The organism is Cupriavidus sp. GW822-FHT06G04 (genome assembly GCF_058799075.1).
Genome location: NZ_JBXALD010000006.1, coordinates 342,061 through 399,731 on the forward strand (window position 1 = coordinate 342,061; position 57,671 = coordinate 399,731).

Genomic DNA, 57,671 nt, shown 5'->3' on the forward strand with positions numbered 1-57,671 from the left:
GGCGCATCGCGTCCAGCACGGCTCGATTGGCACTCATGAACGCGCCCTCCTTTCCTTGTAAAGCTCGCGGAACGTGCGGCCGCTCGGCGCGGGCATGTCGCGGGTATCGGTCCAGCCCTTGCCTGCCATCGGCAGACTGGCGATAAGCCGGGCGCGCCCGCCCATGCGCGACAGAATGCGCGCGCCGATGCGCGTCATCAACGCATACAGTTCGGGCCGGCGCGCGACATAGCCCCAGACCTGCAGCGCGATGCGCTCCTGCCACGGGCGAAGATGCCGTTCCATCTGTTTTTCGCGCAGTTTGCGCAGCAGATCGGACAGCGGAATCGAAGCCGGACACACGCGGTTGCACTCGCCGCACAGCGTGGCAGCCTGCGGCAAATCCACCGCATTGGCCAGGCCCACATAGCTCGGTGTCAGCACGCTGCCCATCGGTCCTGGATAGACCCAGCCGTACGCGTGACCGCCGATCTTCTGGTAGACCGGGCAGTGGTTCATGCATGCTCCGCAGCGGATGCAGCGCAACATCTCCTGGAATTCGCCACCGATCAGGCCGCTACGGCCGCCATCGACCAGCACGAAGTACATGTGCTCGGGGCCGTCGCGTTCGCCTTCGGCACGCGGTCCGGTCAGCAGCGAGAAATAGTTCGAAATGGCCTGGCCGGTCGCGGAGCGCGGCAGCAGCCGCATGACCGTCGCCAGGTCCTCAAGCGTGGGCAGCACCTTTTCGATCCCGGTCACGGCCACGTGGACGCGCGGCATGATCGTGCACATGCCCTCGTTTCCTTCGTTGGTGACCACGGCCACCGAGCCCGTCTCGGCGATGATGAAGTTGCCGCCCGTCACACCCATGTCGGCGGACAGGAATTCCGGTCGCAGCACTTCGCGCGCTTCGCGCGTCATTTCGGGAATGTCGGTCAGGCGCGGCTTGTTGTGAACCTTGGCGAACAGGTCGGCAATCTCGTCCTTGTCCTTGTGGATCACCGGCGCGATGATGTGCGACGGCGGCTCGGCGTCGTTGATCTGCAGGATGTACTCGCCGAGATCGGTCTCGATGCTCTGCACGCCCATCTCGCCCAGCACCTGGTTCAGGCGCATCTCCTCGGTCACCATCGACTTGCTCTTGATGACCTTCTTCACCCCGTGCTTCTGCGCGATCTCCGCCACCAGACGCGCGGCATCGGCGGTGGTCTCGGCAAACAACACCGTAGCGCCGCGCTTCGTCGCGTTTTCTTCAAAGGTGGCCAGCCAGACGTCGAGATTTTCCAGTGCGCGATTGCGGCGCTCTTTCAAGGCTGCGCGCGTCGCGTCGAAATCGATATCGCGCATGGCATCGGCGCGCGCGGTCACGAATTTCGTCGATAGCTTCTTGAGGTTTTGCTGCAGACGCTGGTCGGCCAGTTTCTGTCCGGCGCGCGCCTTGAATTCCATGCTGTGCACTTGCATCGTGGGGCTCTCTCTATTGCTTGGCGGCTGCGCGTTTTGGCGTATCAGGCGTCGCCGGCCAGAACCTGCGCGATATGGAGCACACGCGTACCAGTATCGCCGGATCGGCGCAGGCGGCCTTCGATATTGAGGATGCAGCCCAGGTCGCCAAGCACCACGGCGTCGGCGCCGCTAGCCTTGATATTGGCGCACTTCTCGTCGACGATCGCCGTGGAGATGTCGCCGTACTTGACCGAAAACGTTCCGCCGAATCCGCAGCACGCCTCGCAGTCTTTCATCTCAGTCAACTGCACGCCGGGCAGCTTGCCAAGCAATTCGCGCGGTTGCTGCTTGACGCCGAGTTCGCGCAATCCCGAGCACGAATCGTGATAGGTGACATGGCCGGTAAAGCCGGAATCGAAACTGTCGATCCGGGCGACGTTGACCAGGAAATCGGTCAATTCATACACGCGTTCGCGCAATTTCTCATACCGGCCGTGCAGTTCCGGATCGTCGCGCAGCAGGTCCTGATAATGCTGGCGGATCATCCCGCCGCAGGAGCCCGACGGCACGACGACGTAGTCGAACATCTCGAACTCACGCAGGAATTTTTCGGCGAGATCGCGCGACACGGCACGCTCGCCAGAGTTGTACGCCGGCTGTCCGCAGCAGGTTTGGGCCTCGGGCACCATGACCTCATAGCCGGCGGATTCCAGCAATTTCAGCACCGAGAAGCCGATTTCCGGCCGCATGAGGTCCACCAGACAGGTGGCGAATAGTCCGATCCGCATTGCTTCCCTTTTCCAGACCCTGAAACGTCGCAATTATGCGCCCTCGGTCCGGGACTGCGCGCATTGCGCGCCGCAATCTTGTTCAGCGCCGCGCGAAATGCGCTTCATGCAGCATCCATGGCAACCGTCATGTCTCGAAGGAAATCTCGGAAATTACGTTTCATCAGTTGAAATTTTCACAATGCGAGATAGAATCAGGCAAACGCTTAATTTGCCGCACGGCAACATTTTTCACATGGCAGAAGCAGACAAGTCACCCGGCAAGACCTCGATCCAGGTGATCGAGCGCATGATGACGCTGCTGGACGCGCTCGCCCAGCACGCGGATCCCGTCAGCCTGAAGGAATTATCGCTGGCCACCGGCCTGCACCCGTCCACGGCGCACCGCATTCTGAACGATATGGTCGCGTGCCGTTTTGTCGACCGCTCCGATCCAGGTAGCTATCGCCTGGGGATGCGGCTGCTGGAGCTGGGCAATCTGGTGAAGGCGCGTCTGTCGGTGCGCGATGCGGCGCTGGCGCCGATGCGCGCGCTACATCGCGTCACCGGGCAGACCGTCAATTTGTCGGTGCGTCAGGGCGACGAAATCGTCTATATCGAGCGGGCCTACAGCGAGCGCTCGGGAATGCAGGTGGTGCGCGCGATTGGCGGCCGCGCGCCGTTGCACCTGACGTCGGTGGGCAAGCTGTTCCTCGCCGCCGACGAGGCCTCGCGCGTGCGCAACTACGCCACGCGCACGGGCCTGGCCGGACATACGCGCACATCGATCACCGACATCGCCAAACTCGAGCGCGAGCTCAGCTGGGTGCGCACGAACGGCTATGCGCGTGACAACGAGGAACTCGAACTCGGCGTGCGCTGCATCGCAGCGGGTATCTACGACGACTCGCGTCGGCTGGTTGCGGGACTCTCACTTTCGGCGCCCGCCGATCGCCTGCAGGACAGCTGGCTCCAGAACCTGAAGGACACGGCGCTGCAAATCTCGCGCGGTATGGGCTACGTACAGGAATCGGCCGCCTGATCGCGCCGCGGCCGGCGCAACCGTTGGCACCAAAAAAGAACGCGCCGGGGGCGAGAGCCCGACGGCGCGTTTTCCATGCGCAACGGCAAATGCTCAGGTGCCGCGCGACTGCTGCGATGCCAGGATCGCCGCAGGGGATTTAGGACCCTGCGTAAGATTGGGCGTCGACGGGAAAGGGCGCGGTTGGCCGCCCGCCGAAGGTGATTGATGCTCAAGCCAGCTACGCACGCGCGTGGCATCGGCAAAGCGCGACAGCTTGCCGACCGAATCCAGGAACACCATCACGACATTGCGATCGTTGACGCGCGTCTGCATGACCAGGCACTGGCCGGCTTCGGAAATATAGCCAGTCTTCTGCAGGCCGATCTCCCAGTTGCCGCCGCGCACCAGGCGGTTGGTGCTGACGTAATGCTGCGTGCGGCCCAGCACGTTCACCTCATGCTCGGTCTGGGTCGAGAACTCGCGGATGGTCGGATTGCGGTATGCCGCGTTGACGAGGCGAGCAAGATCCATCGCGCTCGACACATTGCTGCTCGACAGGCCGCTCGAATCGACGAAGTGGCTGTCGTTCATGCCCAGCTCGCGCGCCTTCTTGTTCATCGCGCTGACAAAAGCCGGCAGGCCGCCCGGATAGCTGCGGCCCAGTACCGAAGCTGCGCGATTTTCCGAAGACATCAGCGCAAGCAGAAGCATTTCGTGGCGCGTCAGCGTGGTGCCGAAACGCAGGCGCGAGCTGCTGTGCTTTTCCGTGTCGCGATCTTCTTCGGACACGGTCAGCATTTCATCCATCGGCAGATGCGAATCCATCACCACCAGCGCCGTCATCAGCTTTGTGATCGACGCAATCGGCAGCACGGCCGTCGGGTTTTTCTGAAACAGGACCTCGTTGGTGTTTTGGTCCATCACCAACGCGACCGATGACCGCAGCGACAACGCGTCATCGGTATCGCGCAATCCCATTGCCTCACCCAGCGAAGGCTTGGCCGGCACGAACGCCGCGCGCACCGGCGCAGCGCGGCTGGCCACCACTGTGCGCTTGCCGTTCTTGACGACGATCACCTTGCGAGGACTCGTCGTCACCGCCGACGAAGCGACGGTTTTCTTTGTTTTCGACGCTTTTTCGGTCTTTTTAGCCGACGATTTAGTTGCAGTGGATTTCGTCGCAGTCGACTTCGTCGCTGCGTACGCGACCGGCGTTGCCAACAGGGCAGCGCTTACCAGTGCCGACGTGGCAAGGGCGGTCAATTCGGGAAGGCCAAAGAGTCGGGACATAACGGAATCGGTCCGGAACATGATCTGTTCAGCGCGGGGTGCGGAATGGCGCTAGTTTAGGAAATTACGAAATTCTTAGCAAGATTAATGACTTACAGCAGCTCTTTAAAGTTTGAATCGCAAACATTTCCGCATCATGGAAAAAGAGAAGCAAAAGACATTTATCCGCCAGCTTAAAAACATTCGGGCAACCTGCAAATGGCCGACGCGCATCAAGCGCGAGTGAGCAATCGGTCACAGCAGTTGCGCTTACTTCATTCGTCTATACGTCGATAACGGTCGAACTGGTCGATTCCTGATAACAGTCAGGGCAAATCAGGAGAGAAAACGCGCGAACCCGCTTACCGGTTCACGTTCCGTCGTCAATTGATTTGCCGTGGCTTCCGGATCGGCGTAGCCAAGCGACATGCCACAGACGACCATTTCCTGCTCTGTCAACTTGAGGTGACTGCCAATAATCCTGTGAAATTGCGTGAAGGCCGCCTGCGGACACGTATCGAGGCCGCGCGCACGCGCCGCCACCATGATGCTTTGCAAAAACATGCCGTAGTCGAGCCAACTACCCTGCTCCATGATGCGGTCGATCGTGAAAATCAGCCCGACCGGCGCATCGAAAAATCGGAAATTGCGCGCGTGCTGCTCATGCATGCGCGCCTTGTCCTCGCGACGAATATCCAGCAGGCTGTACAAATCCCAACCGACCTTGCGGCGGCGCGCCAGATACGGATCGACCCATTCGCGCGGATAGTACGGATATTCCTCGCGATATTTGGAGTCGCGTTCCGGATCGTCATACGCCGCCAGCACATCGGCGCAGAACCGCGCCTTGGCATCGCCGGACAGCACATACACGTGCCACGGCTGCGTGTTGGTACCCGACGGCGCGCGGCTGGCCACGCCGAGAATCTCTTCGACGATCTCGCGCGATACCGGTGTATCGAGAAATGCGCGAATCGAACGACGTGTCGTGATGGCGCGATCAACAATCGCTGCGTCACCGGGATTCGACATGCTTTGCGGTCTCCTAGATATTCTTCATCGTTCCGGCCGGTCCACGACCAGCGCCTGCAAGGCCTGCCGCAATGCCGGCGGCAACGCCACGGGGCGGCGCGTCTGCCGATCCACGTACACGTGCACGAAGTGTCCCTGCGCTGCGGCCACGTCGTCGTCGTTGCGAAACAGGCCCACTTCATAGCGCACGCTGGAATTGCCGAGCTTTGCCACACGCAAACCGGCCACGACCGTGTCCGGAAAGCTCAGCGACGAGAAATAGTTGCACTGCGTCTCGATCACCAGCCCGATCGTCGTGCCCGTATCGATATCCAGCACGCCTTCGCGAATCAGGTACGTGTTAACCACCGTATCAAAATAACTGTAGTAGACAACGTTGTTCACGTGGCCATAGACATCGTTATCCATCCAACGCGTCGTGATGGGTTGGAAGTGCGCGTAAGCACCGCGGCGATCGGGTTCGGGCTTCATCGAGGGTGGATCGGTGGGACGTCAATGAACGACTGCGAAGGGAGCGGCGCTGCGTCAGCCACATGCGAGGTCGGTATGAGCGCACGAAACGCCGCAAGGTTCCAAATTTTTTGCGATGTCGGCAACAATTTCATGATCATGATGCCGACGCGTCTGCAACTGCGGAAATCTGCAACAGGCGATAGCGTTCGTGATAGCGCGCGGCCAGCATGACCGTCTGCGCATGCACCGCCACGGTGTTTTCGATCTCGTTGCCATATCCGCCGGCCATCGCCACGGCGATCGGAAGGCGGCGCGACAGCGCGAAATCAAACACCATGGTGTCGCGCTGCGCCAGGCCCGCCATGGTCAGACGCAGCCGACCAAGCCTGTCGCCTTCATGCGGATCGGCTCCCGCAAGGTAGATCAGCAGATCCGGCGCGAAGCGTGCGTCGAGCGTGTCAAGCGCCCGCGCGAGCGCATCGAGATAGGTTGCGTCGTCGCACCCGTCGGGCAGGCCGACGTCGAGGTCGCTGGCTTCCTTGCGGAACGGATAGTTTTTCTCGCCATGCAACGACAGCGTGAAGATCGTTTCGTCGCCCGCCAGGATCGACGCAGTGCCGTTGCCCTGATGCACATCGAGGTCGATGACCGCGACACGGCTCACGCGGCCGTCGCGCTGCAACACGCGGGCCGCCACGGCGGCGTCGTTGAATACGCAAAACCCGCCGCCCTTGTCGGCATAGGCGTGATGCGTTCCGCCGGCCAGATTGACGGCGATACCCTGCTCCAGCGCCGTGCGGCACGCGGCAATCGTCGCGCCGGCGGAACGGCGCGAGCGCTCCACCATTTCAGACGACCAGGGAAATCCGATCTCGCGCTGGCGCGCCGCATCGAGCTGCCCCGAGGAAACCTCGCGGATATAGGCCTCGGTGTGCGCGAGCCGCAGGGCGTCGTCATCGGCGCGCGGCGCTTCGTGCAAATGCAGCCCCGGCACGTCGCGCATCACCGCATCGCGCAGCATGCTGTACTTGCGCATGGGAAACCGATGGCCAGGTGGGAGCGGCAGGACGAAATGGTCGGCGTAGAAGGCAAACATGCGAAAAGCGTTGGGGTCGCGATTGCGGCCGGCGTGCGGCGTATGGCCTCGGCCAGCGCGTGATGCACGCGCATCATTGCCCGACCGGACAGTCAGCGATGGTAGCACCGCAGGCCGTGCGGTGCCGCAAAGCCCCGAAAATGCACACGTTTCTCGCATCGCACCACAGAATTTTCTAGGGAAAAACCCTTGCCCATGGCGACTTACGTGGATGGTGCTGCGCTTGTAGGCCGATATGTGGCGCTATTTTTTGTGCAATGCACAAAATACGCTTGACACGCTTCGCAGTTCTCTTAGAATTGGAATTGTTGCGGCGCACCAAAGGTTTGGACCTGACTCAGGGCCACCGGAAAACGCCGACAAACAAGACCTACGCTCGGGCTGGCCAGGACATTTGAAGTCATGGCTTTGACATCTGGGCGGCTTAATTTCACCTAGCTAGACCTTGAAGTTCACCACTGGAGACCAGCAATGATCCTGACCCCGGAACAAGTTGCAGCCGCGCAAAAAGCCAACCTCGAGACCCTGTTCGGTCTGACCTCGAAAGCCTTCGAAGGCGTCGAAAAGCTGGTTGAGCTGAACCTGCAAGTGGTCAAGGCTACGTTTGCCGAAAACGTCGACAACGCCAAGAAGGCGCTGTCCGCCAAGGATGCCCAGGAGCTGCTGGCCATCCAGGCATCCCTCGTTCAGCCTGTCGCCGAAAAGACGCTGGCCTACACGCGTCACCTGTATGAAATCGCTTCGGAAACCCAAAGCGAATTCACCAAGGTGGCCGAAGCCCAACTGGCCGAAGGCAGCAAGAACGTGCAAGCCCTGGTCGACAACTTCGCCAAGAATGCGCCGGCCGGTTCGGAATCGACCGTCGCCATCGTGAAGTCGGCGATCTCGGCAGCCAACAACGCCTACGAGTCGGTCCAGAAGGCCACCAAGCAAGCCGTGGAAATGGCCGAGACCAACTTCCAGGCCGCTGCCTCTGCCGCCAGCAAGGCTGCCCAGCAAGCCAGCGCCACGGCCCGCACCGCGGCCAAGAAGTCGGCCGCTGCCGCCTAAGCTTTAACGCCAGCATCCAACGCGCCGGCTCCGGCCGGCCCGTTGGCAAAGCGCCCTGCCCTGGACGTTTCGCCAACGGCGGCAATGATCACGTCTTCGCGCGATCGCCCTGTACCGATGTCTCCTCGGTACCGATTCCAAAAGGTATCGTTCAGGCCCGGCTCTGCTCAGCAGAGGCCGGGCGTTTTTTTGCCCGCGTTCTGTTGCGCCCCACCGCTTGGCGGTTAATTGAATAAATTGGGTAACAAAAACCCGCCGGGTGGCGGGTCTGCGTAGCGCGGAAGATCAGCGTTTGCGCGGTGGCGGCACGTCGGTGCAGACACCTTCGTAGATTTCTGCGGCCATGCCAATCGATTCGCCCAGCGTCGGATGCGGGTGAATCGTCTTGCCGATGTCCACCGCGTCGGCGCCCATCTCGATGGCCAGGCACACCTCGCTGATCAGGTCGCCCGCATGGGTGCCGACGATTCCGCCGCCGATGATCCGGTGCGTTTCCTCATCGAAGATCAGCTTGGTAAATCCTTCGTCACGGCCATTGGCAATCGCACGGCCCGACGCAGCCCACGGGAATACGCCCTTGCCGTACTTGATGCCCTGCGCCTTGCACTGTTCCTCGGTCAAGCCGGCCCATGCCACTTCCGGATCGGTATAGGCCACCGACGGAATCTGCTTTACGTCGAAGTACGCCTTCTCGCCATGCGCGGCCTCGGCGGCCACGTGCGCTTCGTGCACGGCCTTGTGGGCCAGCATCGGCTGTCCGACGATATCGCCGATCGCAAAAATGTGCGGCACATTGGTGCGCATTTGCTTGTCGACGTCGATAAAGCCGCGGTCGGTCACAGCCACGCCGGCCTTCTCGGCACCGATCTTCTTGCCGTTCGGCGAACGACCGACCGACACCAGCACCGCGTCGTAACGCACGGCCTCGGCCGGCGCGCCCTCGCCTTCGAACTTGACGTAGATGCCATCCGGTTTGGCTTCCACGCCAACCGTTTTGGTCTTCAGCATCACGTTATCGAAACGCTGCTTGTTCATCTTGTCCCAGACCTTGACGAGGTCGCGGTCGGCGCCCTGCATCAGGCCATCGAGCATTTCCACCACGTCGATGCGCGCGCCCAGCGTGCTGTACACGGTGGCCATTTCCAGGCCGATGATGCCGCCGCCGATCACCAGCATCTTGTTCGGGATGTCGCGCAGTTCCAGCGCGCCGGTCGAATCGAAAATGCGCGGATCTTCCGGGATGAACGGCAGCTTCACAGCCTGGCTGCCGGCCGCGATGATCGCCTTCTCGAAGCGAATCACGGTCTTCTTGCCATTGGTGGCTTTGCCGTCGCCTTCGGTTTCCTGCACTTCGAGGTGATTCGGATCCAGGAACGTGCCGATACCGCGCACCACCTGCACCTTGCGCGCCTTGGCCATGCCCGCCAGGCCGCCGGTCAGCTTGTTGACCACGCTTTCCTTGTAGTGGCGCAGGCCGTCCAGATCGATCTTGGCTTCGCCAAACAGGATGCCGTGCGCGGCCAGCGCCTTGGCCTCGTCGATCACGGCAGCGTTGTGCAGCAGCGCCTTCGACGGGATGCATCCCACGTTCAGGCAAACACCGCCGAGCGTGCCGTAGCGTTCCACCAACACGGTGTTCATGCCGAGGTCGGCGGCACGGAATGCGGCCGAATAACCGCCGGGGCCCGCGCCGAGCACGAGCATGTCGCACTGAATATCGGCGCTGCCGCTGTGCTTGGCAGCCGCCGGTGCTGCGGACGGTGCCGGGGCCGATGCGGACGGAGCCGGAGCCGGAGCCGCCGCGGGAGCAGGCGCCGGCGCTGCGGCCGCGCCGCCTTCGACGGTGCAGATCACGGTGCCCTTGGCCACCTTGTCGCCCACCTTGACCTTGACTTCCACGACCTTGCCCGCCGACGACGAGGGCACTTCCATGCTGGCCTTGTCACTTTCCAGCACGATCAGCGACTGCTCTTCCTCGACCGTGTCGCCAGCCTTGACCAGCACTTCGATCACTTCCACCGCGTCGAAATCGCCGATGTCCGGCACCTTGACTTCGATCACACTCATGCTTTTCCTCCTGGGATGCGCGCCCTGCCCGCCTCGGGGTCAGGCCGCGCCGTCGTTGTTGGTTGCCACGCCAGCGGGCGGCTGCGTCTGAATCGTCTCAAGCGCCATCGCATGCACGTCGATCGGCCCGGCCGAACTCTTGTCGAACTCGATGCCGGCATCGACGCCGATCCGCGCGATCGCGGCGGCATCGAGGTCCGGCCGGTCGTACACGGCATGCATGGCGCCCAGCGCGTAGTTGCGACCCGAGCCAATGCCCCAGAAGCGGTCGAACGAAAACACTTCGCGATAGGAATAGACGCCAAAAATGCCGCCAGGATTGGCGATCAGGCAAACGATCTGCGACGACTCGTACGGATCGTCCTCGTCTTCCTTCGTGTTGATGTAGTACTCGTTCTTGAGCTTCTCATGCACCTTGAGAAAGGTCCGGAACACGTCGTCGCGCGTATGCAGCCGGCATTCTTCACCCATGCCCGACAGCAGCGCGCGCATGACCGGAAAATGCGCGGTGGTGCCGGCCAGCGCGACGTAGCTGTCGCCGACCGGAAACACTTTCTGGTTGCGCTCGTAGGCACGCGACAGGCGCGTATCGCCGAACGTCACCAGCGCATCGGCCGCGATCGCCACCTCGTCACCCTTTCTGACGACAACGCAGGTAGTCATGGCTCGCCCCTTTTACTCGGCAGTTCGCACGCCGGCGTCGCCGACGTGCGTTGCGGTTGCTTGCAGATGAAGCCTGACGCCGGACTGGCACGCGGCCACCGGGCGATTCACGCATCGGCCGGAGCCGCGCTGCGGCGCCAGATTCATCTTCCGGCGACCGTTACAGCAGGATGCGGCGGAAATCTGCCAGCAACGCGGCAAAGTACGTATTGAAGCGCGCGGCTTCGGCGCCGTCGATCACGCGGTGATCCCACGACAGCGACAGCGGCAGCGTCAGGCGCGGCGCAAACTGCTTGCCGTCCCACACCGGCTTCATGTACGACTTGCACACGCCCATGATGGCTACTTCCGGCGCGTTGATGATCGGCGTGAAATACGTGCCGCCGATCCCGCCCAGCGACGAGATCGAGAAGCAGCCGCCCTGCATCTGGTCCGGCTTGAGCTTGCCGTCGCGCGCCAGCTTGGCCAGTTCACCCATTTCCTGGCTGATCTCGAGCACGCCCTTCTTGTCGGCGTCCTTGATCACCGGCACAACCAGACCGTTCGGCGTGTCGGCGGCGAAGCCGATGTTGAAGTACTTCTTCAGCACGAGGTTGTCACCGTCGAGCGATGCATTGAAGTTCGGGAACTTCTTCAGCGCCGCAACCGTGGCCTTGATCATGAACGCAAGCATCGTGACCTTGATGCCGGCCTTTTCGTTCTCCTTGTTCAGTTGAACGCGGAAGGCTTCCAGTTCGGTGATGTCCGCTTCGTCGCAGTTCGTGACGTGCGGGATCATGACCCAGTTGCGATGCAGGTTCGCGCCGGAAATCTTCTTGATACGCGACAGCGGCTTCGATTCCACTTCGCCAAAGCGCGTGAAATCCACCTTCGGCCACGGCAGCAGATCGAGGCCGACGCCCGAGCCGCCAGCAGCAGCGGCAGCAGGCGCAGCGCTCTGGCCGCTCATCACACCCTTGACGAAGTTCTGGACGTCTTCCTGCGTGATGCGGCCCTTCGGACCGGTGCCCGGCACGCGCGAAACATCGACGCCCAGCTCGCGCGCGAACTTGCGCACCGACGGGCTGGCGTGCGCGGCCTTGCCGGTCGCGCCCTGCACCGGTGCGGCAGCGGGGGCGGATGCGGGAGCAGGTGCCGGGGCAGCAGCAGGTGCCGGCGCAGCAGCGGGTGCGGCGGCCGCGGGTGCCGGGGCCGGAGCCGATGCGGCGGGCGCAGCGGCAGCCGCGGCGCCCGCGGCTTCCAGCACCAGGATCAGCGTGCCTTGCGACACGTTGTCGCCAACCTTGACCTTCACTTCCTTGACCGTGCCAGCCTGTGGCGACGGCACGTCCATGGTGGCCTTGTCCGATTCCAGCGTCACCAGCGCGTCTTCCGCGTTGATCTGGTCGCCCGGCTTCACATGCACCTCGATGACGGGAACGGCGTCGTAGTCGCCGATATCGGGCACCTTTACCTCGACGGTGCCGCCACCGCCGGCCGGTGCGGCGACAGGCGCAGGCGCAGGCGCGGCGGCTGGCGCGGGAGCAGGCGCTGCCGACGGCGCGGGGGACGGCGCCGCGGCGGGTGCCGGTGCGGGAGCAGGCGCGGCGGCGCCGGCGGGTTCCAGCATCACCAGCACCGAGCCTTCCTTGACGTTGTCGCCCACCTTGATGCGGACTTCCTTGACCGTGCCGGCCTGCGGCGACGGCACGTCCATGGTGGCCTTGTCCGATTCCAGCGTCACCAGCGCGTCTTCCGCGTTGATCTGGTCGCCCGGGCTTCACATGCACCTCGATGACGGGAACGGCGTCGTAGTCGCCGATATCCGGCACCTTGATTTCAATCGCTTGACTCATTCAGTGTCTCTCCTGGGCAGCCGGCACTTTGGGTCAGTTACGACAAATGCACTGGGCGAGGTTACTCTCGCCTCCTGCGTCTGTCACGCTGCCGCGCACCACCGTGGCCGCGGCCCGCCCGCCGGCCAGCCGGGGGCAAGCCGCGGCGCGGCGGGGTGCCGCGCTGCGGGGGTTCAGTCGTGCAAGTCCGGGAATCAGACCGACATCGGGTTCGGCTTGTTCGGATCGAGGTTGTACTTCTTGATAGCCTCGGCCACCTTCTCGCGACCGATCGCGCCTTCGTCGGCCAGCGCCTTCAGTGCGGCGACGGTGACCCAGTTGCGGTCCACTTCGAAGAAGTGGCGCAGCTTCTCGCGGGTGTCCGAGCGGCCGAAGCCGTCGGTGCCCAGCACCACGTAGCGGCGCGGCACGAACGGACGAATCTGTTCGGCGAAGGCGCGCACGTAATCGGTCGAGGCGATCACCGGACCGCGCACGCCCTTGAGCTTCTGGGCCACAAACGATTCACGCGGCGTTTCGGTCGGATGCAGCAGGTTGTAGCGCTCGGTGTCGTGGCCTTCGCGCGCCAGCTCGGTAAAGCTCGGGCAGCCCCAGATGTCCGATTCCACGCCCCAGTCCTTCTTCAGCATGTCTGCCGCGGCGATGACTTCACGGAAGATCGTGCCCGAACCCAGCAGTTGCACGCGCGGCGCATTGCTGTTTTCCACGCCCTTGCGGAACTGGTACATGCCCTTGACGATGTCCTTTTCCACGCCAGCCGGCATTTCCGGATGCTCGTAGTTTTCGTTCATCACCGTCAGGTAGTAGTACACGTCCTCCTGTTCGGCATACATGCGGCGCAGACCATCCTGCATGATCACGGCCAGTTCGTACTGGAACGTCGGATCGTACGAGATGCAATTCGGGATCGCGGCGTGGAACACGTGCGAATGACCGTCTTCGTGCTGCAGGCCTTCGCCATTGAGCGTGGTGCGGCCCGAGGTGCCGCCCAGCAGGAAGCCGCGCGAGCGCATGTCGGCAGCGGCCCAGCAAAGGTCGCCGATACGCTGGATGCCGAACATCGAGTAGTAGATGTAGAACGGGATCATCTGCACGCCGTGCGTCGAATACGACGTGGCCGCGGCGATCCAGTCGCACATGGCGCCGGCTTCGTTGATGCCTTCCTGCAAAACCTGACCAGTCTGCGATTCCTTGTAGAACATCAGCTGATCATGGTCTTCCGGCACGTACTTCTGGCCTTCCTGGTTCCAGATGCCTACCTGGCGGAACAAGCCTTCCATGCCGAACGTGCGCGACTCGTCCGGCACGATGGGCACTACGTGCTTGCCGATCTGCTTGTCCTTGAGCAGCGTGTTCAGGATCCGCACGAAGGCCATCGTGGTGGACACTTCGCGGCCTTCGCCGGTGGCCTTGAGCAGCGCCTCGAACGCCGACAGCTCGGGCACCTTCAGCGCCTCGGCCTTCTGGCGGCGGGCCGGCAGGTAGCCGCCCAGGTTCATGCGCGCCTGGCGCATGTATTCCAGTTCCTTCGAACCTTCCTCGAACGTCAGGTACGGGACTTCTTCCAGCTTGTCATCCGGCACCGGGATGTTGAACTGGTCGCGGAATGCGCGGATGGCGTCCACCGGCATCTTCTTCTGCTGGTGGGCCACGTTCATGGCCTGGCCGGCATCGCCCATGCCATAGCCCTTGATGGTCTTGGCCAGGATCAGCGTGGGCTGGCCCTTGTGCTCGCTGGCCGCCTTGTAGGCCGCGTAGACCTTGTGCGGATCATGGCCGCCGCGGTTCAGGCGCCAGATGTCGTCGTCGGACCAGTCGGCCACCATGGCCTTGAGCTCCGGCGTATTGAAGAAGTGCTCGCGCACGTAGGCGCCGTCCTTGGCCTTGAAGGTCTGGTACTCGCCGTCCACGCATTCCATCATGCGCTTCATCAGCAGGCCCTTGGTGTCGCGCGCCAGCAGTTGGTCCCAGCGGCTGCCCCACACCACCTTGATCACGTTCCAGCCCGAACCACGGAATTCCGATTCCAGCTCCTGGATGATCTTGCCGTTGCCGCGCACCGGACCGTCCAGGCGCTGCAGGTTGCAGTTGATCACGAAGACCAGGTTGTCCAGCTTCTCGCGGCCGGCCATGCCGATCGCGCCCAGCGATTCCGGCTCGTCGGTCTCGCCATCGCCCAGGAAGGCCCACACCTTGCGGTCGCCGGCGTTGACCAGGCCGCGGCTGCTCAGGTACTTCATGAAGCGCGCCTGGTAGATCGCCATGATCGGACCCAGGCCCATCGACACGGTCGGGAACTGCCAGAAATCGGGCATCAGCCACGGGTGCGGATACGACGAGATACCCTTGCCGTCGACTTCCTGACGGAAGTTGTCGAGTTGCTCTGTCGTCAGGCGACCCAGCAGGAAGGCGCGCGAGTAGACGCCCGGCGCCGAATGACCCTGCACGAACACGAGATCGCCGCCGCTCTGCTCGGACGGGGCGCGCCAGAAGTGGTTGTAGCCGACGTCATAGAGCGTGGCGGCCGACGCGAACGACGAGATATGGCCGCCCACATTGGTGTGCTTGTTGGCGCGCAGCACCATCGCCATCGCGTTCCAGCGCGTGTACGAGCGGATGCGATGCTCGATATCCTGGTCGCCCGGAATACGGGCCTGCTGCTCGACCGGAATCGTGTTGATGTACGGGGTTTCGGCGTGGAACGGCTGCGTGACGCCATTCACGCGCGCATATTCGATCTGCTTGTCGATCAGGAAGGCGGCGCGATCGACGCCCTCGGCATTCAGGACGCCCTGGAGGGCATCCAGCCATTCATGCGTTTCCTGGGGATCTGCGTCGTTGGCGCTGCTGGCGCCGAGGATCTGCTCTGGTACAGCGGACATGACTGTCTCCTGGGTAAATTCCTGCCCCGGCGGCCGCCACGGTATGGCGGATATCGGTCGGCCGGTCTGACGGTTCTGACGTCGCGGCGGAGCGTGGTGGCCTGGTCCTGGCATCGGTACTCTGGCCGTCGCCGGGATCTTTCAAGTCGGGTCGCGCTGCCCGGGATCCTCGGCTCGACAAGCGCATGGCGCCCGCCCGCATTATTCGGTCGAAGCGATTCTATGGAAGCACAGCAACGGCTGACAAGCGAAATTTTCAGATTACGAACTGCTTTCTTATAATGTGAAATATTGCGGCACCGCACCAGAAACCGGCAGCGCGCGCCCATCCAGGGGGTCGTCGATTTAAGGTTTTTCCTGTGATGAGTAGGCGCTTTCCCCAAGCGACGCACCGCAATAAAGTCGATACACTGGCCGGTCAGTCGTCAATCCCCTATGCAGTTCTTCGAACGAATCCTCTCCGGCCTGCGCACGGCCATCCTGCCACCGAACTCTGCCGGCACTGTCAGTGACGCCCCGCACGGCGTGGCGCCCGGTGTCGCGCGTGCCGGCCATGCCGACGTCCACAGCGACGACGGCGATCAGCACGACGCCATGGAGCCGCTGGCGCCGGCGCCGCGCCGCCTCTGGATCATGCGCTGGCGCAATCTGGTGGCGACAAGCTGGTTCATGTTCATCCCGCTGGTGGCGATCGTGCTGTTCACGGTGGCCATGGGCGTGATCCTCTGGTCGTTGCACGAAACCGAACGCCAGCAGCAGCGCGACGCGCTGTACCGCGACGCCGCGTGGGCGCAGCAGCGCGTACGCCTGTCGCTGCTCAGCAACCAGGACCAGATGGCGTCGCTGGCGCGCGACATCGCGGCGGCCCAACTCGACCAGGGCGCCTACCGCACCGCCGCGCAGGAAATCTTGCGCGAGAACCCCGAGATCGTCTTTATCAACTGGCTGGACGCGACCAAGCGCGGCCGCTGGTCGCTGCCCTCGACCTCCGAGTTCGCCAGCCGCCTGCGGGAAACGGTGGACCAGCCGCTGGAGCCGGAAGTTCTCGACACCTTCGACGCCGCGCGCGAAACGCAGCGCGTGGTCTATTCGCGTCCGTTGATGAACGACCGCGGCGACAGCTTCATGCTGATGGAAGTGCCGATCGTGCGCGACAACGAGTTCCTGGGCACGCTGGGCGCACTCTACTCGATCAACGGCATCCTCACGCATCTGCTACCGCCCGAGCTGACCGAGCGCTATCGCTTCTCGCTGATCGACAAGAACAACCAGACGCGCGCCAGCACTTCGGTGCGGCCGGTGCCGGGCAATGCGCTGTCGTACGAAGTCCTGCTCGATCCGCCGGGTCATTCGCTGTCGCTGCGTGCCGATGCCTATCCGCCGCCGTCGAACCTGCCGAACAACATGCTGCTGTGGCTGGTAGTGGGACTGTCCTGCTTCCTGCTGTGGAGCCTGTGGAGCATGTGGCGCCATACCAGCCGCCGGTCCGAGGCGCAGCGCGCGCTGCTGGCCGAGACGTCATTCCGGCGCGCCATGGAAAACTCGATGCTGATCGGCTTGCGGGCGCTCGATCTGAACGGCCGCATCACCTACGTGAATCCGGCGTTCTGCCGCATGACGGGCTGGACCGAAGCCGAACTGGTGGGCCGCAAGCCGCCCTTCCCCTACTGGCCACCCAATGACCAGCAGGAGATGCAGAAGCAGATCGACCTCACGCTGCAGGGCAAATCGCCGGCCACGGGATACGAAATGCGCGTAATGCGGCGCGATGGCAGCAGCTTCTTTGCTCGCATGTACGTCTCGCCGCTGGTCGACAGCCGCGGCCGACATACGGGCTGGATGAGCTCGATGACCGACATCACCGAGCCCAAACGCGCGCGCGAGGAGCTGGCGGCCGCCCACGATCGCTTCACGACGGTCCTGGAGAGCCTCGACGCGGCGGTTTCGGTGCTGGCCACCGACAAGGCCGAACTGCTGTTCGCCAATCGCTATTACCGCCAGTTATTCGGCTGGGAGGCCGAGGGCCATCTGAAGCTGGCCGGCGACGATTTCGACAAGGACCAGATGTCCAGCGACAACACGGATTTCGTCGATGCGTACGCCGGACTGCCCGCCTCCGAGCTGATGCCGTATGCGTCCGACGCGCGCGAAGTGTTCGTGCCCGACATGCAGAAGTGGTTCGAAGTGCGCCGCCGCTATATCCAGTGGGTGGACGGCCATCTGGCGCAGATGCAGATCGCCACTGACATCACGGTGCGCAAGGCCGCCGAGGAAATGGCGCGCCAGCACGAGGAGCGGCTGCAGTTCACCAGCCGCCTGACCACCATGGGCGAGATGGCGTCGTCGCTGGCCCACGAGCTGAACCAGCCGCTGGCCGCGATCAACAATTACTGCATGGGCGCCGTGGCGCGCCTGCATTCGGGCCGCAGCACGCCGGAAGACCTGATTCCGGTGCTGGAAAAGACTTCGGCGCAAGCAGTGCGCGCCGGCACCATCATCAGCCGGATCCGCGGTTTCGTGAAACGCAGCCAGCCGCAACGGCGCGAAGCCGCGCTGCACGACATCGTGGCCGACGCGGTGGGTCTGGCCGATCTGGAAGCCACGCGCCGCCGCGTGACGATCCTGACCCGCCTGCCCTCGCCGCCGCTGATGCTCTACGTCGACCCGGTGCTGATCGAACAGGTGCTGGTGAATCTGCTCAAGAATGCCGTCGAGGCCATGGCCGGCCTGCCGGCGCTGCGGGCGGCGGGCGTGGTGCGGCTGCACGCCCGCGTCGAGAACGTCGAGTTCGGCCAGTGCGTCTGCATCGACGTCATCGACCAGGGCCCGGGGGTGGACGAAGCCACCAAGGAGCGCCTGTTCGAACCGTTTTTCAGCACCAAGTCGGACGGCATGGGCATGGGCCTGAATATCTGCCGGTCGATCATCGAATCGCATCAGGGCCGTCTGTGGGTCGAAAACAATGCGGACGGCATCGGTTGTACGTTTAAAATCACGCTGCCGCTGCAGCCCGCGCTTCCCGAACAGTAACGGGCGCATCTCTGGCTTGACGGGCGTCCCTCTGCCGCGGGGCATCGGGAGGCCGCCCGGATCGTCCGCCAGGGGTGTTGCGCGCCGGCGCATGCAGTTACACTTCGTTGCAAACGACTTTGCCCCAGGAGACTTCATGACCGCAACGCCCAGCCCAACGCCGCACCGTGGCGAGACCGTCTATATCGTCGACGACGACGAAGCGATGCGCGACTCGCTGACCTGGCTGCTTGAGGGCAACGGCTACCAGGTGCGTAGCTTCAACAGCGCCGAGCAGTTCCTGTCCGCTTACGACGCAGGCCACGTGTCGTGCCTGATCCTCGACGTGCGCATGCCGGGCATGAGCGGCCCGGAACTGCAGGAGCGCATGATCGCTGAGAACATCGACATCCCTATCGTGTTCATCACCGGTCACGGCGACGTGCCGATGGCAGTTTCGACGATGAAACGCGGCGCGATCGATTTCATCGAAAAACCGTTCGATGAATCGGAACTTCGCGCATTGGTCGAACGGATGCTGCAGAAGGCCCGGACCGATCATTCCGCCGCGCGCGAACAACGCGCCGCCAAGGACTTGCTGGGCAAGCTGACCACGCGCGAACAGCAGGTGCTCGAGCGCATCGTGGCTGGTCGCCTGAACAAGCAGATCGCCGACGATCTGGGCATTTCGATCAAGACCGTGGAAGCGCATCGCGCCAACATCATGGAAAAGCTCAACGTCAATACCGTGGCGGATCTGCTGCGACTGGCCCTGTCGCGCAACAGCTGACCGGCGACCGGCGCCACTGCGCCGGCCCCGGTCATACCCGCCTCACGCCGCCCCGCCCAGTGCCTGATACAGCGTCATCTGGGCGCGCAGGCGGCTCAGCCGATTGCTGACGACGGACGCCCGCACCTGCCGAAGTGTTTGCTGATCATCAAGCCAGAACCGGATATTGCTCTTGCCGACCCGGTAACGCGCGGCGCTGATTGCCTCGGCTTTTTTGGCCTGCTCCATCGCCAGCGCAAGCTGGTCACCTTCGCGCGCGAGGCTTTCGCGCATCGACAGCGCTTCGTCCACTTCGGCAAAGGCCTGGTAAAGCGTCTTGCGATACGCGACCACCGACGCTTCGTAGTCGGTGCGCGAAATCCCGACATTCAGCCTGACCGTATTCCACTGCAGGAATGGCAGCGCCAGGCCCGCGCCAAGCGTCCCGATCGGATTGGTCAGCACCTGGCCGAGATCACGGCTGCTGGTCCCCAACGAGCCCGTCAACGAGAGCGTCGGAAAGAAGCTCGCCTTCTTCGCGTCATGGGTCGCCAGGCTGTTCCGGATGCGCGCCTCGGCCGCGGCGACGTCGGGACGCTGCGCCAGCACGCTTGCCGGCAGTCCGGGACGCACGTCGGGCAACGGGACATCGGGCAGCACAAAGTCTTCGATTTCCGCGCTCGGCAACACATCGTTAAGCAATATCGCTAATGCCTTGCGCTGGGTTTCCCGCTGTTGCAGAAGACCTTCGTAATTGGCCTGGTTGGTGGCCACGGTGCGGCGCGCCAGCGCCAGTTCCGCCATGCCGTCGGCGCCGGCCCGATATCTTGACAGCACCAATGCCTCGACACGCCTGGCGTCGCTGACATCCGCCTGGGCATCGGCAAGCTTCGCATTGAGCTCGGCAATGCTCCAGTAAGTGGCAGCGGTTGTCCCGATCAGGGAAAGTTCGGTGCTTTCGAGATCGAACGCCGTTGCCTGCGCGGCCCACGTGGCGGCGTCGCGCGTGCGCGCCAGTTTCCCCCAAAGATCCAGTTCGTAGGCGATGTTCAGGCTCGTGCCGTAAGTGCGCTGGCTTGGCGATCCATGGCCGAGATTCTTGCTCACTGACCCATTTCCGCCGGCACTGAAATCGGGCGTCAGATTGGTTTGCGCCAGACCGGCCTGAAGCCGTGCGGCCTGCAGGCGGATCGCTGCTGCGGCCAGATCGGCGTTGCGCTCCAGCACCCGCTCGACCAGTCGATCGAGCTGCTGATCGCCAAACACTTCCCACCAGCGGTCGGTCTGCGACGCAACCGCCGCAGCAGGGCCGCGCTGCGCATCCCAGCTATCGGGCAATGCAATCGCCGGGCGCTCGTACGGCGTTTCCAGCAAGGCGCCGCAGCCGCCCAGCAGGCTGGCCACGGACAGACAAAGCAAAGTCTTGCGCATCGCATTCACCCTCTTGCCAATGCCGATACGGGATCGAGCTTCGATGCATTGCGCGCAGGCACAAAGCCAAAGCCAACGCCGGTCAGGGCCGCGGTCAGGCATGCCCCGCACACCACCAGCGGCGACAGTCGCATCGCAATGGTGTCCTGAAACCACCCCAGCACAGTTCCGATCGACCAGGCAAGCGCCACGCCGAGTAATCCGCCTACCAGGCAAATCAAAATCGCCTCGATCAGAAACTGCTGGCGAATGTCGGCTTGCCGCGCGCCCACGGCCATGCGAATACCGATCTCGCGCGTGCGCTCGCTGACCGACACCAGCATGATATTCATGACCCCTACCCCGCCCACGATCAGCGAAACCACGGCAATCGCCGAGACCATCATGGTCAGCGTGGTTGCTGTCCGCTCGACGCTCTGAATGAGACTTTCATTTGTCGAAACGAAAAAATCCTTGCGGCCGTGATGCTTGCTCAGCACCTTTTCCACGTCCGCCATTTGCCAAGTCTTGCTGTTGGATTTCATGCGCAGCTTGATGCTGCTGAAATGGTCCTGCGGCATCAGATGGGATTTCTGCGTGGTGTAGGGAATCCACACGTTAAGCGACTGGCTATTACCGAGCAGCGATTTGCGCGCCGCGGTCACGCCAATAATGCGGAACGGCACGCGGCCAATCAGAATGATTTCACCGAGCGCGTCACGATCGGCTCCGAACACGCGGCGGCGCAGATTCTCGTCGATGACGGCCACCTGCGCGCGGCGCGCGATGTCGTCGGCGGAAAATGCCACGCCCGCCGCCATCGCGGTATTGGATGCGCGAAAGAAAGCCTGATTGACGCCCACTGTCGCCACGGCGAGTTTCAGGTTGCCGTAAATCGCCACGCCGGTGCCATGGATAACCGGACTGATACTGTCGATATAGGGCTGCGCGGACAGGACCGACAGGTCCGGCTCGCGCAGCGCACGCATCGCTTCGGGGCTTTCGTCACCGCGCCCGTTTCCGGGATAGATGTCAACAGTATGAGTGCCCAGCGCATTGAGATCTGCCACCACGCGCTGCTTGGCCCCTTGTCCCAACCCCGTCACGGCGATCACCGACGCAATCCCGATAACGATGCCAAGCATTGTCAGCGCGGTTCGCATACGGTGACTGGCCATGGCGTGCCAAGCCATCACCAGCGATGTCTTCAGGCTTTCCAGCGACCATTGGCCGCGGCGGCTGTCAGCGTAGTCTGCTGGCGGCGACGCAACGCCGCGGCTTTCGGCTGCGGTGCTGCGACGATCGGCAACAATCCGTCCGTCCTCGATCTCGATAATCCGGTCCGAACAGGCCGCCACCTCTGGGTCATGCGTAACGATAACGACCGTATGCCCATCACGATGCAAATTGCGCAGGTGTTTCAAAACCTCGTCGTGACTGGCGCGATCCAGCGCACCGGTCGGTTCGTCCGCGAGAATCACCGCGCCCCCGTTAATCAGAGCGCGCGCAATACCAACACGTTGCTGCTGTCCGCCGGACAATTGCGCCGGCCGATAATCGACGCGGTGAGCCAGTCCAAATCGCGCCAGGAGGCCGAGGGCGCGTCGCTGCCGCGTGGCCTTGTCGATTCCGGTGTAGAGCGCGGGCATCTCCACGTTTTCAATGGCGGTCAGATGCTGCAGCAAATCATAGCGCTGGAAAATAAAACCGAAGTATTCGCGACGCAGCCTGGCGAGCGTATCGGGATCCAAACCCCTCGTGTCTTGTCCGGCGATGCGATATTGCCCGTCGGTCGGCCGATCGAGGCATCCCAGGATATTGAGCAAAGTGGATTTCCCAGAACCGGATCGCCCCACAATGGCCACCATCTCGCCGGCACGGATGGTCAAATCGATCCCATGCAGCACGGTCGAGTTCTCCCGGCCATTCATATAGATCCGGGAAACGCCCCGCAGCTCGAGCAGTGCAGAAGTCATGATGCGGACTCCGTGTCGTCGGGCGAGTTGGCACCCAGCACTACCTGCTCGCCTTCGTTCAGGCCACGCACGATTTGCACGGAAACGTGATCGCTCAATCCGACCTGAATTTCCCGCCGATCGATTTTCCGACCGCCGTTCTGAGCCACCGCGACCGCATACTTTCCATTCTGGTCCGGTCCGTCCACGGCGGCTGCCGGCAGCAACAGCGTATTGGCGGCGCGTCCGAGCACAATCGACACCTGTGCCGTCATGGACGGTTTTAGCGTGCCATCGTCATTGGCTACTTCAAGCAGGCCGTCGTAATAAATGGCGCTTGCGGCAGGCTGATTCTGAGTGGGATCCTGCGACAGCGACGAAATGGGCGGCGCCGGCTCGACACTGCGCAATTTCGCGTGAAACTTGCGTTGCGGCGCGCCAAGGATGGAAAACCACGCGTCCTGCCCGGCGCGCACGCGCACGACATCGGCTTCCGATATTCTGGCCTTGACCAGCATATGGTCCAGATCGGCGAGCACCAAAATCGTCGGCGCCGATTGGGCCGATACCACGGTTTGTCCTTCCTGCGTGACTACAGCAATAACCTGCCCATCCATTGGCGCCACGATACGGGTATACGCAAGATTGGCGCGGGCCGTTTCCACCGACGCTCGCGCCTGTCGCAACTGGGCATCGAGCGCATCGATATTCGCCCGCGTGGTATCCACCTGGCTCTGCGCCAATTCCACGTCGGCGGGCGCATTCGCATCGTCTTCCCGCAGTGCTTTTTCGCGCTGAAGCGTCAGTTGATACTGTCGCAATTGCGCTACCTGCGCGGCCTTTTGGGCGGCCGCGTTCTTCAGGGAAGCTTCTGCCTGACTCACTTCATTCTGCTGCAAAACCGGATCGATCTCGGCCAGCAAGTCACCCTTCTTGACCCGGTCGCCAAGCTGGACTTTCAGCGTTTTCAATTGTCCATTCACTTGGGCGCCGACATTGACCTGACGAATCGGCGTCAACGTGCCGGATGCGAGCACGACTTCCTCGATATCACCACGCGATACCGCCACGGTATGCGGCGGCGCAGCTTCAGGGCGACCGTGAAACCAGAATCCGGCGGCTAGCGCGACGGTGGCCGCGAAAGCGAGGGACCAACCCACTCTTTTCGATCTGCGCGATTTCATGACAGTGCCTCGATAGACTCGGTTTCCACCGCACATCCAAAACGATGAAGACGCCCGTCTCGCAGTTCATACACCGCGTCAAACAAATGCAGATGGGACCGGTCATGCGTCACGACGATGGCCGCGTGCGCGTGGCGCGTGATGGCGTCGATCACCGCGAGCGCACTGTCGGCGTCGAGGTTTGCAGTCGGCTCGTCGAAAATACTCACGGACCGGCGTGCATAAAGCGCACGCGCCACCATGATGCGCTGCCGTTCGCCGGCGGAAAGCGATGCCGTCGCGTCGGTCAATAACGTATCGATACCGCCCGGCAACGCGGCAACCCGCTGGCCCATGCCGACTGCATCGACCAGTTTCTGACAACAGGCGCGATCGGGATTCGGCGCGAACATCGAAATATTTTCCAGCAGCGTGCCGGTGAACAGAATGTCCGAAGACGTCTGCAGATGGCAGTAGCGCCGCAGTCGTTCCCAACGATCGGTCCATTCCCCGTCGATTCGTAGAGCGCCCGACGATGGCGTTTCCATGCCGGCCAGCAGCGACAGAAGCGTGGTCTTTCCCGAACCGGATTCACCAATCAAGGCGATCCTTTCGCCAGGCCGGATCGACAAGCAAATATCCTCGAGCGCGAGGGGACTGCCCGGATGCCGGAAATTCAACTGGTCGAATTGCAGCGATTGCTCTAGCCCTTGCTGCTCGTCGGGATACACATCGCGCTCCTGCTCAAACATGTCTTGCGCACGCGCTTCGGCCACGCGATTCGACCGCGCACCCACCCAGGCGCCATAGCCCGCGGTAGCCGACGCAAATGCAATCTGCCGCAAAAACGTAAATGCATAGAAGGCGCCGAAAGACAATTCGCCATGAAGCATCGCATTTGCGGCGACACCCAGCATCACCAGCAGTTCCACATTGCCCAATAACTTGTACGCAGTCTGCTGGCGGACACCGAGATCCGCTTGGCGGCGCCAGGTCTGGATCGTCGCGCAACCATGGTCGGCGAAGGCCTGCGCCCGGCGACGCGTGCCCAGGGCCGATTTCCATGCGTGAATACCTTGAATTGTCTCCAGCATGAATTGCCGCTGGTTGCCTGCCACCACTTCCGCATCCATGCGCAGGCTTTGCGCATGCTGGCCGTAGCGCTGCGTAATCAGGCCCGAAATGGCAATACCGACCATGCTGATAATCGCGAGCCACGGTTGCAGCCACGCCATCGCCAAGATGGCGACGATGGCAACCAGCACCGCGCAAAACATGGTGTTGCCTAGCCGGACGCGGGCAATTGCCGCGTCGCCATAGGCAGAGAACCTTTCAACCAGATCGCCCGGCGTGCGCCGCGAAAAGTAGCCGAGACGATTATCGATCAGCCGCGAAAATGCGCGATCCAATGCCAGCATGCCGACGCTGGCGCAATGGCGATTCAATGTCCGGCCACAGAACCGCTCGAATGCAAATGCACCGAGCACCGCTGCCAGAAACGCGCAGCCGATCGACCAGTAGGCGTGCATGCCGCCAGGATTCAGCAGTCTGTCGACAAATGTTCCGACGAACAGCGGCGTCATGAACGACAGCGCGCCGGAAATTAGCATCAGGCTGACCAGGGGGATGCCTCCGGCTTGCGCCAGGCGCATGCGGCTTGGCCGTTGTCCGCTATTTCGCGCCCGCGGCCGCGGCCGTTCGTCTTCCCCGAGGATCAGCGCATAGCCGGTTGCCACCCCTGCGAGTACGCCGCGATGCAGCAAATGGACGCCAACCGCAGGGTCGAACACTTGAAACAGGTCTCCCGCGGCGCGCATCACCAGCACAAAGTGATTTCCGCGCACATGCAGAATGGCCGGCAGCGGTAACTCCACTAGCGCCTCTGGATCGAACCGCACCGGATCCGAAGCCACATCGTAGGATTCCAGCGCCTCGACGAGGTCCACCAGCGACATGCCGAGCAATGACGCCCCGCACCGCTTGCGCACGTCTGCGAGACTGGATTCAATACCCAGCGCCTGCAGCAGCATGGCGACACACGCCACGCCACATTCCGATATTTCGCCCTGATAAGTCGGCTCGATATCGTACAGGCCGCGCAGCGTTTGCGAAGAATTCCACATTGACATGATTATTGGGTACTCCCGTCGTTGAAGTAGAACAACGAGGGAAAATGCCAGAGCAGCCATTGATCGCCGCGCTCGCGGAGCGCACGCTCGATACAGCGGGCCACCTCGTCGCCGTTGGCACAGGGTTCGAAAATGCGAATTTCGAGTTTCCCTTCAAGCCAGTAGATATAGAAAGGCACCAGCTTCGCCCTTGCCATTCGCGCCAATTCCTCCGCGCCCGAATGTAGCCTGGCGGGTCGACCGAACAAAAGGACGTCCCGGGTTCGCATAGTGCGCCCAAGATAGCCATTCGTGAACTGCGGAAGAATGTCCGGGAAAATCACTACATTGGCGCAATGCGAGCGCAGGTCCCGCAACATCGAACGAAAATGCGACGGCGGATCATCGGGGTGATGCTGCACGAATTCCGCAATACCGGTTCGTTCGCACTGCGCCTGCTCGGCCGCGCCAAAATATCCTTCCTTGTAAATCGAAAATACATGGCTGCGGTACGGCTCGGTCATGGCCGCCACGGTGGCCGCCACCATATCCGAGCAAAAATGCAGCGGTGCGAAAATTGGCGTTTCGCCCCGCCCAATCATTCGCGTCCTGCAGTGGGAGAGTTTCGCCGCACAGGTGCGCATCATTTCAATCATGCGCGGCTCGGTGTGATACAACGCCGATTCCAGAACGATGCGTTGCCTGACCAACTGGTCGTATCGGGCCGTGGTGCGCGTATTGAGTGTGCGCTCAAGATGGCGCACCCAGGTGCGCCCGCGCACCCTGTCACGCCTCGCTTCCTGGCCGACGCGAAATGGCAGCCGGCTGAGCCGGACAGCGGTGGGCGTGGACAATAGTTTCCATAGCGTCGCCTTCAAATGGAGGGAAATCCCCTGCACAGGCGTGCGCAATGCCGCCGCAGCGCCGGCACGCGCCAGTGCAAAATAGGTCGACAAATCCATATTGACGATCGCCTTAATTCCAGCTCACCAAGAAAATCAAGATCGCACTGTTCATCGCCACGACGGGCTGCATGCATTTCATTTCCGCATGCACCGCGATCCTGCACCATGGCCTTAAAGTAGCAAATCGCTCGGCCAGCATAATCACAATTCGCTCAAATGCGACAATCCCGAAACAATGCGCCGCAAAAGATCCAAATAAAAAAGCGACCGAATAATCGGTCGCCTTGGTCACTTGCCAGATTACGATTTACTTGTGACCGTCGCCAGTCCAGTAGCCCTTCTTGTTTTGCTTGCACTCCGCGTATACGCGGCGGCAGGCTTCGTAGTTGTTGTATTCAGTATGTCCACCCGTCACCTTACGGGCTTGTTTCGGATTCAGCTTCTGGATACCACTTTTTTGGATCATCGTATTACCTTTTTGCGCGAATGGAAAATGACGTCGCCGAACGCGCTAATCGGCCTACGCCACCTAAGCCCGACTTCCTTGACACATTTGCATCGGGACAGGACGAATATTAAGACAACCGATGAAAATGCGAGAATAGCAAATCGCTTAAACGATTCGACGGATGGCGATCCGATTTCTCAATCAGGTACTTTTCAGATAATCGTCTGCGTCAAAAGTCACAACCCAGTGTGGTCGATACACCACTGCAATTGCCACCAGCATCCCGGTCAAGAAAGCCTCGCCGAACGCAACGATGAGTCCGCCGGTCAGTTGATCGCCGATCGTCAGGCCGGCGTTTTGTAGCTCTCTCGTCCACAACGCCCAGCCGATCATCGCGCCGCGCGTCACCATTGCGGCCAGCAGCGCGGCGAAGTACCCGTGTCCTAGGATGAACACGAAGAGGTGATGCGGTAACCAGCGCCGAATCAGCGCCTGCACGCCTGCGGTGGCAACGCCAGGCACCAGTGCCATCCAGACAAAGCGCGGCGCCAGCGATACCCAGTCGATGGCCAGCCAGTGCTGCCCGGACAGGTACGCGAGCCCGAGCAGCGAGGCCACATCGACGATGGCGAGCGACACCATGGCCAGCGGCAGTCCAAACATCGTCACCGCCAGTGTGGCGCCCATCCATTGCAAGACGATGCCGTCCCCCACCGTCGCCCGCATCGACCACAGCAGGCTCAGCGCCAGTATCGTGCCGAGCCAGACATGCTGGAGCGCTGCTTCGCGCTGCAACAGGCGCCATGGGCGTTGCGCCAGCGCCCATGCAAGCATGCCGACGGCCAGTGTCGGCAATGGCCAGGTGGCCAACAATGCGCGAATTGAAGATTCTTCGATTTGCATGAGCGGATGCTAGCAGCCGCCGCGCCAGCCGGGCTTGCACGCCATCAAGCCGATTTCGACCGCGGCAACGCTTTATAATCGCTCTTTTGCGCGCACACGCCAGTGTCGCGCGCCCGCTCCCCCGGCCCCCTCAAGACATCCCATGCCCGCTCAACTGATCGACGGTAACGCCCTTGCCAAACAAATCCGCGCCGAAGCTGCGCACCGCGCCACCCGACTGACCGCCGCTGGCCATCAGCCTGGGCTGGCCGTGGTGCTCGTTGGCGAGGATCCCGCCAGCCAGGTTTATGTTCGCAACAAGGTCAAGGCATGTGAGGACAACGGGTTCCACTCGTCGCTCGACCGCTATCCGGCCGACCTGTCCGAGGCCGATCTGCTGGCCCGGATCGACGCCCTGAACAACGATCCGAAGATCCACGGCATTCTGGTGCAGTTACCCCTGCCGAAGCACATCGACAGCCACAAGGTGCTGGAAGCGATCGCACCGGAAAAGGACGTCGACGGTTTCCACGTGGCCAATGCCGGTGCGCTGATGACCGGAGCGCCGCTGTTCCGCCCCTGCACACCCTACGGTTGCATGAAGATGCTGGAGTCGATCCAGTACCCGCTGCGCGGCGCCCGCGCGGTGGTGGTCGGCGCGTCGAATATCGTCGGCAAGCCGATGGCGATGCTGCTGCTGCAGGCCGGCGCCACCGTCACGATCTGCAATAGCAAAACGCGTGACCTCAGCGCCCACACGCGCGACGCCGATGTGGTCGTCGCCGCGGTGGGCCGCCGCAACATCATCACGGCCGACATGGTCAAGCCCGGCGCCGTGGTCATCGACGTCGGCATGAACCGCGACGATGCCGGCAAGCTGTGCGGCGACGTGGACTTTGCCGGCGTGCGCGAGGTGGCCGGCTACATCACGCCGGTACCAGGTGGCGTCGGCCCCATGACGATCACGATGCTGCTGATCAACACGCTGGAAGCGGCCGAGCGCAAGGCTGGCCTGGCCTGAGGAAGGTACCGATGGCGCCTAAGGGCGCCACACAGCAAAGTCGTACTGGATATTTGGCCGCGAAGGCCTCATCTTGCACAGGAAATCGTGCCGCGCGCGTTCCGTCGCGGCACGCCAACCGGGAATCGCCATGACTGACACCACCGATCGCGCCAATAATCCTTTGCTCGATTTTTCGGATCTGCCACGCTTCGCCGACATCCGGCCCGACCATATCGGTCCGGCGCTGGATGTGCTGCTGGCCGATGCGCAGGCCGCCGTGGCACGCGCCGAAGACCCGGCCACGCCGGCAACCTGGGCCAGCGCCGTGGAAGCGCTGGAGACCGCCACCGAACCGCTGGGACGCGCCTGGGGCGTGGTCGGCCACCTGAGCGCCGTCGCGGATACGCCGGAGTTGCGCAAGGCGCACGCCGACAATCTGCCGCGCATGACGGAATTCTGGTCCTCGCTGGGCCAGAGCCTGGCGCTGTACGAAAAATACAAGGCCGTGGCGAGCGGGCCCGAATTCGCCGCGCTTTCTCCGTCGCGCAAGCAACTGCTTGAAAACGAACTGCGCGGTTTCCGCCTGGGCGGCGCCGAGCTGCCCGAAGACAAGAAGCCGCGTTTTGCCGAAATCCAGGAGCAGCAGGCGCAGTTGTCGAAGGCGTTTTCCGACCACGTGCTCGACGCCACCAACGCGTATGCGCTGTACGTGGACGACGAAGCGCGTCTGTCCGGCATCCCGGCCGACGCGAAGGAGGCCGCAAGGCTGGCTGCCGAGAAAGACGGCAAGCCAGGCTGGAAATTCACGCTGCATTTCCCGTCGTACTTCCCCGTGCTGCAATACGCCGACGACCGCGCGCTGCGGCAGACCATGTACGAAGCCAGCGTGACGCGCGCGTCCGAACTGGGCCCGCAGTACAACAACGGCCAGGCGGACTGGGACAACACGTCGAACATGCGCGAGCAGTTGACCCTGCGCCGCGAAGAAGCGCAGATGCTCGGCTACAACAACTACGGCGAAGTTTCGCTGGTACCGAAGATGGCCGAATCGCCGGCCGATGTGCTGAAGTTCCTCGACGAACTGGCGGTCAAGGCGCGTCCTTACGCCGAGGCGGACTGGAAGGAACTGCGCGAGTTCGCCGCCGGTCTCGGCCTGAGCCAGATCGAGCCGTGGGACGTTGCCTATGTATCGGAAAAGCTGCGCCAGAACCGCTACGCCTTCTCCGACGACGAGGTCAAGCAGTACTTCCAGGAACCGAAGGTGCTGGAAGGCCTGTTCGGCGTGGTCGAAAAACTGTTCTCGGTAAAGATCCAGCCGGACAGCGCTCAGACCTGGCATCCCGATGTGCGATTCTTCCGCGTCGTGTCGCCGCAAGGCGCGCTGCTGGCCCAGTTCTACATCGACCTGTACGCGCGCGAAGGCAAGCGCGGCGGCGCCTGGATGGACGATGCGCGCGGCCGCAAGGAGCGCAGCGACGGCACCGTGCAAACCCCGGTGGCGTACCTGACCTGCAACTTCACCGCGCCTGTGGGCAACCGGCCGGCGCTGTTCACGCACGATGAAGTGATCACGCTGTTCCATGAATTCGGCCACGGACTGCACCATATGCTGACGCAGGTCGGCGACCTCGGCGTGTCGGGCATCAACGGCGTGGAATGGGATGCCGTGGAACTGCCGTCGCAGTTCATGGAGAACTTCTGCTGGGAATACGAGGTGCTGTCGACCATGACGGCCCACGTGGAAACCGGCGCGCCGCTGCCGCGCGCGCTGTTCGACCGCATGCTCGCCGCCAAGAATTTCCAGAACGGCATGATGACGCTGCGCCAGATCGTGTTCTCGTCGTTCGACATGCACCTGCACACCGACTTCGATCCGCAGGGCCCGGTGTCCGTGCTGGAACTGTCACGCCAGATCAACGACACCCGGCACGTGGTGCCCCAGTCGCCGCTGTCGCGCTGGCCGAACACGTTCAGCCACATCTTTGCGGGTGGCTACGCTGCCGGTTACTACAGCTACAAGTGGGCTGAAGTCTTGTCCGCCGACGTCTACGCCGCGTTCGAGGAAGCCGGACAGCTGTCGGGCAGCGTGCTCGATGCGCAGACCGGCGAGCGCTACCGGCGCGAGATCCTGTCGGTAGGTGGCAGCCGTCCGGCGATGGAATCGTTCGTCGCATTCCGTGGCCGCGCGCCGCAGATCGACGCGCTGCTGCGGCACGGCGGGATGGCGCAGACCACCGCAACGGCCTGAGCGTCGATCCCGGCTCACCCAGGCGCGCCGGTCATGGACACCCCCTTTCCGATCCGCACGGAGTGTCCGCCGGGCGCCTGTGACTGCCGGCGCGAAACGCTGGACGGCCCGGGCGCCGACCGCCGCATCCTGCTGCTGACCCAGCAGGAAGAGAAAAAGCTGGTGGCGCGCCTGGAAGCCGTCGAGACCCTCGACCAACTGCGCCGCATGCAGGAAAAGATGCGCGCGCAGCTGGGCATCGTCATCACCATTACGCCCAGCGACAACGAAGTGCGGACCGTGCAGGGATTTCATATCGAACTGGCGGACCAGCCCGGCCTGTGCCGCAAGACGCGCGCCGCGATCCCGGCCGCGATCCGACGTTGCATGAAGATCCATGAGCAGATAGCCTTCGATATCCTGAACGAGCGCGATCTGCTCGGCGGCCTGTTTGGCCAGCCCCCCGAACAAGAATAATCACCCATGAGAATCGCGAGCTGGAACGTCAATTCCCTCAAAGTGCGCTTGCCGCAAGTGCTGCAATGGCTGGCGGCACAGGAGGCCGCGGGCACGCCCATCGACGCCCTGTGCCTGCAGGAACTGAAGCTGCCCGATGACAAGTACCCGCTGGCGGAACTGGAAGCCAACGGGTTCCACAGCATCTTTACCGGCCAGAAGACCTACAACGGCGTCGCGATCGTCGCCCGCGACGGCGCCATGCCCGCGGCGACCGATGTGGTGCGCAATATTCCCGGCTACGAAGATGCGCAACAGCGCGTCATCGCCGGCACTTATGGCGACGTGCGCCTGATCAGCGCCTATTTTCCGAACGGCCAGGCGCTCGATTCCGAGAAGTTCGTCTACAAGCTCGACTGGCTCAAGGCGATGACCGACTGGCTGCGCGCGGAGATGATCAAATATCCGAAGCTGGCGCTGCTGGGCGATTTCAATATCGCGCCGGAAGACCGCGATGTGCACGATCCGGCCAAGTGGGAAGGCCAGAACCTGGTATCGCCGCAAGAGCGCGACGCTTTCAAGACGCTGATCGCAATGGGTCTGGTCGATTCGTTCCGCATGTTCGAGCAGCCCGAGAAAACCTTCTCCTGGTGGGACTATCGGATGATGGGTTTTCGCCGCAACGCCGGCCTGCGCATCGACCATATTCTGCTGTCGGCCGAACTGGCGCAGCGCTGCACGACCTGCCTGATCGACAAGGAACCGCGCCGCTGGGACCAGCCGTCCGACCACACGCCGGTGGTGGCCACGCTCGCGCTCGACTGAGCCGATGACCGCCGCCGTCCATACCCGCCAGTCCGCGCTGCACCGCCTGTTTCCGTGGACGCGGCGCGTCACGAAGCTGACGTTGCGCGCCGATGTGGTTGCCGGCCTGCTCGGCGCGGTGCTGGTGCTGCCGCAAGGCGTGGCATTCGCCACGCTGGCCGGGTTGCCGCCGCAATACGGGATCTACACGGCGGTAATTCCGTGCATCATCGCCGCGCTGTTCGGCTCCAGCTGGCACGTGATGTCGGGGCCGACCAACGCCAATTCGCTCGCGCTGTTTGCCATGCTTAGCCCGGTGGCGTTTGCCGGCAGCCCCGCCTATATCGCCCTGGCGCTGGCCGTGACGATACTGGTCGGAATCCTGCAACTGGCGGTCGGTGCGTTGCGGCTGGGATCGCTGGCGAACTTCATTTCGCCGTCCGTGCTGCTGGGATTCACATGCGGCGCAGCCACGCTGATCGGACTCTACGCGCTCAAGGATCTGTTCGGCCTTGCCGTGCCCACGGGCACCAGCGCGTTTGGCGTGGTGCGATTCCTGTTCGACAATTTCGACACGGCGAACTTCAACGCGCTGATCGTGGGCGCCGTCACGCTGGTCGTCACGCTCGTCATCAAGCGCCTGGGCCGACGGCTGCCGTTCATGCTGCTCGGCCTGCTGGCAGGATATGCCGTGGCGATGGTGCTCAACCACAGCGGTTGGGGCGGCGCGCAGCACGTGAACGTCGTCGGCCCGATCCCCGCGGCCATTCCACCGTTCCATGTACCCGATATCAACTGGCGCACCGTTCCCGATCTGCTCGGCATTGCCGCGGCGTTGACGATCGTCGCGCTGGGCCAGTCGATTTCGATCGCCAAGGCCGTGGCGCTGCGCTCCGGCCAGCACGTGGACGCCAATCGCGAATTCATCGGCCAGGGGCTGTCCAATATCGCAGGCGGACTGTTTTCCAGCTATATCTCGTGCGGCTCGCTTAACCGCTCGATGCCGAATTTCGAAGCGGGTGCGCAGACGCCGCTAGCCAGCGTGTTCTCGGCGCTGTTGCTGGTGGCCCTGGTGTCTGTCAGCGCGCCGCTGCTGGCGCAGATCCCGCTGGCCGCCATCGCGGCGATGCTGCTGCTCGTCGCGTGGGGGCTGTTCGATTTCAAGCGGCTGCGCCGGATTGCGCGGCTATCGCGCACCGAATTCGCCATCGCGCTCGGCACATTTGTCGCCACGCTCGTCATCCGCCTCGAGATGGCCGTGCTGCTTGGCACGATACTGTCGCTGGTGGCCTATTTGTACCGTACCTCGCGGCCTGCAGTGCGCAGCCTGGTGCCGGACTCCGACGACCCCGGGCGCCGATTTACGCCGCTGGACGAGCTGCATCGCCCGCAACCCGAATGTCCGCAATTGAAACTGCTGCGCATGGAAGGTGCGATCTACTTTGGCGCCGTGCAGTATGTGACCGATCGCCTGCACTGGCTGCGCACGGTCGACGCCGACCAGAAGCATCTGCTGGCGATGACCAAAAGCATGAACTTCATCGACCTGGCAGGCGCCGAAATGTGGGAGTCCGAACTTGCCGAGCGGCGCGCCACGGGCGGCGATCTGTACTTCCACCGCCCGCGCACCCAAGTGCTGGAAACGTGGGAGCAAACCGGCTTCACCGAGAAGCTGGGCCGCGACCACATCTTCCCCACGAAGCGGCAAGCGCTCCACACCATCATCGCCCGCCTCTCACCGGAAATCTGCGCCCAATGCAAGGCGCGCATCTTCGAAGAGTGCGCCGGGCGGCCCGGCGGCGCCGATCAAGCCAACGCCTCGCGCGGCGACGCGCACAACGGTCCGCCATCTCATACCACTGCCCGCACGGAACATCCCGCCTGAGCGGCAACGGCGGAATCCGGCGGTTGAAGAACAACGGAAAAACGGCGGAAATTCAGCGGAATTTCCAGCGCAAAGTTGTCGGGAAGCCAGCAGAAAACCGGAACAAAAGCGCCAGAAGAGAATTTACGGATGTGGCGCGCCGGTAGGGATGTGGCGCGCCGGCCGACCTGCTGTGAAGCAAGGCCGAGGCCGGCAGCGGAGGGTTGCTGCCGTCGGTCGGTTAAACCGGCGCCACGTGCGCGCGCTTGACCACGACCGGCTGGGGCACGCCCTGCTCGATCAACACCACGGCGGCGCGTTCGATCGTGTCACGACCGGCGCGGAACGCCTCTTCCAGCGACAGCACCTGGTCGGCACTGAAGCCTTCCCACAATGCTTCGCGTGTCACCACGCATGTCACTTGCTCACCATCGACAATCGCATGAAACAGCAGACCTTCGTTGTTGATGTCGTAGCGGTCTTGCTCTTGGAATTTGATTTCCATCATCACAGCCCTCCATATGCAAGTGGAGAAGAATCCTAACATGGCTTTGCGGAAATCGTCTTCGATCCCACACGCCGAACACCCAGAATCGGATTCGTCTTAACGCACGCATTGACCTGCGACGCGCCACGCTGGTTCCGCAAAACGGGCACGCTCGATATCGCTCGCGAATGAGCAGTTCACGCATCTGTGTCAGCGCGATGTGCAAGCCCAAATCCGACCGATTCGCTCACGGATCTGCGCGTGATACGCACGTCCGACGCCGTGCGCGTCCTCATGCATTTAACCTTTGACAAAATAGAAAATGCTGCTAGAATCTCGGTCTTCGTCGGGGCGTTAGCTCAGTTGGTAGAGCAGCGGACTCTTAATCCGTAGGTCGAGTGTTCGAGTCACTCACGCCCCACCAGACACAAAAAAGCCGGAAGCAGAAATGCTTCCGGCTTTTTGCTTTCCTGGGCTGGCATCTCCGACTTCGCCGGGCCCGCCGGCGGCTTGCGCGTGCCTTGCCGCCGGCGTCAGCAACCAGGGCGCGGCACGTTGATGCGCGCCCCTCATCGTCAATGCGCGCGGCTCATCAAATCCCGGCACGCTGAGCCTGCTCGAACAAGCTGCGCGCCAGGCGACGATGATCGGCCAGCACGGTCGGCAGATCCACTGTCACAAGATGACCGTCGCGCACCACCACGCGGCCATTGATGATGCTGGTCGACACATTGGCTGGCGTGCAGAACACCAGCGCCGCCACGGGATCATGGCCGCCGCCGGCGAAACCGACCGCCGACATGTCGAAAGACACGATATCGGCCGACATCCCCGGCGCCAGCGCACCGATGTCGTCCCGATTGAGCACCCGTGCGCCGCCGAGCGTAGCAATCTCCAGGGCCTCGCGCGCCGTCATCGCGGCCGGGCCGTATCCCACACGCTGCAGCAGCATCGCCTGACGCGCCTCGCCGAGCATGTGCGCGCCGTCATTCGACGCGCTTCCGTCCACGCCCAGCCCCACCGGGACGCCCGCATCGCGCATCTTGCGAATTGGCGCAATGCCCGAAGCCAACCGCATATTCGAGCACGGACAGTGCGCCACGCCGGTGCCCGTCCGGGCGAACAATGCCACGCCCTCGTCGTCCAGTTTCACGCAGTGGGCGTGCCAGACGTCACGGCCGACCCACCCCAGATCTTCGGCGTACTGCGCTGGCGTCATGCCGAATTTTTCGCGCGAATACGCGATGTCGTTGTCGTTTTCGGCCAGGTGCGTATGCAGCGACACGCCGTAGTGGCGCGCCATGCTGGCCGACTCGCGCATCAGATCGCGCGACACCGAAAACGGCGAGCACGGCGCCAGCACCACGCGCAGCATCGCATGGCGCGAGGCATCGTGATATTGCTCGACCAGCCGCTGGCTGTCGCGCAGGATCGCCGCCTCGGTTTCGACAACCGCATCGGGCGGCAAGCCGCCCTGGCTACGCCCGACACTCATCGATCCGCGCGCCGCGTGAAAGCGCATGCCGATTTCCTGCGCAGCAGCAATGGAATCGTCAAGCCTGGAGCCGTTCGGATACAAATAGAGGTGATCGCTGGTGGTCGTGCAGCCCGAGAGCATCAATTCCGCCATCGCGGTCTGCGTGGACACATGGATCATTTCCGGCGTCAGGTGCGACCAGATCATGTACAGGTTCGTCAGCCATCCGAACAGTTCGGCGTCCTGCGCCGCCGGTACGGCGCGGGTCAGGCTCTGGTACATATGGTGATGCGTATTGACGAGGCCCGGCATCACCACGTGCCCGCGCATATTGACCACTTCGGCGCCACCGTCGTCGATCATCCGGCGATACGCCTGCGGCAATTCCGCCGTCGCGCCCACCCATTCGATGACGGGACCATTGGTTACAACGGCGCCGTCGGCAATTTCGCGGCGTTGCGCGTCCATGGTCACCACTACGTCGGCGTGCTCGAGGATCAAGGTCATGGCAAGGATGTGTCTTGTTTGTGAACGAGCCCAAGTCTACGCAGTTCCCGCGGGCGCGCCAAAGCGCAGAATTTCGCGCTAGGTGTGCGGAAATTGTGGACACCTCAGGAGCGAAACAAACCCGCCAAGGTCCTGGCCACCGCTTCCGCCATCAACACCGCCGCGGGCGAGAGCGTGCTGCGGCTGCGCGCCACCAGCCGCAAAGTTTGCAGACGAACATCCGCGTCACGCAACGGCACGAAAATGACGGAGCCGCGCGCGCGTTCCTCCATCACATCGAGCGGATTGAGCAACGCCACACCTGCGCCGGTGGCCACCAGACGCTGGATCAACACGACCGAAGTTGCTTCCACGGCCGGCGTGACCTGAATCGATTGGCGCGCAAACGCATCGTCGATCATCGCGCGGATCGACAGCGACGGCGCTGGCAGGATCAGCGGATAGCCCGCACATTCGGTCAGCCGCGCCGAGGTTTGCAAAGCGAGCGGATGACCGGGCGCAACCACCGCGCCAATCGACCAGTCGCGAAAGGCGGCTACGCGGAACGCCGCCACCTCGGGCAGATCGTAGCCAAGCCCGAGGTCGGCATCGCCCTGCTCGACCGCCGCCACAATGCCGTGCACCGGCAGATCGGCCACGCGCACCACGATGCCGGGATGATGCTGTCGAAAGTCATGAACGAGCGACGGCATGAGCGCGCCCGCCAGGCCCGACGTGGTGGCGATGGTCACCATGCCGCGTCGCGCGCCCTTGATCTCGGCCACGCGCGCTTGCAACGCGTCGTGTTCGCGCAGCGTCTGCCGTACGTGCGCCAGCACGGCTTCACCCAGCGGGGTCAGGTGCAGGCGTCGGTTGATGCGGTCGAACAGCGGCGCGCCCAGCTCCGCCTCGAGGTCGAGTATCTGCCGGTTGATCGCGGTCGGCGCCACGTGCAGATGCTCGGCCGCGCGCCGGATTGAACCGCGGCGGACAACCTCGTCGAGATAGCGAAGGACACGGGCGTGCATGGATTCGGACTGAGTATTGGCTCGCGGGCCGCGTGACGATTGTTCGGTCGCGGATCTCGATCGCTCGGATCGGATCGCGCTGTTTAAATGGCGCTGGTTTGGTGGCTCTGTTTTGGCGACACATTGTAAGCCGCAAAAAATTTGGATCCGGGGGCTTGCGTCGTCTTTGGTACCTTGCTACAATCTTTTTCTTCGTTGGGGCGTTAGCTCAGTTGGTAGAGCAGCGGACTCTTAATCCGTAGGTCGAGTGTTCGAGTCACTCACGCCCCACCAGAAAATTCCCAAAAAGCCCGAAGCTCTACCGCTTCGGGCTTTTTGCATTTCTGCGGCATGCCGGCCATAGTTTGCGCGGCCTTGCGGCCCACTCACATTTCCCCAGCCTTCCATTTTCCCCACCTATTTTCGTCGCCCCTGCGCATCGCGCTTTGCGCCGACTTCTCGCCGCGACATTGGCAAGCGGCTACCGGGTTGTCGTCTTGCCGAAAATTCCCGCATGCGCGGCATCACCGGCCACCACGGTTCGGCGCGCGACTTGCCGATAGTGGTCCGATCTCAAAGGGTTCCCCCCTATTTCGCACCCACGCCCTTTCGGGGTTGAATGCTCGTCGACGCACATCACGGAACTGAGTTCCGTATTGCGGAACATAGAAGACAGCAATACTGGGAGGCATCTCTTGAAAGCAGTTCTGAACGCGGGCGCTATTGGCGCCCTTGCCGCGCTTGGCTTGATGCAGGCGGGCGTGGCTCACGCGCAGTCCTACCCCACCAAGCCGATCAGGCTGATCGTTCCGTTTGCCGCGGGCGGCACCACCGACATCGTCGGTCGCGCAGTATCCGACGCCCTCGGCCGCGAACTGGGCCAGCCGGTGGTGGTGGAAAACCGCGGCGGCGGTGGCGGCGCGATCGGCGCGGATGCGCTCGCGAAATCGGCGCCCGATGGCTACACGCTCGGCATCGCCACGGTCAGCACGATGGCAACCAATCCGGCCACCAACCCGAAGAATCCGTACGATCCTCTCAAGGACTTCGCACCGATCACCAATCTGGTCAATGTGCCGAACGTGCTGACCGTGAACCCGAAGGTGCCGGCGAAAAACCTCAAGGAATTCGTCGCACTGCTCAAGGCGAACCCGGGCAAGTACAGCTACGCTTCCGCCGGCAAGGGCAGCATCTCGCATCTCGACGGCGAACTGTTCAAGTTCATCACCAAGACCGACATGGTCCACATCCCGTACCGGGGATCGGGTCCGGCGCTGAACGACACGCTGGCCGGTCAGGTCAACGCCCAGTTCGACAACCTGCCGTCGTCGATGCCGTTCATCCAGACCGAAAAACTGCGCGCGCTGGCCGTTGCCGCGCCGAAGCGGGTGGAAGGTCTGCCCAACGTGCCGACCTTCGCCGAAGAAGGCATGAAGGACATGAACAACATGGCCTGGTACGGTCTGGTTGCGCCGGCCGGCACGCCGGCCGCGATCGTGACCAAGGTGCACGCTGCCGCGATCAAGGCGCTGCAGGATCCCAACGTCAAGAAGCGTTTGCATGACGCTGGCGCGTATCCGGACGGCAACACGCCGCAGCAATACGCCGCGCAGATCAAGCGTGAACTGGAACTGCGCAAGAAGATCGCGTCTGACCAGAACATCACACTCGAATGATTGACGTGTGATGTGCTGGTAACGTGACGGAAGGATCGCCCGAACATTGTTACTACAATTTTGGCGAGCGAAGCGCCGTGAACACCGGTAAAGTGTCAATGTCGACAACGCAATGTTTGTCTCGTCGAATCCGGCGATTCGACCGTCACTTGAGAGGATGAAGATGCTGAAGAAGATCGTACCGACGCTGATCGTTGCTGCCCTGACCTCGCTGGGCGCCATGCAGTTGGCGCATGCGCAGAAGAACTACACGGACGGCGGCGATCTGTACAGCGGCAGCCACTCCAAGAACAAGGCCAACCCGAACCAGAACCCGGCCAAGTCCGGCAAATTCGATCCGTACACCGACGGTGCGAAGAAGTCGACCAAGTCCGATCTGGCGCCGAGCAAGAAGGCCGATCCGTACACCGATGGCGCCAAGTCCGGCAAGTTCGACCCGTACACCGACGGCGCCAAGTCCGGCAAGCCCGATCCGTACACCGACGGCGCAAAGACTGGCAAGGCTGATCCGTACACGGACGGCGCCAAGAAGCAATAAGTAGTACGCAGTGCCCCGGGCGCAAGCCCGGCTTGCATGGCCTCTGTTCTCAGGCAGAGGCCATGTTTTCGTTTACGGCCGTGCGCGGTTCGCGGCTTTCCCGATGGCTGGTTTTACCCCTCGGTTTCTCCTGGCCGATGTCCGGATCGGCGCACCGGATCGCCCCGCTTGAGCTCGCCAAACCATCGCGCCCGAGGCTCATCGTCCGCCGCCAGCGAATCGCCGGGCGGCGTCCACTGCGCCTCATCCAAAAGATTGACTAGGACATACCCGACCTGTCACGCCCATGTCTGGACATTACTGCTAGTGTTCGCGCTATCGATTTATACAGCGCGACCCGCCCGATTCAGAGGCAGGCGCCGAACGCCGCCCGGGCCGGCCAATGCACCGGCCCAAGAAGTGTCAGGCGGCTGAACATCCCCTTATTTGGGAGACCTGAGCCAATGCAGCCCAAAGCACTCGATATCCACGAGCCCGTTGTGCTTGCCCTTGTCGATGCGGTCACCGCGTGGCAAGGCGCCCTGGACCAGACCTTGCGCGTCGCGGGGCTGACCTATCCGGAATGGCTGTTGTTGCAGGCCATTCGGCGGCAACAGTTCACGCGCGGACAACCCTGCGAGGGTGCAATTTTCCTCGACGTGCCGCAAACGGAGCGCCTGCTGTACGCGCTGGGCGCCGGCGGCTGGCTCGAGTTTGCGGCCGACGGCACGCCGCGCATTGCCGCAGCCGCAGCGGCGCGGCTCGAACGCGCGGCGAAGGCGGTACGCGCGCTCCATTCCGTCTCGGTGTGCGACTTGAGCACGGCCGAACGCGCCGCGCTCAGCAGCTTGCTGCACCGCATGACCACCACGCTCGACGATCATTCCGCGCGCCACACCCGCCATGCCGCGTGGGAGCGGAACGAACAATCGCTGGTCGTACCCGACGACATCCGCATTGTGGCCCGTGAAGCCATGACCGCCTGACCGCGTAAACTTCCGCGGCAACGCGGTCTGGCCCAGCGCTGTGTCATCGGCAGCCCCCGACCGCTCTTGCGCATCGACCATCCGAATGACGCCCTGCCGCCGCGGGGCGTCGTCGTTTTATATCCCGGCGCAGTTAAATCTTTCCTACAGTGTGAGCATGCACCGGCACACCACCAAGGAGACGCCGCCATGCCCCCGGAGAACGAAGACAAGGTTGCGCAATTGTTGGAGGAACTGGTGGCAATCGCGCGCGAACGCTTGCCCTCCGCCACGTTTGCCATCGTCGAACCGCTGCTGCGCCACTATTACGATCTGACCGACGCCGAGGACCTGCTGGCGCGCGACGTGGCCGATCTCTATGGCGCCGTGATGGCGCATTGGCAAACCGCGCAGAAGTTCGTGCCGGGCACTGCGCGCGTGCGTGTCTACAACCCGAACCTCGAAGAGCACGGCTGGCACTCCGACCACACCATCGTCGAAATCGTGAACGACGACATGCCGTTCCTGGTCGATTCGGTGACGATGGAGGTCAATCGCCACGGGCTGACGCTGCATTCGGCCATCCATCCGGTGTTTCGCGTATGCCGCGATGCGCGCGGCGGCATCGAGAGCATCGACCTGGGCGGCAGTGAACCGGGCACGGCAAGCTGCCGGCTCGAGTCGTTCATCCACTTCGAGGTCGATCGTACCGGCGAGACCTCGCGGCTTGACGCGCTTCGCCTGGGCATCGCCAGTGCGCTGGGCGATGTGCGCGCTGCCGTGGAAGACTGGCCGCGCATGCGGCAGATCGCCGAGGAAACCGTGGCCAGCATGGCGCGCACGCCCGACGCAGGCACGCCGGACGCCGTGGAGGCGCGCGCCTTTCTCGAATGGATGCTCGATGACCATTTCACCTTCCTGGGCCATCGCGACTACGAGCTAATCTCGCGCGACGGTCAGTTCTATCTGCGCGGCGTGGCCGGTTCCGGCGCTGGCCTGTTGCGCGAAGCGCTGCGCGATCCTGGCGCCGACGACCTCACCCCGCTGCCAGCCGCGGCGCGAGCGATTATCGAGGGCGCTTCGCCGATTTTCCTGACCAAGGCCAACTCGCGCGCCACCGTGCATCGCCCCGGCTATCTCGACTATGTCGGCATCAAGCTGCTCGATGCCAACGGCAAGCTGTTCGGCGAACGGCGCTTTGTCGGGCTCTATACGTCCACGGCGTATATGGTCAGTACCAGCGAGATCCCGCTGGTACGCCGCAAGTGCGCGAACATCCTGGCGCGCGCGGGATTCCTGACCAAGGGCCACCTGTACAAATCGCTCGTGACGATCCTCGAACAGTATCCGCGCGACGATCTGTTCCAGGCCGATGAAGACGAGCTGTTCGACATCGCGCTCGGCATCCTGCGGCTGCAGGAACATCAGCGCACGCGGGTGTTCGTGCGGCGCGACCGCTTCGACCGGTTTATCTCGATCCTGGTGTTCGTACCCCGCGACAAGTACAACACCGACCTGCGCCAGCGCATCCAGAAGTTGCTGGTGCAAACGTTTAACGGCACCAGTTGCGAGTTCACGCCGCTGCTATCCGAATCGCCGCTGGCACGCATCCAGCTAACGGTGCGCGGCCAACCGGGCACGATGCCCGAAGTGGACACGGCCGAGCTCGAGGACAAGATCGTGCAGGCCACGCGCCGCTGGCAGGACGATCTCGCGCAGGCGCTGCACGACAGCCGCGGCGAGGAACAGGGCAATCGTCTGCTGCGCCTTTACGGAGATTCGTTTCCGGCCGGCTATCGCGAGGACTACCCCGCGCGAACCGCAGTACGCGACATCGAACTGATGGAGCAGGCGCGCCGGCACAGCAGCGGCCTGGCGATGAATCTGTACCGGCCGATCGAAGCCGTGCCGGGCGCGTTCCGTTTCAAGGTGTATCGCGCCGGCGAGCCGATCGCGTTGTCGCTGAGCCTGCCAATGCTCGAGCATCTCGGGGTGCGCGTCGACGAGGAGCGTCCGTACCTGATCGAACCCGATGGTGGCGAGCCGGTATGGATCCACGACTTCGGCCTGGAGATCGCTGCCGACGCCGACGGCCAGCAGATCGACGTCGACATCGAGAAGATCAAGCCGTTGTTCGAGGATGCGTTTGGCCGCGCCTGGAATGGCGAGATCGAAAACGACGATTTCAACCGCCTGGTGCTGCGCGCGGGGCTGGCGGCGCGCGACGTGACGATCCTGCGCGCGTATGCCAAGTATCTGCGCCAGGTCGGCTCGACGTTCAGCAACGCCTATATCGAGCGCGCGCTCACGGCAAACCCGACGATTGCGGCGATGCTGGTATCGCTGTTCGTGGCCCGCTTCGATCCGGCAACTGCCGCACCGGCCGGCGCCGAAGACGCGCGCGCCAGGAAATGGCTGGCCGATATCGAAACCGCCCTCGACCAGGTGCCGAATCTTGACGAAGACCGCATCCTGCGGCTGTTTCTCAACGTGATCAACGCCACGGTACGCACCAACTATTTCCACCGCGGCGCCGACGGACAGCCGCGCCCCTACGTCTCGTTCAAGTTCAATCCGGCGCTGGTGCAGGGCCTGCCCGAACCGCGCCCGATGTTCGAAATCTGGGTGTATTCGCCGCGCGTCGAGGGCGTCCACCTGCGCGGCGGCCGGGTGGCGCGCGGCGGCTTGCGCTGGTCCGATCGCCGCGAGGATTTCCGCACCGAAGTGCTGGGGCTGATGAAGGCGCAGATGGTCAAGAACACGGTCATCGTGCCGGTCGGATCGAAGGGCGGCTTCGTCGTCAAGCGACCGCCGCCGGCGACCGATCGCGACGCCTTTCTGGCCGAAGGCGTGGCCTGCTACCAGACCTTCCTGCGCGGCCTGCTCGATTTGACCGACAACCTCGTCGCCGGCGAACTGGTGCCGCCGCCCGACGTGGTGCGGCTCGACGAGAACGATCCATATCTGGTGGTGGCCGCCGACAAGGGCACGGCCACGTTTTCCGACTATGCCAACGCAATTTCCGCCGAATACCGCTTCTGGCTCGACGACGCGTTTGCGTCGGGCGGCTCGGTCGGCTACGACCACAAGAAGATGGGCATCACGGCGCGCGGCGCGTGGGAAAGCGTCAAGCGCCACTTTCGCGAGATGGGCACCGACATCCAGACCACGCCATTCACGGTGGTCGGCGTAGGCGATATGTCCGGCGACGTATTCGGCAACGGCATGCTGCTGTCGCCCCACATCAAGCTGCTGGCCGCATTCGACCATCGCCATATCTTTCTCGATCCCGATCCCGACTGCGCCACGAGTCTGGCCGAGCGGCAGCGGCTGTTCGATCTGCCGCGCTCGAGCTGGGCGGACTATGACACCACGCGGCTTTCCGCCGGAGGCGGCGTCTACCCGCGCAGCGCCAAGACCATTGCGCTATCGCCGCAAATCCGCGCCGCGCTGGGCGTCGAGGCCGCCTCGCTGGCGCCGGCCGAGCTGATGCACGCGATTCTTACCGCGCCCGTCGATCTGCTCTACAACGGCGGCATCGGCACTTACGTCAAGGCCAGCACCGAAACCCACCTACAGGCAGGCGACCGCGCCAACGACGCGATACGGGTCAATGGCAGCGACCTGCGCTGCAAGGTGGTCGGCGAAGGCGGCAATCTTGGCTTCACGCAACTGGGCCGCATCGAATTTGCGCGCAAGGGCGGCCGAATCAACACCGACGCCATCGACAATTCCGCCGGCGTCGACTGCTCCGACCACGAGGTCAACATCAAGATCCTGCTCGGCCTGGTTGTCGCCGATGGCGAGATGACCGAAAAGCAGCGCAACAAGCTGCTGGCCGAAATGACCGATGAAGTCGGCCTGCTGGTGCTGCAGGACAATTACTACCAGACCCAGGCGCTGTCGATTGCCGGACGCGAGGCGCCCGCGCTGATCGACGCGGAAGCCCGACTGATCCAATGGCTGGAGCGCGCCGGACGCCTGAACCGGCCGCTCGAATTCCTGCCCGCCGAGACCGATATCGCCGAACGCAAGGCGCTGGGCGCCGGGCTGACGTCGCCCGAACGCGCGGTGCTGCTGGCCTACAGCAAGATGTGGCTGTACGACGAACTGCTTGCATCCGATGTGCCCGAGGATGCGCTGGTGGCTGGCCTGCTCATCGACTACTTCCCCAAGCCGCTGCGGGAGCGGCATGCCGTGGTAATGCAGCGCCACCCGCTGCGCCGGGAGATCCTGGCCACCCACCTGACCAACTTGCTTGTGAACCGCGTCGGCGCAACGTTCGTCCACCATCTCATGGAAGAGACCGACGCGCGCCCGGCGGATATCGTCCGCGCCTGCCTGCTGGCGCGCGACGTGTTCGGCCTGACCACGCTGTGGGAACGCATCGACGCGCTCGACAATCGGGTCGACGACGCCGTGCAGGCGCGCATGTTCGGCGCGCTGGGCCGACTGCTGGAACGGGCCACGCTCTGGTTCATTCGCTATCTGCGCGGCGGCGGCACCGTGGAGCCCGGCGCCGAACGCTTCGTGCAAGCCGCGCAATGGCTGACGCCGCAACTGGCGGGACTGTTGCCGCCGGACGCTTCGCAGGCGATGGCCGATCGCGCCCTGACGCTGTCGGAAGCCGGCGTCGACCAGGATCTGGCGCTGCGCGTGGCCGCCAGCGATACGGCGGCGGCCGCGCTCGATATCGCCGAGGTGGCCGCAGCATGCGGCCGCAGCCTGAGCGCGGTGGCGGCGGTCTACTTCGCGCTCGATACGGAACTGAATTTCGGCTGGCTGCGCGAGCGCGCGTTGTCGCTGCCGGCGGCGACGCACTGGGACCTCTTGGCGCGCACCACCACGCTGGAAGACCTGGGCCGCCTGAAACGTGCCTTGACCACCAGCGTGCTGGCGCAATCGGGCGACAGCGACGACGCCCCAGCGCTGATCGAAAGCTGGCGCGCCAGCCGGCACGCCGCGCTCGACCGCTATGCGCAGATGCTGACGGACCAGCGGGCGTCAGGTGTTTCCGGCGCGGCGGCGCTGTCGATGCTTTCGGTGGCGGTGCGGGAAATCGGCCTGCTGGAACGCGCCTGAGCCGCCCGGGGCGGCCAAGGCGCGCCGATGCGGCCCAGCGTGGACCAGCTGGCGCTAGTCCTCGTAGATGACGTCGTCGTCGTCGATGTCGCGCAGCGGCGCGGCGTCGTCGTTGCAGATCAGGTCGTCGTCGGCGCCATCGCCGCGCGCGCGGAATTCGATCCCCAGGCGCAGGAACAGATCGAACGCATCGGCCAGCAGATGTTTCTGACGTGGCAGCAGGCTGGCGTACGGCATGTCGTAGATCGACTGGTGCGTGCCGCGCGCGCCCTTGAGCCCGCGATCGCGGGCGATGTCAGACAGCAGCGCGGCGAAGCCCGAGAGATCCTGTGCGCTCAGCGCGGCGTTCAACACGCGCGCAATAACTTGCGGCGATGCACCCGCCCATCCAATGATTTCGGCATTGGAGGCGGAATCGTGGGAAATATCGCTAATGTCCATGTTTGCCTTAACGGTCCGCGGCGGGCCGGCTTGAGGCAACATTGCTATCGCTTTTGACGTCGCCCCTCTTGCGGGGGGGCATCGGGACCTTTTGCATGCCGTGGCGCGGGAGTCTGCACCGGCGCCGTGGCCGCAGCCGCCGCGCGCCGGGCCTGGCGATACTCGACGGTGCCGTCGCGCCGTGTCCTGGCCTCGAGCCGGTTTCGCGCGCCGCACTGTGGACAGCGGAACAGCGGCCCCTGCCCTTCGTTCCTGATTTCCACTTCGTCGGGCGACCACTGCGCACCGCAAGGCTGGTTCTGACAGACAAACATCGTGTACTCCAAATGAAGCGGGCCATCGTATCACGCGGCCATCGTCTGTCGCGCCGCGCGATCCGGCCGATCGGGCCCCACCTTGGCGGGATGGCGCAACCGCTTGCGTCAGGCGTTGTTCTGGATCCAGTGTCGGGCCCACGCCGCGGCGGCGGTACGCGCTTCGGCGGCGGTCATATAGGTGGCGGGTGGCCCGCCGGCTTCCTCGACGACGGCGCCGGCTTCCCAGATATCGCACCAGGCGCGGTAACGATCAGGCCCCAGCGCCTGCCAGAACAGGTGAACGACGAAGCCGCGATACTCGAACATGTCCGCGCCGCCGTCCGTCTGGTGCGCAATGGCGCCTGTCGAGGTGCCCAGCGCCGGCTCTTCCTGCCCTGCGATCGCCGCACGCGCTGCGCGGCGGCTGCCCAGCGCCGCGCACAACCCCGCGGTCACCGCCCCGGCCAGCAATCCCGCTCCAAACCAGCATGCCCTGCTGTCACGTTGCACGATGATCCTCCCCGAAAAGACGCCTCTCCGATGTCGAGACGCGCCGGAAGATCGGAGGTTCCTCGCAATCAGGTTATACCAGGCCGACATTTCCGCCAGCCGCGCAACGCCGCATGGGTCTGGACGAGACTTTTCTGATTCTGCGCTGACAGCGCCGAAGTTTGCGATTCGCGCGTGCAATGCGGGATCGGGATCGCTATACTACTGTACGTTTATACAGTATCGATTTTGCTCGGCCCAAACGCTACTCGGCCACAACCGCAACGCCACGGAATTTTTTTCCTGCGCTTCCGCCGCGCCGCCCAGCATCAGGGCGGAAGCCGCACCGCCACCGACAATCCATCGACATGCCCGCATACCAAGCTGCCTCTATCCTGTTGGAAGCCCATTACTTCGGCGACGACGCCGAACTGCTGCGCCTGCCTTGCGACTGCGTCACGGTCCACGGCGGCGCCATCGTCGTAACCGGTCTGGAAACCCGGTATCTGCACGGTCTGCGCTGGACGCCGGACTACCTGTCGTTCGAAGCCGGTGGCGACCACCATCGGTATCCGGTAAGCCGCCCGGCCGTGGTCGGTCCCTTGGCGGCCCGCTTTGCGATGTTGTAGCGGAAGCGGCAGTCGGGCGGAATCGCGGGTACAGGCTCGTCAGCCGAGCCTGTTCAGGCGCAGTCATTCGTCGCCGCTGCCCGGGCAGCGGCTGCCGTGGATCAAACCGGCGGCTTCGCTCTGAAAGCCGACCCGCAGAGGCCGGCGCAGGACGAGTGCCGGGCCACCGGCCAAGTCAGCGCATGCCCTGCCGACAACGCGCCCACTGCGTCAACGCCCGAGCGCCGAAGCCCCCGCATAGACCGCGCGATCTGCAAGCTGGCGTTCGATGCGCAGCAGTTGGTTGTATTTGGCCGTGCGATCCGCACGCGACAGCGATCCGGTCTTGATCTGGCCGCAGCGGGTTGCCACAGCAAGATCGGCGATCGTGACGTCCTCGGTTTCGCCCGATCGGTGCGACATCACGGCGGCATAGCCATGGCCATGCGCCACGCGCACCGTTTCCAGCGTCTCGCTGAGTGTGCCGATTTGATTGGGTTTCACGAGGATGGCGTTTGCCATGCCCTGATCGACGCCCGCGCGCAGCAGCGTGGGATGCGTGCAGAACACGTCGTCGCCCACCAGTTGGCAGCGCTGCCCGAGACGCCGCGTCAGCAGTTGCCAGCCCGGCCCGTCGTCCTCAGCCATGCCGTCTTCGATCGATACGATGGGATAGCTGTCGACAAGGTTCGCAAGATAGTCAACCTGCTCTTCGCGCGTGCGGGTCGTGCCTTCGCCCACGTAGCAATAGCGGTCTTGCGTATAGATTTCGCTCGATGCCGGGTCGATCGCCAGCGCAATATCGACGCCGGGACGATAGCCGGCGCGGCCGATCGCCTCCACCAAAAAATCCAGCGCCTGTTCCGCCGTGCGCAAATTCGGCGCAAAGCCGCCCTCATCGCCGACGTTGACGTTGTGCCCCGCCGCCTTGAGCAACGCGCGCAGCGTATGAAACACCTCGGCGCTGCTACGTAGCGCCTCGGCAAATGTCGGCGCTGCCACTGGCGCAATCATGAATTCCTGAAAATCGAGCGCATTGTCCGCATGGGCGCCGCCGTTGATCACATTGATCAATGGCAGCGGAAGCAGCCGCGCGTTGTCGCCACCGAGATGAACGAAAAGTGGCAGCCCGTTCGACGTGGCGGCGGCGCGCGCCACGGCCAGCGACACGCCCAGCATCGCATTGGCGCCGAGTCGGCTTTTGCCTGGTGTGCCATCGAGATCGATCATCACCGTGTCGATCTCGGCCTGCTCGTTGGCATCCATGCCGAGCAGCGCATCGCGCAACTCGACGTTGACGCTTTGCACTGCCTGCCGGACGCCCCGCCCGAGAAAGCGGCGGGGATCGCCGTCGCGCAGTTCGGTCGCTTCGCGCGCGCCAGTCGATGCACCCGATGGCACGATCGCCCGGCCCGTTGCGCCGTCGGCCAGCGTGACCTCCACCTCGACTGTCGGATTGCCCCGGCTGTCGAGCACCTCGTGCCCCGCAATCTGCGCGATGCGCGCCACCTGTCCGCCACGTCCCATGTCCGCCCCTTTCGTGAAAAAAACGTCGATGTCGAAATCGTAATGGCCTGAACTGGCTACGAATATCGAGTAATCTTTTGGTCTTCGTCAGTTTTTCTCACATAGCACCATGCGATCCCTGCCACCGATGTCGACGCTGCGGGCGTTCGAGGCCACCGCTCGGACGGGGTCCGTCACGCGGGCCGCGGAAGAGCTGTGCCGCACCCATGGCGCGGTCAGTCGTCAGCTACGCCAACTGCAGGAACACGCCGGCGTGGAACTGTTCGAGCGCGATGGCACAGGCGTGCGGCTCAATGAACACGGACGCGCATTTCATGACGTGGTGCGTGGGGTTTTCGATCAGCTGGAACAGGGGTACGCGCGCGTCCTGGATCAGGCGCGTGGGCCGACGCTGCATGTTGCTTGTAGCGCCACCTTTGCGATGCGGTGGCTCGTGCCGGAAATGTCCGATTTCTATCGCGTCCGGCCAGATATCCGCATCCGCCTGTCGATGACTTCGGCGCGCGAGATGCGCACGGAAGGTGCCGACGTCGTGATCGCGTGGGATCTTTCGTCGTATCCGACAGCCGACCGGCAGCGCGCAATCTGGCTGGCGCCGGTTGCGTTTGGCCCAGTCTGCGCGCCGGCGGTGGCGCGGCGTATCGCCAGGGGCGCCCGTATCGCGCACGATTTCACGTCGAGTGCCTGGGACCAATGGGAAGCGAAGACCGGCAAACGCATCGCGTCCGGCAGCGCGCTGACATTTCCGCATACGCACCTGTGCATCCAGGCCGCCCTATCGGGGCTCGGCGTGGCGCTGATCGAACAAAGGCTGATCCAGGCAGAGCTGGCCGCGGGAACGCTGGTCGCCCCTTTCGGATTTACCGCATTCGAGGGCGGGCTGATGGCGGTGCCCGCAGACCGCCAGGTGCGCGCCGACATGGCGGGATTTGTGGAATGGATGCGCGCACGGCTCGGGCAGGCGCCGGTTTTACAAAGCACACCCGCGCTGCGGCGCAAGCCGACGCACCCGACTGTCGCCTGAACCGCAGCCCTACCCCCTCGTGGCCATCCGGCGCGATGCGCCTAGCGCACCGACGCGCGCAGAGCAAACGTCAGCGTGGTGCCGCCGGGGCGATCCACGAGCCTTACCTGACTGCCGTTCAACTGCAGCATGCGCTGCACGATCAGCAAGCCCAGCCCGCCGCCGCGATGGGCGCCGCCCGAAGGAAACGGCCGCTGGAAGATCGACTCGCGCAACGCAGCGGGAATACCGGGCCCGGTATCGCTAACCGTCACCGCCACCTTTCCGTCCTGGCTGGCCAGATCGATTTCGACCGTGCCGCCGGCCGGCGTATGGCGGATCGCGTTGTCGAGCAGGTTGGTCAGCACGCGCTCGATCATGCCGAGATCGGCGGTCACCGACGGCAACGCAGGCGGCACGCCGGCGCGCAAATGCAGGTGCTTCGCCTCGGCTGACAGCGCAAATTTTTCGAGCACGTCCTGCGTCAGATCGACCATCGAGAAATCCTCGGGACTGGCCTGCACCATGCCATGCTCGAGCCGCGCCAGTTCGAACAGCGCCTGCGCGAGACCGCCCACCTTTGCGCTCTGCGCCAGCGCGATCGCCAGATGGCGTTGACGGTCCTCCGGCGAAAGCTTGTCGGCCTTCACGGACAACGTCTCCAGATAGCCGTGCAGCGATGTCAGCGGCGTGCGCAGATCGTGCGAGATATTGGCGACCATTTCGCGGCGCTCCTGATCCTGTTGCTTGAGCGTGCGCCACTGTGCGTCGATCCGGTCGGCCATCTGCCGGAACGCGGTTTGCAGCGCGGCGATCTCGTCGCGCGGCAGTGCGTCCGCGCCGGCGCCCGACGGCGTCGTGCCGTTGTTGCCGCCAATGCCACGAGTGCCGCCGTTGGCGCCGTTGGCGCCGTTACCGCCGTTTGCGCCAGCCCCGGAATCGAACTGCCGCATCTCGTCGGCCAGACGGCGCAGTGGGCGCGTGATCAGCGCGAATGCCACCAGGCCGGCAATCAAGCCGAGCGTCGCGACCAGCGCCATCGACCACAACGTGGTGCGCATGACCGAATCCTGCGACGCCTGCGCGGCGAGCTTGTCATGGGCTTCGCCCATCAGCACCACGTAGATAAAGCCGCCCTGCCGCAGCGGCGCCGCACTGAAAACCTTGCGCCCCGTTGCGCTGCGCGGATCGTCGCCGAGAATCGGCAGCGCGCCGCCGTTGATCAGCGCCTTCACCGGCGCCAGATCGACATGATCTCGCATCAGGTGTCCGACCGGCGCGTCGTGACCGCGGATGCGGCCCTGGTCATCGAGCAGATACACCTCGACACTCGGATTCACCACCATCAACTGCCCGAAGAGTTGTCGCAGCGCATGCGGCGCGATGGCGCTCTGATCGTCGAGCAGCGCGTTGCGCGCGATGTAGGCGGCCAATCCGCGGGATATGTCCTGGATGACTTCCTTTTCGTGCATCGCGTTGGCGCGCACCTGCAGCCACGCCGACGCGCCGCAGCAGGCCAGCAGCAACGCGGCGAACACAGCGGACAGCCGCTGGGTCAACGAGAGATTCATGATGCCGCCTCCGGCGAGCCGGCGCCGTCCGGGCGCGGTCCGGCCTGCGGCGCCGCTTGCGGATCCGCCACGAAGCGGTAGCCGCGCCGCCACACGGTAAGAATGCGCCGCGGCTGGGCGGGATCGACTTCGATCTTGGTGCGCAGCCGGTTGATATGCGTGTTGACGGTGTGCTCGTAGCCCTCGTGCTGATAACCCCACACGGCGTTGAGCAGATCCATGCGCGAGAACACCTTGTCAGGGTGCCGCGCGAAGAAATACAGCAGGTCGAATTCGCGCGGGGTCAGGTCGAGCGCCTTGCCATGGATGGCCGCCGTGCGCGCCAGCGGATCGATCGTCAAACCGGCCAGGCTCAGGCTGCCGGTATCGGCGCGCACGTCGCGCGCCATCGCCTCCACGCGCCGCAGCAGCGCCTTGACGCGCGCCACCAGTTCCAGCACCGAAAAGGGCTTTGCCAGGTAATCGTCGGCGCCAAGTTCCAGCCCAAGGATGCGATGCACCTCGCTCGACCTTGCGCTGGTGATGATGATCGGCGTGTAGCGCGTCATGGCGCGGGCGCGCCGGCAAATCTCCAGCCCATCGACGCCGGGCAGCATCAGGTCCAGCACCAGGGCGTCCCAGCCGCCCTGTTCCAACAGGCGCAGCCCCTCGGCGCCATCGGCGCTGTGCACCACCTCGTAGCGCTCGTCGCGCAGGTGCATGGCCAGGACATTGGCGATGCCGACGTCGTCTTCGACCAGCAGGATCCGTTTCGGATGTTCCATGTTTCAGCATTTACGGGAAGTGGCCCTATTGTGCAGAAATCCGGCTGGCCAGTTATCACGAATTGTTTAAGGTTTGGCGAAGACTCCGATACGGCGCGCTGCCTACTATCCGATCACCCCATTCCGATTACGGAGTCCATGATGCGCATCACCCGACGCTTTCTGTTGTCCGGCGGCACGCTGGGCGCGGCGGTTGCGGCCGTTGGCGGTTGGCGATTGCTGGCCGGACAGCCCGCCCAAGCCGGCACCGCAGCCCCGCAATCGTTCGAAGTCACCATGAGCGATGCCGAATGGCGCAAGAAACTGACCGCCGCCCAGTACGACGTGCTGCGCCGCGAAGGCACCGAACGTCCGTTCAGCAGCCCGTTGAATGACGAGCACCGCAAGGGCGTGTTTGCCTGTGCGGGCTGCCAGCTCGACCTGTTTTCATCGAACACGAAATTCGACAGCGGCACTGGCTGGCCAAGCTTCTGGGCGCCGCTGGCCAACGCGGTAGGCACCACCGCGGACGGGTCGTTCGGCATGGTCCGCACCGCCGTGCACTGCCGCCGCTGCGGTGGACATCTGGGCCACGTTTTCGACGACGGCCCCAAGCCAACCGGCCTGCGATATTGCATGAACGGCGTCGCCATGACGTTCCGGCCCACCGCCACCTGACGCACCGGCCACCCGCCGCGCCCGCCACACCGATTTCGAGTCCATCGCCATGCTGCTACTGATCCTTGCCTATCTTGGCGGGGCGCTTACGATCCTGAGCCCCTGCATCCTGCCCGTGCTGCCGTTCGTATTCGCGCGCGCCGACCAGCCGTTCGTGCGCAGCGGGCTTCCGCTGCTGGCGGGCATGGGGATCACGTTCGCCGGCGTCGCCACGCTGGCCGCGGTGGGCGGTGGCTGGGTCGTGCAGGCCAACCAGTACGGACGCTGGCTCGCCATCGCACTGCTGGGGCTGTTCGGACTGGCATTGCTGCTGCCACGTCTGGCCGAAAGGCTGACTCAACCGCTGGTCAACGCGGGCAGCCGACTGTCGAACCTTGCGCAGGCCGATGGTCGCGCCAGCCCGGCATCGTCGTTACTGCTGGGTGTCGCCACCGGCTTGCTGTGGGCGCCCTGCGCCGGCCCGATCCTCGGCCTGGTGTTGACCGGCGCCGCGCTGCAGGGCGCCAGCATCGGCACCACCGTGCTGCTGCTGGCCTACGCGGCGGGCGCCGCGACGTCGCTGGCCGTCGCGCTGTTGATCGGCGGCCGCGTATTCGCCGCCATGAAACGATCGCTGGGCGCTGGCGAGTGGATCCGGCGCGGCATTGGCGCGGCGATGCTGGCCGGGGTCGTGGCGATTGCGCTGGGACTCGACACCGGCCTGCTTACGAGAATTTCCACGGTGGCCACGGGCGGGCTCGAGCAGCATCTGGTCGACCGCCTCGCCCAAAACAATGCCGCCAAGGACGACCATGGAGGCGCCATGATGAAACAGGTGAATGCGCCATCGATGGCAGGCGCTGCAATGGCTGCGACATCGCCCGCCGAGGCAGGCGGGTCGATGATGCGCACCGCCACTTCCGCATCGGCGTTGCCCGTGGAAGGTCGCTTCCCGGGGCTGGACGGCGCTGTGGAATGGCTCAACTCGCCGCCACTGACGGCCGAAGGCCTGCGCGGCAAGGTCGTGCTGGTCGACTTCTGGACATACTCCTGCATCAACTGCCTGCGCGCGCTGCCGTACGTGAAGGCATGGGCCGACAAGTATCGCGACCAGGGACTGGTGGTCATCGGGGTTCATGCGCCCGAGTTTGCGTTCGAGCGCAACATCGACAACGTGCGCAAGGCGGCCAAGGATCTGGGCGTCACCTACCCGATCGCCATCGACAACAATTTCGCGATCTGGCGCGCCTTCAACAACAATTACTGGCCGGCGCACTACTTCATCGATGCGCAGGGCCGCGTGCGGTTTCACCATTTCGGCGAAGGCGAGTACGAGAAGTCCGAAGCTGTCATCCGCGAACTGCTGGCCGAGGCCGGGCACCGCGACGTCGGCAAGGTAGCGACGACCACCGGCGATGCAGGCCGCGGCGTGCAATTGGCTGCCGACAGCGACGCGGTGCGCTCGCCTGAAACCTATGTCGGCTACGCACGCGCAGAGAATTTCGCCTCGCCCGGCGGCGCCCGCGCGGACTCGGTGAAAACCTATAGCGCGCCGCTGCAGCCCGCCTTGAACCAGTGGGGGCTGGCAGGCGACTGGGAGATCGGCGACGAACACGCCACGTTGGCAAAGCCGAATGGACGCATCGTCTATCGATTCCACGCACGCGATCTCCATCTGGTGCTGGGTCCTGGCAGCGACGGCAAACCTGTCAGGTTTCGCGTAATGATCGACGGCAACGCCCCGGGGGCTTCGCACGGCACTGATGTCGCTGCCGACGGCACGGGCGCCGTCACGGCACAGCGGCTGTATCAACTGGTGCGGCAGGACGACAACATCCGCGACCGTACGTTCTCGATCGAATTTCTCGACCCCGGCGTACAGGCGTATGCCTTCACGTTCGGCTGATCCGAAATAATCAGAAGTAACAAGGAGCCATCATGACAATCCTGACCACGCTGCAAAGCTGGACCCGTCCCACCACGCTCAAGATGATGGGCCTGGCCATGCTGACCGCCGTCGCCACCACATGGCGCGTGCCCGCGCTATCGGCTGAGGAGGCGGTGCGCATCCCCATGCCGGCCGCCGATGAGCAGCCTACAACACAGCACACCGCGAGCGCCGTCTTCGCGGGCGGCTGCTTCTGGGGCGTGCAGGGGGTGTTCCAGCATGTCCGCGGCGTCACGCGGGTGACGTCCGGTTATGCCGGCGGCTCAGCCAAGACCGCTCAATATGAAATGGTGGGCACGGGATCGACCGGACATGCCGAATCGGTGGAGATTCGCTACGATCCCACACAAATCAGCTACGGAAAATTGCTGCAGATTTTCTTTTCCGTGGCGCACAACCCGACGCAACTGAACTACCAGGGGCCCGATCATGGCACGCAATACCGCTCGGCGATTTTCGCCATGACACCGGTGCAGCGTTCGATTGCGGAAGCCTACATTGCGCAACTGACCAAGGCAAAGGCGTGGTCATCACCCATCGTAACGCGCGTGGAAAATTATCAGGGGTTCTACGCCGCAGAAAACTACCATCAGGATTTCCTCGCCAAGAACCCGAATTATCCGTATATCGTATTTAACGATCTGCCGAAAATTGGAAACCTGAAGAAGATGTTCCCAGAGGTCTACCGCAATGACGCGGTGCTGGTGAACAGCGCGAGCCGATGACATCGCATGCACCGGCCGGCCGGCGCCTCAGCCAAGCACCTTGATGGCTGCGGAAACCATCCACCCCGCCGCCAGGCACGCTCCGATCCATCCGAATCCGATCAACAAGATATCTCGCCAGCTCATCTGCTACCCAGTCGTTTGATGAATGGGGTTAAGGCTAGGCGATATGCCACGCGGATTGAATGCTGGAGATGTAAAGAAATTTTGCGGTTGTATCGATCTCGATATGCACCGTGCGCGATGCGTTATGCACCAGCGCAATGTGCGAGCGCGTCGTAGCGGCTTGGCGAGCGACGAAACAGGAGGGAAGCATGTGCGTGAACTATGCTCCGGTTCAGCGTCAGGTACTTCGCGATATCTTCGGCGTGGAGCCGCCACGCGGCCCTTGGAAGGAAGAAGCGTGGCCCGACTACCCTGCCCCGATTATCCGAATCTCACCGGATGGAGTCCGCGAGGCCGTTATTGGCACATTCAGCATGGTGCCGCGGTCAAAGATCCCGCCCGGCACCCGATATTTCCCGACAGCAAACGCACGCATCGAAACCATCGGCAAACTCAATTCGTTTGCGCGCCATTGGCAGGCCGGCCAACTGTGCCTGATACCAGCGACAGCGCTCTATGAACCGAACTGGGAAACAGGCAAGGCAGTGCGGTGGAAAATCGCGCTGTCCAACGGCGAGCCATTTGCGGTCGCTGGACTATGGCGAGCGTGGCCAGACGGCACGATCTCGTTCACGATGCCGACGACAAATGCCGACCATCACCCAATGATGAGCCGCTTCCACAAGCCCGGCGAAGAAAAACGCGGCGTTGTGATATTGCCCCCCGACGAATGGCACGCCTGGCTCAATTGCCGCGATCCGGAGGCGGCTCGGCGCTTTTTGCGGCAATATCCCTCAGACCTGCTGACGGCGGACGCTTCGCCCCTGCCGCCGCCAGAAAGCAACCGGAAGGAACCGCCTGAAGCGTACCGTTAGGGTCGCTCCGCCATCCACGGCAATGCGCCTTTCTCGATGCACGGCCGTTTCCCGCCCCCCACAGACCCTCAGTTTTTTGTTACTTTTCTTTTCTTCAAGGCGCGAATTCTGACGCATCCGTCATCATGACCGGTTAGCGGCCGAGTCCTCCGGCCTGGCTTCTCGATTGAAGGCACCTCAGCGTGGGAGTTGGAGAATGGGCGTTGTAGCGATGGTAATCGCCGTATTTTGCTTCTGGAAATTCGTGAGCCGCAAAGCGGCATACATCTTTATCGGATTCCTGACTTTCGGACTCCTGGCTTACGCGGCCAATCCGGAAGAGCAGACGTGCAGCAACCGCGCTTGGTTTTGCCCCATCGTAGTAGACAAGCCCGTGACGCCAAAGGTGGCCAAACCGTGTCCCGCCGAAGAACCCAT

The 57,671-nt window shown here is 63.5% G+C and carries 45 protein-coding genes, 2 tRNA genes and 1 pseudogene (2 of these 48 only partly in view); 22 read left to right on the plus strand and 26 right to left on the minus strand.

Annotation, left to right across the window (positions count from 1 at the left end):
• The 3 genes in view from AC1RKI_RS16265 to AC1RKI_RS16275 are tightly spaced (at most 44 nt apart) and all read right to left on the minus strand, a layout consistent with a single transcriptional unit that may run on beyond the window.
• Positions 1–37 carry the 5' end (the start) of a hypothetical protein gene (locus AC1RKI_RS16265; RefSeq protein ID WP_061959671.1) on the minus strand. 230 nt of this gene lie to the left of the window's left edge, so only the first 37 of its 267 coding nucleotides appear in the window; the start codon lies at positions 35–37; the stop codon falls past the left edge of the window.
• The gene (locus AC1RKI_RS16270; protein ID WP_061959672.1) at positions 34–1,446 is read right to left on the minus strand and encodes a LutB/LldF family L-lactate oxidation iron-sulfur protein; all 1,413 of its coding nucleotides are present in this window, start codon (positions 1,444–1,446) and stop codon (positions 34–36) included. Before AC1RKI_RS16270 ends, AC1RKI_RS16265 begins: the two co-directional genes overlap by 4 nt.
• 44 nt (positions 1,447–1,490) lie before the next feature.
• A complete protein-coding gene (locus tag AC1RKI_RS16275) occupies positions 1,491–2,216 on the minus strand; it encodes a (Fe-S)-binding protein (protein ID WP_061959673.1) in 726 nt (241 codons plus the stop codon).
• 235 nt (positions 2,217–2,451) lie between these two features.
• Between AC1RKI_RS16275 and AC1RKI_RS16280 the strand changes: the two genes are divergently transcribed.
• The gene (locus tag AC1RKI_RS16280) at positions 2,452–3,237 is read left to right on the plus strand and encodes an IclR family transcriptional regulator (RefSeq protein WP_061959674.1); all 786 of its coding nucleotides are present in this window, start codon (positions 2,452–2,454) and stop codon (positions 3,235–3,237) included.
• A 93-nt stretch (positions 3,238–3,330) separates the two neighbouring features.
• Here AC1RKI_RS16280 and pbpG read toward each other — a convergent pair whose 3' ends face one another.
• The 4 genes from pbpG to AC1RKI_RS16300 all read right to left on the minus strand — a co-directional run bounded on the left by pbpG (position 3,331) and on the right by AC1RKI_RS16300 (position 7,069).
• Positions 3,331–4,530, minus strand: coding sequence for a D-alanyl-D-alanine endopeptidase (gene pbpG / locus AC1RKI_RS16285; protein WP_084004259.1), 1,200 nt, complete (start codon positions 4,528–4,530; stop codon positions 3,331–3,333).
• 294 nt (positions 4,531–4,824) lie between these two features.
• The gene (locus AC1RKI_RS16290; protein ID WP_492796260.1) at positions 4,825–5,520 is read right to left on the minus strand and encodes a nitroreductase; all 696 of its coding nucleotides are present in this window, start codon (positions 5,518–5,520) and stop codon (positions 4,825–4,827) included.
• A 24-nt stretch (positions 5,521–5,544) separates the two neighbouring features.
• Positions 5,545–5,991 carry an acyl-CoA thioesterase gene (locus tag AC1RKI_RS16295; protein ID WP_061959676.1) on the minus strand — a complete coding sequence of 149 codons (447 nt, stop codon included), beginning with the start codon at positions 5,989–5,991 and terminating at the stop codon, positions 5,545–5,547.
• A 136-nt stretch (positions 5,992–6,127) separates the two neighbouring features.
• The gene (locus tag AC1RKI_RS16300) at positions 6,128–7,069 is read right to left on the minus strand and encodes a histone deacetylase family protein (protein WP_492796258.1); all 942 of its coding nucleotides are present in this window, start codon (positions 7,067–7,069) and stop codon (positions 6,128–6,130) included.
• 471 nt (positions 7,070–7,540) lie between these two features.
• Between AC1RKI_RS16300 and phaP1 the strand changes: the two genes are divergently transcribed.
• A complete protein-coding gene (gene phaP1, locus AC1RKI_RS16305; RefSeq protein WP_061959678.1) occupies positions 7,541–8,119 on the plus strand; it encodes a TIGR01841 family phasin PhaP1 in 579 nt (192 codons plus the stop codon).
• Positions 8,120–8,404: 285 nt separating this feature from the next.
• Here the strand turns inward: phaP1 and lpdA are convergent, their stop codons facing one another.
• The 4 genes and pseudogenes from lpdA to aceE all read right to left on the minus strand — a co-directional run bounded on the left by lpdA (position 8,405) and on the right by aceE (position 15,566).
• On the minus strand, positions 8,405–10,186 hold the full coding sequence (lpdA, locus tag AC1RKI_RS16310) for a dihydrolipoyl dehydrogenase (RefSeq protein ID WP_222156416.1): 1,782 nt from the start codon (positions 10,184–10,186) through the stop codon (positions 8,405–8,407).
• Positions 10,187–10,225: 39 nt separating this feature from the next.
• Complete coding sequence (locus AC1RKI_RS16315; RefSeq protein ID WP_061960286.1) at positions 10,226–10,849, minus strand: Ntn hydrolase family protein; 624 nt, start codon at positions 10,847–10,849, stop codon at positions 10,226–10,228.
• A 160-nt stretch (positions 10,850–11,009) separates the two neighbouring features.
• Positions 11,010–12,684: pseudogene (gene aceF, locus AC1RKI_RS16320) on the minus strand (dihydrolipoyllysine-residue acetyltransferase).
• Positions 12,685–12,878: 194 nt separating this feature from the next.
• Positions 12,879–15,566: a pyruvate dehydrogenase (acetyl-transferring), homodimeric type gene (gene aceE / locus AC1RKI_RS16325; RefSeq protein WP_492796255.1), complete on the minus strand. Its 2,688-nt coding sequence runs from the start codon at positions 15,564–15,566 to the stop codon at positions 12,879–12,881.
• Positions 15,567–16,001: 435 nt separating this feature from the next.
• Here aceE and AC1RKI_RS16330 point away from each other — a divergent pair, with 435 nt between their 5' ends.
• Both AC1RKI_RS16330 and AC1RKI_RS16335 read left to right on the plus strand, forming a co-directional pair.
• Positions 16,002–18,596, plus strand: coding sequence for a PAS domain S-box protein (locus AC1RKI_RS16330; RefSeq protein ID WP_150982400.1), 2,595 nt, complete (start codon positions 16,002–16,004; stop codon positions 18,594–18,596).
• Between the two features lie 136 nt (positions 18,597–18,732).
• Positions 18,733–19,365 carry a response regulator transcription factor gene (locus AC1RKI_RS16335; protein WP_061960180.1) on the plus strand — a complete coding sequence of 211 codons (633 nt, stop codon included), beginning with the start codon at positions 18,733–18,735 and terminating at the stop codon, positions 19,363–19,365.
• A 42-nt stretch (positions 19,366–19,407) separates the two neighbouring features.
• On the opposite strand, the gene AC1RKI_RS16340 is transcribed toward AC1RKI_RS16335, so the two are convergent.
• From AC1RKI_RS16340 to AC1RKI_RS16370, 7 genes are all read right to left on the minus strand, one after another.
• Positions 19,408–20,775, minus strand: a complete 1,368-nt coding sequence (locus AC1RKI_RS16340; protein ID WP_492796253.1) for an efflux transporter outer membrane subunit — start codon at positions 20,773–20,775, stop codon at positions 19,408–19,410.
• A 5-nt stretch (positions 20,776–20,780) separates the two neighbouring features.
• A complete protein-coding gene (locus AC1RKI_RS16345; RefSeq protein ID WP_492796251.1) occupies positions 20,781–22,730 on the minus strand; it encodes a MacB family efflux pump subunit in 1,950 nt (649 codons plus the stop codon).
• The gene (locus AC1RKI_RS16350; RefSeq protein ID WP_492919053.1) at positions 22,727–23,929 is read right to left on the minus strand and encodes an efflux RND transporter periplasmic adaptor subunit; all 1,203 of its coding nucleotides are present in this window, start codon (positions 23,927–23,929) and stop codon (positions 22,727–22,729) included. The genes AC1RKI_RS16345 and AC1RKI_RS16350 overlap by 4 nt, the downstream gene beginning before the upstream one ends.
• Positions 23,890–26,001 carry a peptidase domain-containing ABC transporter gene (locus tag AC1RKI_RS16355; protein ID WP_492796248.1) on the minus strand — a complete coding sequence of 704 codons (2,112 nt, stop codon included), beginning with the start codon at positions 25,999–26,001 and terminating at the stop codon, positions 23,890–23,892. The genes AC1RKI_RS16350 and AC1RKI_RS16355 overlap by 40 nt, the downstream gene beginning before the upstream one ends.
• Positions 26,002–26,003: 2 nt before the next feature.
• Positions 26,004–26,942, minus strand: coding sequence for a lysophospholipid acyltransferase family protein (locus tag AC1RKI_RS16360; RefSeq protein WP_492796247.1), 939 nt, complete (start codon positions 26,940–26,942; stop codon positions 26,004–26,006).
• Positions 26,943–26,955: 13 nt separating this feature from the next.
• Positions 26,956–27,177 (minus strand): hypothetical protein, encoded by a 222-nt coding sequence (locus AC1RKI_RS16365; protein ID WP_492796245.1) that lies wholly within the window; start codon positions 27,175–27,177, stop codon positions 26,956–26,958.
• 357 nt (positions 27,178–27,534) lie between these two features.
• Positions 27,535–28,236 (minus strand): hypothetical protein, encoded by a 702-nt coding sequence (locus AC1RKI_RS16370; RefSeq protein WP_492796243.1) that lies wholly within the window; start codon positions 28,234–28,236, stop codon positions 27,535–27,537.
• A 142-nt stretch (positions 28,237–28,378) separates the two neighbouring features.
• Here AC1RKI_RS16370 and folD point away from each other — a divergent pair, with 142 nt between their 5' ends.
• The 5 genes from folD (at position 28,379) to AC1RKI_RS16395 (ending at position 34,590) form a co-directional block, all read left to right on the plus strand.
• The gene (gene folD / locus AC1RKI_RS16375; protein ID WP_061959386.1) at positions 28,379–29,236 is read left to right on the plus strand and encodes a bifunctional methylenetetrahydrofolate dehydrogenase/methenyltetrahydrofolate cyclohydrolase FolD; all 858 of its coding nucleotides are present in this window, start codon (positions 28,379–28,381) and stop codon (positions 29,234–29,236) included.
• A gap of 130 nt (positions 29,237–29,366) precedes the next feature.
• Positions 29,367–31,466, plus strand: coding sequence for a M3 family metallopeptidase (locus tag AC1RKI_RS16380; RefSeq protein WP_492796241.1), 2,100 nt, complete (start codon positions 29,367–29,369; stop codon positions 31,464–31,466).
• A 33-nt stretch (positions 31,467–31,499) separates the two neighbouring features.
• A complete protein-coding gene (locus tag AC1RKI_RS16385; protein ID WP_061959388.1) occupies positions 31,500–31,922 on the plus strand; it encodes a hypothetical protein in 423 nt (140 codons plus the stop codon).
• 6 nt (positions 31,923–31,928) lie between these two features.
• On the plus strand, positions 31,929–32,726 hold the full coding sequence (gene xth / locus AC1RKI_RS16390; protein WP_244787214.1) for an exodeoxyribonuclease III: 798 nt from the start codon (positions 31,929–31,931) through the stop codon (positions 32,724–32,726).
• Between the two features lie 4 nt (positions 32,727–32,730).
• Positions 32,731–34,590, plus strand: coding sequence for a SulP family inorganic anion transporter (locus tag AC1RKI_RS16395; protein WP_061959390.1), 1,860 nt, complete (start codon positions 32,731–32,733; stop codon positions 34,588–34,590).
• 220 nt (positions 34,591–34,810) lie between these two features.
• Here AC1RKI_RS16395 and AC1RKI_RS16400 read toward each other — a convergent pair whose 3' ends face one another.
• On the minus strand, positions 34,811–35,074 hold the full coding sequence (locus AC1RKI_RS16400; protein ID WP_061959393.1) for a DUF1488 family protein: 264 nt from the start codon (positions 35,072–35,074) through the stop codon (positions 34,811–34,813).
• A 330-nt stretch (positions 35,075–35,404) separates the two neighbouring features.
• On the opposite strand from AC1RKI_RS16400, the gene AC1RKI_RS16405 reads away from it, so the two are divergent.
• Positions 35,405–35,480 (plus strand) — tRNA-Lys (locus AC1RKI_RS16405).
• Between the two features lie 168 nt (positions 35,481–35,648).
• Here the strand turns inward: AC1RKI_RS16405 and AC1RKI_RS16410 are convergent.
• Both AC1RKI_RS16410 and AC1RKI_RS16415 read right to left on the minus strand, forming a co-directional pair.
• On the minus strand, positions 35,649–37,040 hold the full coding sequence (locus AC1RKI_RS16410; RefSeq protein ID WP_492796238.1) for an 8-oxoguanine deaminase: 1,392 nt from the start codon (positions 37,038–37,040) through the stop codon (positions 35,649–35,651).
• A 104-nt stretch (positions 37,041–37,144) separates the two neighbouring features.
• On the minus strand, positions 37,145–38,047 hold the full coding sequence (locus tag AC1RKI_RS16415; protein WP_492796236.1) for a LysR family transcriptional regulator: 903 nt from the start codon (positions 38,045–38,047) through the stop codon (positions 37,145–37,147).
• 197 nt (positions 38,048–38,244) lie between these two features.
• Here AC1RKI_RS16415 and AC1RKI_RS16420 point away from each other — a divergent pair.
• From AC1RKI_RS16420 to AC1RKI_RS16440, 5 genes are all read left to right on the plus strand, one after another.
• Positions 38,245–38,320: transfer RNA gene (locus AC1RKI_RS16420), tRNA-Lys, on the plus strand.
• Positions 38,321–38,721: 401 nt separating this feature from the next.
• Positions 38,722–39,702 (plus strand): tripartite tricarboxylate transporter substrate binding protein BugE, encoded by a 981-nt coding sequence (locus AC1RKI_RS16425; protein ID WP_492796234.1) that lies wholly within the window; start codon positions 38,722–38,724, stop codon positions 39,700–39,702.
• 163 nt (positions 39,703–39,865) lie between these two features.
• Positions 39,866–40,240, plus strand: a complete 375-nt coding sequence (locus AC1RKI_RS16430) for a hypothetical protein (protein WP_150982385.1) — start codon at positions 39,866–39,868, stop codon at positions 40,238–40,240.
• A gap of 443 nt (positions 40,241–40,683) precedes the next feature.
• Entirely contained in the window at positions 40,684–41,205 is a 522-nt protein-coding gene (locus AC1RKI_RS16435; RefSeq protein WP_227459634.1) for a MarR family transcriptional regulator, read from the plus strand.
• Between the two features lie 189 nt (positions 41,206–41,394).
• Positions 41,395–46,266 (plus strand): NAD-glutamate dehydrogenase, encoded by a 4,872-nt coding sequence (locus AC1RKI_RS16440; protein WP_492796231.1) that lies wholly within the window; start codon positions 41,395–41,397, stop codon positions 46,264–46,266.
• Between the two features lie 54 nt (positions 46,267–46,320).
• Here AC1RKI_RS16440 and AC1RKI_RS16445 read toward each other — a convergent pair whose 3' ends face one another.
• Together AC1RKI_RS16445 and AC1RKI_RS16450 are read right to left on the minus strand one after the other, a co-directional pair.
• The gene (locus tag AC1RKI_RS16445) at positions 46,321–46,707 is read right to left on the minus strand and encodes a hypothetical protein (RefSeq protein WP_061954965.1); all 387 of its coding nucleotides are present in this window, start codon (positions 46,705–46,707) and stop codon (positions 46,321–46,323) included.
• Between the two features lie 422 nt (positions 46,708–47,129).
• Positions 47,130–47,513, minus strand: coding sequence for a hypothetical protein (locus tag AC1RKI_RS16450; protein WP_492796229.1), 384 nt, complete (start codon positions 47,511–47,513; stop codon positions 47,130–47,132).
• A gap of 347 nt (positions 47,514–47,860) precedes the next feature.
• Between AC1RKI_RS16450 and AC1RKI_RS16455 the strand changes: the two genes are divergently transcribed.
• The gene (locus AC1RKI_RS16455; RefSeq protein ID WP_061954967.1) at positions 47,861–48,121 is read left to right on the plus strand and encodes a hypothetical protein; all 261 of its coding nucleotides are present in this window, start codon (positions 47,861–47,863) and stop codon (positions 48,119–48,121) included.
• 210 nt (positions 48,122–48,331) lie between these two features.
• Here the strand turns inward: AC1RKI_RS16455 and eno are convergent, their stop codons facing one another.
• On the minus strand, positions 48,332–49,627 hold the full coding sequence (eno, locus tag AC1RKI_RS16460) for a phosphopyruvate hydratase (protein WP_492796228.1): 1,296 nt from the start codon (positions 49,625–49,627) through the stop codon (positions 48,332–48,334).
• Between the two features lie 109 nt (positions 49,628–49,736).
• Between eno and AC1RKI_RS16465 the strand changes: the two genes are divergently transcribed.
• Positions 49,737–50,651 (plus strand): LysR family transcriptional regulator, encoded by a 915-nt coding sequence (locus AC1RKI_RS16465; RefSeq protein WP_492796227.1) that lies wholly within the window; start codon positions 49,737–49,739, stop codon positions 50,649–50,651.
• 41 nt (positions 50,652–50,692) lie between these two features.
• On the opposite strand, the gene AC1RKI_RS16470 is transcribed toward AC1RKI_RS16465, so the two are convergent.
• The gene (locus tag AC1RKI_RS16470) at positions 50,693–52,201 is read right to left on the minus strand and encodes a sensor histidine kinase (protein WP_492796226.1); all 1,509 of its coding nucleotides are present in this window, start codon (positions 52,199–52,201) and stop codon (positions 50,693–50,695) included.
• Positions 52,198–52,965 (minus strand): response regulator transcription factor, encoded by a 768-nt coding sequence (locus tag AC1RKI_RS16475; protein ID WP_492796225.1) that lies wholly within the window; start codon positions 52,963–52,965, stop codon positions 52,198–52,200. Before AC1RKI_RS16475 ends, AC1RKI_RS16470 begins: the two co-directional genes overlap by 4 nt.
• 141 nt (positions 52,966–53,106) lie before the next feature.
• Here AC1RKI_RS16475 and msrB point away from each other — a divergent pair, with 141 nt between their 5' ends.
• From msrB to AC1RKI_RS16500, 5 genes are all read left to right on the plus strand, one after another.
• Complete coding sequence (gene msrB, locus AC1RKI_RS16480) at positions 53,107–53,622, plus strand: peptide-methionine (R)-S-oxide reductase MsrB (protein ID WP_061959722.1); 516 nt, start codon at positions 53,107–53,109, stop codon at positions 53,620–53,622.
• A gap of 49 nt (positions 53,623–53,671) precedes the next feature.
• A complete protein-coding gene (locus tag AC1RKI_RS16485) occupies positions 53,672–55,507 on the plus strand; it encodes a cytochrome c biogenesis protein DipZ (RefSeq protein WP_492796224.1) in 1,836 nt (611 codons plus the stop codon).
• 32 nt (positions 55,508–55,539) lie between these two features.
• A complete protein-coding gene (gene msrA, locus AC1RKI_RS16490; RefSeq protein WP_061959719.1) occupies positions 55,540–56,274 on the plus strand; it encodes a peptide-methionine (S)-S-oxide reductase MsrA in 735 nt (244 codons plus the stop codon).
• 314 nt (positions 56,275–56,588) lie between these two features.
• Positions 56,589–57,254: an SOS response-associated peptidase gene (locus tag AC1RKI_RS16495; protein ID WP_492796223.1), complete on the plus strand. Its 666-nt coding sequence runs from the start codon at positions 56,589–56,591 to the stop codon at positions 57,252–57,254.
• Between the two features lie 196 nt (positions 57,255–57,450).
• Positions 57,451–57,671: the 5' portion of a hypothetical protein gene (locus AC1RKI_RS16500; RefSeq protein WP_061959717.1), read on the plus strand. It continues 163 nt past the right edge of the window; 221 of the gene's 384 nt are visible here — the first part of the coding sequence; it begins with the start codon at positions 57,451–57,453; its stop codon lies off the right edge, out of view.

Bases quoted from the DNA above. Each gene is read 5' to 3' on its own strand.
- AC1RKI_RS16270 (WP_061959672.1), bottom strand. From the start codon at position 1,446: ATGCAAGTGCACAGCATGGAATTCAAGGCGCGCGCCGGACAGAAACTG.
- AC1RKI_RS16275 (WP_061959673.1), bottom strand. From the start codon at position 2,216: ATGCGGATCGGACTATTCGCCACCTGTCTGGTGGACCTCATGCGGCCG.
- AC1RKI_RS16280 (WP_061959674.1), top strand. From the start codon at position 2,452: ATGGCAGAAGCAGACAAGTCACCCGGCAAGACCTCGATCCAGGTGATC.
- pbpG (WP_084004259.1), bottom strand. From the start codon at position 4,530: ATGTTCCGGACCGATTCCGTTATGTCCCGACTCTTTGGCCTTCCCGAA.
- AC1RKI_RS16290 (WP_492796260.1), bottom strand. From the start codon at position 5,520: ATGTCGAATCCCGGTGACGCAGCGATTGTTGATCGCGCCATCACGACA.
- AC1RKI_RS16295 (WP_061959676.1), bottom strand. From the start codon at position 5,991: ATGAAGCCCGAACCCGATCGCCGCGGTGCTTACGCGCACTTCCAACCC.
- AC1RKI_RS16300 (WP_492796258.1), bottom strand. From the start codon at position 7,069: ATGTTTGCCTTCTACGCCGACCATTTCGTCCTGCCGCTCCCACCTGGC.
- phaP1 (WP_061959678.1), top strand. From the start codon at position 7,541: ATGATCCTGACCCCGGAACAAGTTGCAGCCGCGCAAAAAGCCAACCTC.
- lpdA (WP_222156416.1), bottom strand. From the start codon at position 10,186: ATGAGTGTGATCGAAGTCAAGGTGCCGGACATCGGCGATTTCGACGCG.
- AC1RKI_RS16315 (WP_061960286.1), bottom strand. From the start codon at position 10,849: ATGACTACCTGCGTTGTCGTCAGAAAGGGTGACGAGGTGGCGATCGCG.
- aceE (WP_492796255.1), bottom strand. From the start codon at position 15,566: ATGTCCGCTGTACCAGAGCAGATCCTCGGCGCCAGCAGCGCCAACGAC.
- AC1RKI_RS16330 (WP_150982400.1), top strand. From the start codon at position 16,002: ATGCAGTTCTTCGAACGAATCCTCTCCGGCCTGCGCACGGCCATCCTG.
- AC1RKI_RS16335 (WP_061960180.1), top strand. From the start codon at position 18,733: ATGACCGCAACGCCCAGCCCAACGCCGCACCGTGGCGAGACCGTCTAT.
- AC1RKI_RS16340 (WP_492796253.1), bottom strand. From the start codon at position 20,775: ATGCGCAAGACTTTGCTTTGTCTGTCCGTGGCCAGCCTGCTGGGCGGC.
- AC1RKI_RS16345 (WP_492796251.1), bottom strand. From the start codon at position 22,730: ATGACTTCTGCACTGCTCGAGCTGCGGGGCGTTTCCCGGATCTATATG.
- AC1RKI_RS16350 (WP_492919053.1), bottom strand. From the start codon at position 23,929: ATGTGCGGTGGAAACCGAGTCTATCGAGGCACTGTCATGAAATCGCGC.
- AC1RKI_RS16355 (WP_492796248.1), bottom strand. From the start codon at position 26,001: ATGTCAATGTGGAATTCTTCGCAAACGCTGCGCGGCCTGTACGATATC.
- AC1RKI_RS16360 (WP_492796247.1), bottom strand. From the start codon at position 26,942: ATGGATTTGTCGACCTATTTTGCACTGGCGCGTGCCGGCGCTGCGGCG.
- AC1RKI_RS16370 (WP_492796243.1), bottom strand. From the start codon at position 28,236: ATGCAAATCGAAGAATCTTCAATTCGCGCATTGTTGGCCACCTGGCCA.
- folD (WP_061959386.1), top strand. From the start codon at position 28,379: ATGCCCGCTCAACTGATCGACGGTAACGCCCTTGCCAAACAAATCCGC.
- AC1RKI_RS16380 (WP_492796241.1), top strand. From the start codon at position 29,367: ATGACTGACACCACCGATCGCGCCAATAATCCTTTGCTCGATTTTTCG.
- AC1RKI_RS16385 (WP_061959388.1), top strand. From the start codon at position 31,500: ATGGACACCCCCTTTCCGATCCGCACGGAGTGTCCGCCGGGCGCCTGT.
- xth (WP_244787214.1), top strand. From the start codon at position 31,929: ATGAGAATCGCGAGCTGGAACGTCAATTCCCTCAAAGTGCGCTTGCCG.
- AC1RKI_RS16395 (WP_061959390.1), top strand. From the start codon at position 32,731: ATGACCGCCGCCGTCCATACCCGCCAGTCCGCGCTGCACCGCCTGTTT.
- AC1RKI_RS16400 (WP_061959393.1), bottom strand. From the start codon at position 35,074: ATGGAAATCAAATTCCAAGAGCAAGACCGCTACGACATCAACAACGAA.
- AC1RKI_RS16410 (WP_492796238.1), bottom strand. From the start codon at position 37,040: ATGACCTTGATCCTCGAGCACGCCGACGTAGTGGTGACCATGGACGCG.
- AC1RKI_RS16415 (WP_492796236.1), bottom strand. From the start codon at position 38,047: ATGCACGCCCGTGTCCTTCGCTATCTCGACGAGGTTGTCCGCCGCGGT.
- AC1RKI_RS16430 (WP_150982385.1), top strand. From the start codon at position 39,866: ATGCTGAAGAAGATCGTACCGACGCTGATCGTTGCTGCCCTGACCTCG.
- AC1RKI_RS16435 (WP_227459634.1), top strand. From the start codon at position 40,684: ATGCAGCCCAAAGCACTCGATATCCACGAGCCCGTTGTGCTTGCCCTT.
- AC1RKI_RS16440 (WP_492796231.1), top strand. From the start codon at position 41,395: ATGCCCCCGGAGAACGAAGACAAGGTTGCGCAATTGTTGGAGGAACTG.
- AC1RKI_RS16445 (WP_061954965.1), bottom strand. From the start codon at position 46,707: ATGGACATTAGCGATATTTCCCACGATTCCGCCTCCAATGCCGAAATC.
- AC1RKI_RS16455 (WP_061954967.1), top strand. From the start codon at position 47,861: ATGCCCGCATACCAAGCTGCCTCTATCCTGTTGGAAGCCCATTACTTC.
- eno (WP_492796228.1), bottom strand. From the start codon at position 49,627: ATGGGACGTGGCGGACAGGTGGCGCGCATCGCGCAGATTGCGGGGCAC.
- AC1RKI_RS16465 (WP_492796227.1), top strand. From the start codon at position 49,737: ATGCGATCCCTGCCACCGATGTCGACGCTGCGGGCGTTCGAGGCCACC.
- AC1RKI_RS16470 (WP_492796226.1), bottom strand. From the start codon at position 52,201: ATGAATCTCTCGTTGACCCAGCGGCTGTCCGCTGTGTTCGCCGCGTTG.
- AC1RKI_RS16475 (WP_492796225.1), bottom strand. From the start codon at position 52,965: ATGGAACATCCGAAACGGATCCTGCTGGTCGAAGACGACGTCGGCATC.
- msrB (WP_061959722.1), top strand. From the start codon at position 53,107: ATGCGCATCACCCGACGCTTTCTGTTGTCCGGCGGCACGCTGGGCGCG.
- AC1RKI_RS16485 (WP_492796224.1), top strand. From the start codon at position 53,672: ATGCTGCTACTGATCCTTGCCTATCTTGGCGGGGCGCTTACGATCCTG.
- msrA (WP_061959719.1), top strand. From the start codon at position 55,540: ATGACAATCCTGACCACGCTGCAAAGCTGGACCCGTCCCACCACGCTC.
- AC1RKI_RS16495 (WP_492796223.1), top strand. From the start codon at position 56,589: ATGTGCGTGAACTATGCTCCGGTTCAGCGTCAGGTACTTCGCGATATC.